The following is a 57671-nucleotide window of genomic DNA, read 5'->3' on the forward strand; positions in this document are numbered from 1 at the left end:
CGAAGCCGAAGACGCTTGAAAAGTTCGGTACGATGGGCACAGATGGAAAACCACATGCATTCCATCAATATACGATGCGCCAAGCGATTGAAGAAGGCTTTATTTTAGATGTACTTGAAAACTATACGACGTATCAAACGTTCTGGAAAATTGCGAAGACAGTTGATGATGATCCAGAAGTATCGAAAAAACAAGCAACGCGTACGCTATCAAAATATGTTTCCTTGCATCCACATAGCATTGCGCAAAAAACAGAAATTATTATGGAGCATTATCGTAATTTTGTGCAACGTAAAATTGGTGGTCGTGCGAAAGCAATGGTCGTCACAGCAAGTCGCCTGCACGCTGTTCGTTATAAGATGGCGTTTGATAAGTATATTAATGACATGGGCTATGATGATTTAAAAACAGTTGTAGCCTTCTCTGGTACTGTAAAAGATAACGAAATCAATTATACAGAGCCTGATATGAATGGTTTCTCTGAGAAAGAGCTACCAGAGAAGTTTAATTCAGACGAATATAAAGTGTTACTCGTGGCAGAGAAGTATCAAACAGGGTTTGATGAACCACTATTACACACGATGTATGTAGATAAGCCTTTAAGCGGTATTAAAGCGGTACAAACATTATCTCGTTTAAATCGTACATGTCCTGGTAAGGAAGATACGTTTGTGCTTGATTTTATTAATGATCCAGCTGTCATTAAAGAATCCTTCCAACCGTATTATGAATCGACAAGCTTATCTGAAGTAACGGACCCGAATATTTTATATGATATGCAGGCAGAAATCGAACCCTATCAAGTATTTACAGAAGATGAAGTTCAACAAGTGAATGAAATCGAAGTTGCAGGTGGTGTCACAAAATCAACGAGGGCACAAACAGCTTTGAATGCTATTCTTGATCAAGGTGTTGAACGTTTCAAAGACCTTTCCGATGAAGAACAATTTGCTTTTAAACAAGTCGCAACGAAGTTTACACGTACGTATGGGTTCGTGCTGCAAGTCGTCACGTTTATTGATTTAGACTTACACAAGCAATACATTTATTTGACGTACTTACTGCGTAAACTACCACGTGGTAAAGGGGATAAAGATGTTTATATCGCAGATGATGTGGCATTAGAATATTATCGTAATCAAAAAGTATTCGAAGGTAGTATTGAACTTGAAAAGACAGGTGGCATTGACCTAGATCCACAAAAACATGGCGGTGGCGGTCAGCAAGAAGATGAAAAAGTGCGCTTATCAAGTATTTTAGATAAGTTAAATGACCGATTTGGTACGAACTTTACTGAAACAGATTTCCTTTCACGTGAACAAGTGAAAGAGGATATGTTGAATAGTGAAGAAGTACGCCAGCAAGCAAAAAACAATACAAAAGACAACTTTAAATTTGCTTTTGAACGTTCATTTATGAATTTTGTCATTGATCGTATGAATACAAACCAAGAATTCTTCATGAAGATTTTAGAAAACGATGAATTTAAAGCATATATCATGAGTGACATGATGGATGAAGTTTATGGAGAAGTGAATAATTAGTAAAAGACATTGAATCTTTGGATGAAGAGTAAAAATGAATATAATATGTTGAAACGATTTTTTATTCGTGATATGATATTGCCATAAAAGATCGATTAAAGGCCGCAGGTTAATAAACCTCCGGCCTTTCTGTATTTTTAGAGGAGGTATATAATGGAGAAATATTTTTCATTACCTAGTGAAAAAGTAAAAATACTTCGAAGTCGTGGTATAAACATTCCAAATGATGGGGTTCAAAAGGACTTGTTAAGTAAGAGAAACTATTATAATCTCGTCAATGGATACAAAGATCCTTTCTTAATTAATAGAAAAGGCTCTCCAGAAATATATAGACCGAGTACACAATTACAAGAATTAGAATCTTTGTTAAAATTTGATTCAAATCTTAGGTTGTTATTTTTAAGAGAAATTTTAAAGTTAGAAGAAATATTTAAAAATCAAGTAGTGCAAAGTTTTTATACATATCATTTATATCAAAATAACCAGCATTCTAAAGAAGAAATAAAAAATTTACATAGAGATAGTGAATACTTGAGAAGGAAGTATTATGATTTAACGCCTCTTTACACTGAACATTCTAACGATTCTTTTGGAGTGATCAGCACAAAAATTACAACAACTAGACCACAAAATAGATTTACTACATGGGATAGACAATCAACATATGATAAATATATTGCTACTGTATATCAAACACTGGGACAACAAAGAAAAAATAAAAATAAATCTATAAAAGCTTATTTAGAGCAACATGGGTATATGCCCATGTGGGTATTAATGAATGTTTTGACATTTGGGAATGTGAGTCATCTATTTACTTTACAGAAAAAAGAGGTTCAATTAAATATTATAAGAGAAATGAATTTAATAACATTGCCGTCAATTTCAAATGAAACAGCTATTGTTAATACCTCAAGAATAATACAAATTTTAAGTATATATAGAAACATATGTGCACATAATGAAAGGTTTTATAATACAGAGATTAAAGTACCGATTGACGATTGTTTTATGGGATTTGGTAAAAAATTGCCTAACTACGTAGAGCCAGGAGGTAGGATTAGGTTAAATCAGGCTCAGCGAAATAAAAGATTGAATGCTAGAAAAGGTATATATGTATTGATCTTTATTATTTCTTTATTTATGGATAAAAAAGAATTAGATGGTTTTGTTAATGAAATCTTAAATGAATTTAAAATATTAAAAAAGAGTCTAGATAATGATACTTATAACGAAGTTGTAAGATTAATGGGACTAAAATTCGATTGGTATAAATTGATAAAAAATAATTAATTTATGTGTAAGTGAATTTTTAAGAGAAATCATTGAATTTAAAACCGTAGTTAACGCTTGTAATGAGTAGCTAAATTTTCTGGTTGAAAAAGATACGTCCTCACTTCTTTTTTATAAAAAAATAACGTTAGTGAATTTCCAGCGCCGGTCTTATGTGAGTTCGGTGCTTTTTTCTTCACCAACGTTATTTATTGTAGAGCTAAAAATTATACAGGATTTTATTGTTCAAAATACTTTTGTATCAAGTTTTTTTATATTTTAAAACGTATTATACGTTTTTAATTGAAGTTTTTTGCGTTTAATACTATAATTAAACTAACATAAAAACGTATTTATCGTTTAAAAGGTGGTTAGTGATGAGGCTTTTAAAAATGAAGTTGAATGAATTATTATTATTTGAAGGTGGGATTGAACTTGATTTTGTTGCACAACAGCGTGTAACAGAATTGAATGATGAGGGTTTAACGCATATTAAAGGTAATGTGTATCGTCAAAATGTTTTGGGGATTATTGGTATTAATGCTTCAGGAAAGACGACTGTATTAAAAATACTCTCTTTTATATTTGATTTGTATTTAAAACAAGGAAAATTAAATGGTGAACAGTACAGTTTTTTAGCAAATGAACAAAGTTTTACAATAGAGGCGTACTTCCATTTTAATGATAATCAGTTAATGAAAATTGAATCAATTGTTACGCGTAATCCTTATAATCAACTGGTGTTTCAAGAAGAAAAAATCTGGAAGAAGACAATAAATAAAGTAAAGAAAAGTCTATATTCCTTCACTGATAAAGATTTACAAGCTATTCGTACGGAAGAAAATTCACCCTATTTAGCTGACGATATGAGTATGATTATTGCTTATATGAAAAATCAACAGCCCCTTGATATAATAGATTTAATTAGCGAAACAAATAAGAATGTCATGAAAAAAGCAGGTAGAATCCCATTGCAGATGGTTGGTTTTCTTGATAAAAGTATTGATTATTTATATGAAGAAAAAGATAGCAATAATCATTTGATGATTCGCTTAAAATTTAAAGGACAAGACAATGAAATTTATTTAAACAATCATCAACATTTAGAAGCTTATTTATCTTCTGGCACAATTAAAGGTTTAAACGTTTTAACAGCCGTTGAAAAAGTATTTAAAAGTGGGGGTGTTCTATTAATTGATGAAATTGAAAATCATTTTAATAAAGAAATTGTTCGCACCATTGTTAATTTCTTTAAAAGTGAACGGACTAATCCACAAGGTGCGACACTTGTATTTACAACGCATTATTCAGAACTGTTAGATGATTTTGAGCGTAACGATAGTATTTACCTATCATTAAAAGAGGATAAGTTACGCTTCAACAACTTAAATGATTTATTGAATCGCAGTGATTTTAAGAAGAGTGAAGTGTACCAAAGTAGTTATGTAGGAACAACAGCACCTTCATATGATGCATATATGGAGTTGAAAAAGTATTTCCAACAGGTGCATAAAGAATGACAAGACCTGACTTAATAGCGTGTTTATGTGAGGGGTCTATGGAAAAAGCAATTATAGAAGTTTTACTTGAAAATAATTGTCTTATTTTCGAACGTGAGCAACTTTTAGAGGAGGAAGTTTTGCGATGTCGTAGCGCAAAAAATTTCGAACGGAATTACTTAAATAAAACAACAAATGAAATGATTACGGTATATCGTATATTAGATTCAGCGAATGAAAATTTTAAGTTATCAGGACCTTATTTAAAACGTGTAACCGTTGTGAATATCATTACAGCACCAGAAATTGAAATGCTAGTAATTCATGCGGAGGGAAAATATGATGATTATGTCCGTAAACGCATGAAGCCGAGTGATTATGTGAAACAATATTTAAAATTAGGTGAAATTAAATCTTATAAATTTGCGAAGCGATATTTTCATGATGTCGATGTATTAGTACAAGCGATTCAACAATATAAGCAGAAATCAGCTAATAAAAAAGGAACACTTGCAGATTTATTGAAATAATTGAATGATCAATAGACAGTCTATTTTAATTAGATAGGCTATTGAATACAAATATTAATCGAACTGCCAAACAAAAAATCATGAACAAGAGCTAGCCTCTCGTTCATGATTTTTTATTCCTCACACTAAATACGCTCTAAAAACTCTAGGCGATTTCCGCAAGGGTCATTCACATAAAAGCGAATCGCGTTTTCAAGTGGTTCATCTTCAATTGTCTCGATGTTGTGTGCGTGTAATGTTTCTTTGAGCATTGCTAGGTCTTTCACGATAAAGGCTGGATGTGCTTTCGTTGCGGGGGTAAAGGGTTCTTGAATACCGATATGTACTTCATGTTGTCCGCACTTGAACCATACGCCGCCTCGTTTTTTTAGATTGTCTGGTTTTTCTATTTCAGGCATAACTAAGATATCATGAAAGAAATGTCTATAAGCAGCTTCACTATTTTTCGGAGCAGCTAATTGGATATGATCGATGTCGATGAACATGGTTGGTTCCTCCTTATATACGTTTTCCACGTAAATTAATGAACATTGCAAAGAAAATAAGGCTAAGAATTAAGAAAATAATAATGAAGAAATTCGATAAGAACGGGTTATGATCGGGTTCGGTTGGATAACTGCCTGTGAATACTTGGGCGAACCAATAAATCATCGTAGCAATGTGCTCTAAACTGAAGACAATGCCACTCGCTATTAAAAAGCTTGCGCTTAATACGATACTACTTTTTTCTGTCATAACGTCACCACCTTCCTAAATATTAGTATAAAGTAAAAAAATGGAATTAAAATAGTTTTTGTGTAAGTTTTCGAAACAAGTGGTAAAGAGAAGGGAGTTGAAGGGAGCGGATGATGTGAAAGGAACGGTCTTTGCGATTATTTATGTCATACTAGGAATTTTAATCATTTTAGCGCCGTCGATTATTTCTGGACGTGGTTATGATGAAGCGAATACGTTGTCGTCCTTTTTGACAGCCGATTATATCGTGCGAATCATCTCGTTTATTGTAGGGATTTTAATTATTGTATTTGCGGTGCGCGCGTTCCAAAAGAAATAATAGTGTAACAAACATTGAAATAGAGAAAACCCCTAAAGTTCTTATTTTACACGAACAAATGTGATTTATGAATATTGAATATGTTCTGACAAAAGAAATTCATCTTTTTGTCAAATACTATAAGAGGTATTGTGCCTATCTCGTGAACATTTAAAAAGTAGGATTGATTTTACATGTCCATATGATAGGATAAAAGCGTAATCAATATTCATTACAAATTAACTAGAACTTATTATATAGGAGATGTTTTCATTATGTCATGGGCATTACTTATTACGCTTGTACTTGGGACAGTAGTCAAATTACTTACAGCACCACCAAATATCGTGGTTGTTTGGTTGACAGAACGTTATGCGATGCATCAAAAGTTGAAGTCAGAAGAAGTAACAATTACATTTGATCAAAAAGAGTTAACAGGACAAGAGAAAGAAGATTTCATCCAATCATTTAATGAAGCCGCATTTTTAGTACGTAATCCAATTTTTAAAGGTTTTGAAGATGAGGTATTAAATCCGGATACAGACATCGTACCGTACGTAATCGATGTGAATAAAAAAGGTAAGCATTCAAGACTATCTGTTTATTATGCGGAAGACCGCGTAAATGTAGTAAAACAACGCAATAAAAAAGTAATCTCTTACAGCTTAAACTCAGAAGAACTATCGAATACAACATTAAAAGGTCAAGCAGCTTGCAGTAAACAGATGCAACTTGTTTAATGTGATCAAACGAATGATTGAGCGAATCAATCATTCGTTTTTTTTTTATTACTTTTCGTTACGCTAAGAACCTGTTAAAATAGAAATAGTGTATGTACACGTGACGAGAGTGAAAGTGGTGAAAGATATTGGACGAACAGAAAAAGCAAGAGGAACAGCCAGAAGTAGAACCGAAAGCCTCGGAAGAAACGAAGCCTGCTGGTAAATACATTCGCCTGAAGCCCTTTACACTAATTATGATGATTATTGTATTAATTCTTGCGACATCAGGTATCACAATTTTTGCTTTAACGGTTGGGGAGAAGAAGGTAGTCGAAGTACGCACACCAAACCATGAAGAATTTCAAAAAGTATTTGATACATATGATGAATTAAACAAATCGTACTATGAAAAAATAGATGAAGATGCGCTTGTGAATGGTGCGTTAAAAGGGATGATTGAGTCATTAGGGGATCCTTATTCAGACTATTTAGGCAAGGAAGAAGCAACACAATTTAATGATAGTATCTCATCTAGTTTTGATGGGATTGGTGCAGAGATTCAAGAAAAAGATGGTCAGGTTATGATTGTCTCGCCAATTAAAAACTCACCTGCAGAAAAGGCTGGCTTACGTCCAAATGATATTATTAAATCAGTTGATGGTAAATCAGTTGTAGGAAAAACAGCGACAGAGACCGTACAAAAAATTCGTGGTAAAAAAGGTACGAAAGTGACGTTAGAATATCAGCGTGGAAAAGATTCGAAACTGCATAAAGTGACAATCACACGCGATGCAATTCCAATCGAAACGGTTTATGCAAAAATGACAAAAGATAAAATTGCACATATTCAAATCACAACATTTGCGGACCAAACGTATCAAGAATTACTGAAGAAGCTGGATGAGATGGAGAAGAAGGGTATGAAAGGTCTTGTACTCGATGTGCGTCAAAATCCAGGTGGTATTTTAACAACGGCGGTTAATATTGCGAGTCTATTCGTAGATGCGGGTGAACCAATTATGCAAATTGAGCCGAAAGATGGTCAAAAAGAGATTATTCGCGCTCAAAATGGTCGTAAAGTAGATGTGCCAACTGCGTTACTAATTGATGGTGGTAGTGCTTCTGCTTCTGAAATTCTAGCAGCAGCGATGAATGAAGATGCACATATTCCGTTAGTTGGTGAAAAAACATTCGGTAAAGGTACGATGCAAACAGCGAAAAGTTTAGAAGATGGTTCTACGTTAAAATATACAACAGGTAAATGGTTAACACCTGAAGGTAAATGGATTCATAAAAAAGGAATTCAACCAACTGTCAAAGTAGATTATCCAAGTTATGCTTCGTTACCATATTTAGATCCTTCTAAAACAATGAAATTAGGGGATGTATCAGAACAAGTGAAGGCAGCAGAAAAAATGCTGAAAGCACTTGGTTATAATCCAGGCAAAATTGATGGATTATATGATGAGTACACATCTTATGCGGTCAGTCGTTTCCAAACGAATAATAAACTAACAGTAGATGGTATATTAAAAGGCAAAACGACAAATAAATTAATGGATGAATTACGTGAGAAAATCCGTAAAGATGATCCACAATTATTAAAAGCACGCAAAATGGTTTTAAAAGAATTGAATCAATAAGTAAGAAGGGGGCAGCTGATGAGTTGTCCCTTTTTTCATAAAGGAGTGTTATATATGAAAGATGTATATTTATTAAGTGGATTTTTAGGTAGTGGTAAAACAACATTACTCGCGAATATGATTGAATCATTAAAAGAACAGGGGTTAAAGCCTGCAGTTATTATGAATGAATTAGGGGAACTAAATTTTGATTCACAAGCAGTTGAAGAAGGCATTCCGTTAAAAGAAATGTTGAATGGTTGTATTTGCTGTACAGGTTCTGAAAATACAGAAGCGCAAATTCAAGGGTTACTAGCAGAGAATGATTTTGATGTCTTATTAATTGAAACAACGGGTGCTGCACATCCTGTGGAAGCATTCGATGCAGTATATTCACCACTTTTTGCAGATCAATTGAATATTAAAGGCATCGTAACCGTAGCAGATAGTAAGCGTTGGTTGATGCGTCATGAGATGACACCACAAACACGTTCTTTATTTTTAGAGCAAATTCGTCATGCGCATTTATTATTAGTAAATAAAGCAGATTTATTAACAGAACAAGAGTTAGGGCAAGTCACATACGAATTACAAGCACTAAATCCGAATGCTTTAATCGTTCAAACAACGAATGCAAAAGTACCATATTCATTTTTAAATAAAATTCAAGCGACAGCGCGTCCAAAGGATATTGAAAAAGCAGATATTGGACATCATTTGCACCTTAGTTCTCGCTTAGTTGATTTTACAGACCAAGCATTTACGCAAGAGGAGATTGAGGATTGGGTGCGCTCATTACCAGAGACAGTGTATCGTATGAAAGGGTATTTGCCGATTAAAGGAAATAGTAAGCCGATGTTATTCCAATACGCATACGGTTTAACGCAGTGGATGCCTGAATTCATAAAAATGCCGCCGAAGTTAGTGATCATCGGCGACGGAGTAGATGCGATTCCTTTACCCACTACTACTTTGTGATTGAGCACGCTTAAATTGAATATAGTAGATGAGAAATGTTACGACTAGAATGACAACAAAAGCGACGAATTCCCATATACCTAGATGAATCGTAATAATATCGAGTGCAAGAAACACATTTTTCAACATAAGCCATGTAAGGAAAAGTGAGAGTTCATTTTTTAAAAGACTAGTCATACGAGAGAGAATCATATGCTGTTCTTCTGATGCGAGCCGTTGATCGGGTTTTGGAAGGTGCATGAATTGTGGTTTTTGTTCCATATAACGTAGGAAACTCCAAAGAGCGATACTGAGTGTGGAATGAAGAAAACAAACCAATGATTTGCGTAGCAATCAGGTTCTCCTAAAATATTATAGTGACTTGGAACTTCTGCAGGAAGGCGATTGAAGAAAATGATGAGTAGCATAGTTGTGGCGAACCAGAGCTAAAATAATGGATACGATGATTCCTTGTTGGACGGTAAATGTTGCCTCTTTCATTTTTTTTGCGCCGACTGATTGTGCTACAATAGGGGTAACAGATAGTAAAATACCAGAAATCCCTACATAGATTGGCATCCAGATGGACGAACCGATGGAGACACCGGCTAAATCAGTTGTTCCGTATTTGCTTGAGAATAATACATCAAAAAAGGTAACTAAATATAGTGCAATTTGTGTAACTAAGATGGGTGAAACAATGACAAAAAGCAACTTCCACTTTTGTCCGTTCGTAGTCGTTTCGTACACAGAATCGCCTCCTTTCATAAAATTAAGTCCATTGTGCCTTTTCATGGATGGGTTGGTATAGTACAATAAGATATTATTTTTATACATGTAAAAATCGTATAAATAGAATGGAGTTTATTATACAAATGAATCAGAAAACAGTTGTATTAACTGGTGGCGGAACAGCAGGGCACGTCTCGCTCAATCAAGCTATCATACCATCATTTTTAGATAAAGGCTATGACGTTCATTATATCGGTTCTAAGGACGGTATTGAACAAGAAATTATTTCAGAAGCGTTTCCCAATTTACCGTTTCATTCAATTTCAAGTGGGAAGTTACGTCGCTACTTTTCGGTGAAGAATTTTACAGATCCGTTCAAAGTGCTGGCAGGTGTATTCCAAGCAGTCGGTCTACTACGTAAATTAAAGCCAACGATTGTCTTTTCAAAAGGTGGATTCGTATCGGTACCGGTCGTTATTGCAGCGAAAGTTTTAGGTATTCCTGTTGTTTCACATGAATCTGATGTTACACCAGGCCTTGCGAATAAGATTTCATTACCATTCGCATCACATATTTTCACGATTTTTAAACAAACATTAAAATACTTACCATCTGAAAAATCAAGTTGTACAGGTTCAATTATTCGTCCAGAATTATTTGAAGGTGACCGCACAAGAGGGTTAGCAATGTGTCAATTTACAAATGGTAAGCCGACCATCTTAATTATGGGTGGTTCACTTGGCTCGAAGTTCATTAACCAAGCAGTACGCAACAACTTAACAGAATTACTTGTACAATACAATATCATTCATCTTTGTGGTAAAGGAAATATCGACGAGGCATTAAATGAAATGCCAGGTTATCAGCAGTATGAATATGTGACGACTGAATTACCTGACTTACTTCATGCGAGTGATTACATCGTATCGCGTGCTGGTTCCAATTCGATTTTCGAATTTTTAGCGCTAGAAAAGCCCATGTTATTAATTCCATTATCAATGGCGCAGTCGCGTGGTGATCAAATCGTCAATGCGAAAATTTTCAAACAACAAGGTTTAGCAGAAGTGTTGCAAGAAGAAGAATTGACACCTGAAAGCTTCATGCAGGCACTGCGTACATTAAAAGAGAACGAAACGGCTCTACGTCAAAATATGATAGAAGCAGAATCACCAAAAACACCAGACGAGATGGTGGCACTGATTATGCAATATGCGAAAAAATAATTAGTTAATCGGGAGAGTCTTAGGATTCTCTCGATTTTTTTACACACAAAACCCCTCCATTTAAAAATGAAGGGGTTGTTTTATTACATCGCTTGTTCTGTCTCCTGTGCTTGGCGAGCAGTGTACAAGTAGAAGTTATCTCGTTCGATTTTGAACAATTCGAATTTTTGTTCACCTGCATTGATTTCTTCGTATAGTGCTGGGTGACTTTCTTTCGCATCACACGCATACTCTAATTTCGCAGCAGCACGTTGAGATTTAATGTTCTCTTTTTTAATTTTCATAAATACAGTTTGAAAGTCTAGTTCAAAAAACAGTTCATTGAAGAAGTCTAGTTTTGCTTGTTGGTTATAACCCTTACCTTGATAAGGTAAACCAATCCAAGTGCCTAAAAAACCAGCCTTATCTTCAATATCGTATAGTGTAATCGTCCCGATTGGGTGGCCCCACTCGTCAAGTATTGTACGAGAAACAACAAGTCCTTGCTCTTCTTCCTCCATAAGCTGGCGAGTCATAAACCATAATTCATCTGCTGTCTTAGCCTTTTGACGGACAAAAGGGAAGACAGATGGGTGGCTTAACAATTCAAATAATTCATTACTCTCGTAAAGATCACGTTGTTTAAGCATACCTAACGCCTCCTTTTGGGTGGACCTTCAAACATACATACCATGTTCGCTCCACCTTCGAAATTTTTCATAAGTGTTGCATAAAAAATTTCGGGGTGGGAATCGAACCCACTAGAACCAGAAAACTGGTGACGCACCATTTGCCTTCCCTAAAATCTACTATTACGAATAGAGATTCATTTATGAAATTATTTTGCAATTTAAATATACAAGGAATTACATCATTTGAAAAGATAAAAATGCGAAATTTTTATCTTTTTTTAAAAAATACCTTACCTAATGATAAAAAATCTTAAAAATTGTCTAAATCGTGTCTATTCGTCTTAGTAAATTTTAAATAAGGTTTTACTATATACCCTCTTTTAAATAAAAATATGCCGTTTTAAAGCAAAAAAATATTTCAAATAAGAAAAAAATATCAGAACAAATGTATGATATTTGATATAATTTATACAATTTTTCGTTAAAAAAGTATAAAATTCTCAAAAAAATATAAAATTCTCAAAAAAATAAATTATGACTTCAAGTGCACAGGGTTGTAACCATAAAAAATAAGAATTATGATAGAATAGACAGGAAATGTAGGGGGATTTAACGATGAAATACGATGTATTAAAAGTTCAAGGTTCAGGCAATACATTCTTTTTAATAGAAGGTAAAAATGACGAGTTGAATTGGTCAGAAGTCGGTAAATGGTTATGCGACCCAGTACAGTATGGTGGAGCAGATGGTCTACTTGTTGTGTTACCATCAGTACATGCAGATGCAAAAATGCGTGTCATTAATGCGGATGGTTCTGAAGCGTCTATGTGTGGTAATGGATTACGCTGTGTTGCACGTTATGTATTAAGTAAGATTGGTAAAGATCAAGGAATCATCGAAACGATGAAGGCAGATTTACATGTTGCACGTCATGGTGAATTAATAGAAGATATTCCTGCTTTTTCAGTAGAGATTGCACCTGTGTCATTCGATTTAGCTTCTTTACCAATGGTCTATAATGCACAGCACACATTAATTGATGAACAGATTGCTGATTTTTCAACAGAATTACGTTATACAGCAGTATCTGTACCAAATCCACATTTAATCTCAATTGTACCTAAAGCATATATTGAAGATTTTAAACATCAGGAGCAATTAGCGAAGCGCTTAAATGACGAAAATAATTATACGCCAGATGGTGTGAATGTTAGCTATGTATATCCAATCTCATCATCAGAAGTTTTTGTCCGTACATATGAACGAGGTGTTGGATTTACCAATGCATGTGGTACAGCGATGACAGCCTCATCGTTAGTTGCTTCACTTTTACACATTGTGGACGAAAATATGGTTACAGTCTATAATCCAGGTGGTTTCGTTAAGTGTCACGTGCAGCAAAGCGGAACAGAAACAAAATTATCTTTAATCGGAAATGCAACATATATCGCATTATATGAATTGAACATTGATGACGAAAATCATCTTTATATAAAGGAAGAATTAACGGAGCAAAGTGAGTATCTACAAAAAATAAAAGAAGTGTGTATTGCTTTTTGAAACGTGAGAAAAACAAACTCGGGGGAGTGGAAGAAATTTGAGAAACGAAATAGAAGCATCAGTGAACCAATTGCATACTTTATTTGAACATTGTGCGGATTTCGTTTTTTACATGGAAAACGTAGATGGACAATTCATTTATCGTTATGTTAATCCCGTGGCACTTGAAAAAGTATTTCAACAACAATCGCCAATCAATCAAACATTACAACAACATGTTCTAGTTTTAGAAACGCTACATGTCATTGAACGCCACTATAGACAAGCGCTTGAGACAAAAGAACAAGTTGTATTCCGAGATTTTTATTTGTTTTCAAATACACCCACAACGAGCGAAACAACTGTTATTCCATTCGGGAATGGAGAAGCGGTCTTAGCTATTACAAAAGAAGTTGATATCTTAAAAACAATAGAGGAAGAAAATCACTTTTTAAGAACATTGTTTCAAGAACAGATGAATCCTATTTTGGTGTTAAATACAGAATATGAAGTGATTAAAGCAAATAAGCGTTTTTATGAAACATTTGGTTTCCAGCCCAATATTCTTAGTAGAAACTTTTTTGATATAGCAAATTTAGATGAAGAAAAAAGAGTAGTCTTCTTTAATGCTCTGGCGAATGCACGCCGAGGTCGCCGTACAATGGTTCGGCAAAAATTGATTAAGGTACGACAAGAGACAGCAGAATTTATTTTGAGTTTCACACCTGTTTTACTGCATGAACGTGTTGTCGCAATTTGCATTCAAGCACAGGAATATACACGTAATATTGCGCTTCAGGAATCTTTAGATGAAGCAAGTACGATTTTGAAAGCGTATCAATACGCTCTAAATGAAGCTGCTAATCTATGTATGACGGATGCAGAAGGTGTTATTGAATATGTTAGTCCAGGATATGAAAAGATATCACAATATAAAAAAGAGGAATTAATTGGACAGACGAATGGTTTACTTAATTCAAGACAGCACCCGAAAAGCTTTTATAAAGAGATGTGGGATACGATTAAAGCGGGTCAGCCTTGGCGTGGTGAGATTTGTAATCGAACACGTCTCGGAACGCATTTTTGGGTGGATACAACAATTGTACCCATGTACGGATCAGATGGCGAAATCGAACACTTCTTGTCGATTTGTTTAGACATTACAGATAAACGTGTGATGATGACAAATTTACGCAATATCGAACGCACCTTCCGTTTAATTACAGAAAATACAAATGACTTTATTGTCATTACGAATGAAGATGGTATTGTACTATATGTTTCGCCTAATCATGAATCTCGTTTAGGTTATGAAAAAGAGGAGTTACTTGGACAATTCTATTTAAGTGTTTTAACAGAAGAGAGTAAGATGGTATTAAGTACAGAACTCGATGCACTTTTAGAAAATGAAGGCGAATCACAGTTAGAATTACAATTATGTACGAAGTCAGGCGAACGTGTCTGGATTGAAGCCCATATTACAGCTGTAGAAGATACAGAACGTTCTGAAGTGTATCAATTTGTTATTATTGCCAGGGAAATAACGAAGCGTAAACAAAAAGAAGATGAGCTTCGATTCCTTGCGTATCACGATAGTTTAACGCTCTTACCGAATCGTCGTTACGTGACACTAGAGTTTCCGAATTTAGTGAAGCAGGCGATTACATCGGGGACTGCACTGACGCTACTCTATTTAGACGGCGATAATTTTAAACGTATTAATGACTTATATGGACATGACATGGGGGATGACTTCATTCAAAACTTTGGACAAGCTTTACTACAAAGTGTACGCGATCATGATATTGTTGCGCGTATTGGTGGTGATGAGTTTATCGTCATTTTATCGAATATGTCATTAGATGATGACAAGCGAAATCGTCAAACGCTACAAGCAATTGAACGTATTCAAAATACACTGCGCCGTGGTTGGATGATTGGAAGTACACACTTCTCACCAACATCTTCAATCGGTGTAGCGAGCTATCCGAAAAATGGAGAATCTATTAATGAATTAATGGGGCATGCGGATGAAGCGTTATATGTGGCAAAACGTATTAACGGAAAAGACTCATATCATATTTCAGAAAAGTATTTTCAGGAGGATGTGTAATGAAAAAAATCTTATTGGTAGAGGATGAAAAAAGCATTGCACGTTTTGTTGAATTAGAGCTACGTCATGAACAGTTCGATGTAATCGTTGCATATGATGGTCGCAGTGGACTGGACTATGCTCTTAACGAGTCATTTGATTTAATATTACTCGATGTCATGCTACCTGAATTGAACGGTATAGAGGTGTGTAGACGCATTCGAAAGGAATCGGATATACCCATCTTACTCATTACAGCGAGAGATGCTGTTATGGACCGCGTAGCGGGATTAGATGCAGGAGCGGATGACTACATTGTAAAGCCTTTTGCGATTGAAGAATTATTAGCACGTATTCGAGCAGCACTTCGACGTACAACGACAATGAAAGATGTGGAATCGACGATCCTTCGTTTCCGTGATTTATTCATTGATGAACAAGCTTACACAGTCACAGTTGAAGGACAGGTGCTTCAATTAACAAAAACTGAATATGATTTACTCGTGTTACTCGTTCAAAATCAAAATCGTGTCTGTACAAGAGAACAGATTCTTGTAGCAGTATGGGGGTATGACAGCGAGGTAGAGACGAATGTAATTGATGTATACATTCGTCATTTACGTGCGAAGTTGCCGCCAGACTATAGTCATGCAATTGAAACAGTAAGAGGAGTGGGGTATGTGATGCGCACATGAAAATCAAACAACAATTGATGCAGAAGTGGATGCACCAATCGTTAAAAACAAAGTGGGCGTTCATATCTGCTTTTGTCATTTTTATTAGTTATTTATTTATTTGTGTCGTGATGTATGTATCATTACAATCATGGCTACTCTCAGACGAAAAACAGTCTGTCACACGTTCGATGAATGACCTCACATCCTTCTTTGAAAGTCGTGGTCCTTACTTAACGCTTGAAGAAGTCCAGCGCAACGGAAATTTAATCAATGGCATTGTCGATAAGAATCAAACAGCACGTATTTTAAATGCAGATGGCGTCGAAATTCTTCGCATTAATAATACGACAAAAGAGATTCCAGCTATACCATCTGATGTACCGAGCCGAGGCTATGCACTTGAAACATTAAAAGTGGATGGAGAAAAAAGTTTTGTAGCAACTGCAAAACTACGTCTAGGCGCGTTTGAAGGATATATTCAATTAACGCATCCTTTGAGTTCCTATGTATCACTCATGCGCTATTTATTAACAGCGATGATTTTAATGGGTGTGATAGCGCTTGTGTTATCATCAGCTGTTGGTTACACGTTGGCAACGAGGCTGTTGCGACCACTTGACCGTTTACGCTTTGAGATGAACCGTGTATTGAAAGAAGGTTTTGAAGCAAAAATTGAATTGCACGAACAAAGGCAGGATGAGATTGGTGACTTACTTGATGTGTACCGTAAGATGATGGTGGAGCTTGAAACTTCTTTTTTACAACAGCAACGGTTTATTTCTGATGCTTCCCATGAATTACGTACGCCGATTCAAATTTTAGAAGGTCATTTAAACTTAATTAAACGATGGGGAAAAGATGATCCAGAAGTATTGGCAGAATCACTCGATACGTCTTTACAAGAGATTCATAGAATGCGCTCTTTAATCGAAGAATTATTAGACCTTGCAAGACGTGAGAAAAAAGATATTCAAAATGGAGTAAATTTAATAGAAGAAACTAAAAAAGTAATAAATGAAACAAAACAATTACATCCAGAAGCGGAAATCATACTTGTGAGTAATGAAAAGGATACCTTGAATGCAGCAATATCAAGGGATGCTTATAACCAAATTGTACGAAACCTATTACAAAATGCTATTCGTTATACCGAAAAAATTCCAAATATACGAATAAGCTTGACAAATGCGGCTGAGTGTCACAAAATCGAAGTCGAAGACAATGGTATCGGCATTCAATCAGATGCCATTCCACGTATATTTGATCGTTTCTTCCGAGTGGATGAAGCACGTTCGAGAGAGTATGGAGGAAACGGTTTAGGCCTAGCAATCGTCAAGATGCTTGTTGAAAAGTATGATGGACAAATTTCAGTATCAAGTAAGGTAGGAAAAGGCACGAAATTCACTGTTGAAATTCCTAATTTTAACAATAAAGATGGAATAAATTAAGTAATTACGTGTTTCAAGTCCAAATTTGCTGAATTTGATAAAAAATATTGTATTTTTTGTGAAGAGTAGTAAGATTGAAGGGGAAAAAATATTATATCTAATTGCTAAAAGAATTCGCTTACATGCAAGCAGATATGATTGGTAAAATATACAGTGGATTTTCATATTATTATTATAACTATTGGAAAGATGCCACTAGGCAAAAAACTTGGAGGTTATTCTCATGTCAAACAACGTTTCACCATGGGCTGCTTTTTCAGGACCTAACCTTGGCTATGTGATGGATATGTATGACCTATACTTAACATCACCAGAGGAAGTAGATGCAGAATTAGTAGCATTATTTGAACAATACGGTGCGCCAGTTGCTCCAGCAGCACAAGGCGGCTCAGAAGTAGCAGCAGTTGCTTCAACAGGTAATATTACAACAATTCTTACAGCGGTTAAATACGCTGATGCAATTCGTAACTTTGGTCACTTAGCAGCAGACATTTACCCACTTCACAATCAAGCAAGAGATACGAAGCGTATTGAAGCAGCAACTTACGGTCTTACAGATCAAGATCTAATCGAAGTTCCAGCTTCTGCACTTATCAAAGAAGTACCTGCAGGTGTACGCAACGGTTTAGATGCAATCAACTACTTGAAAGAAATTTACACAGGTAAAATTGCATTTGAATACAACCAAGTTGTTGGACAAGAAGAAAAAGAGTGGATCCAATCTAAGATTGAAAGCGGTTCACTCAATGGCGCATTAACTGCGGATGAGAAAAAAGCTGTATTAAACATGTTAAACAATGTTGAAGGCTTTGAACAATTCATGCACAAAACTTTTGTCGGCGTAAAACGCTTCTCAATCGAGGGTGTTGACTCTTTAGTTGTATTAATTGATGAATTAATCAAACGTTTTGAAACAAAAGGTACAAACGATGTTCAAATCGGTATGGCACACCGTGGTCGTCTAAATGTGTTAACACATAACGTTCACAAACCATACAAAATGATGTTGGCAGACTTTGCACACGTACCAAGCGATTTATTCGTACCAGAAGACGGTTCACTTGTTGTAACAAAAGGCTGGTCTGGCGATGCGAAATATCACTTAGGTGCAACATATAAAGCAGACAATGGTAGTCGCGTATCATTAGCTTACAACCCATCACACTTAGAAGTTGTATCACCTGTTGTAAACGGTGCAACACGCGCTGTTCAAGAAGATACATCAAAACCAGGTTTACCTGTACAAGATACTTCTAAATCTGTATCAATCTTAGTGCATGGTGACGCAGCGTTCGCTGGTCAAGGCGTTGTAACAGAAGGTTTCAACTATGCAAGAACAAAAGGATTCACAACAGGCGGTTCTGTACACATCATCGCTAATAACATGATTGGTTTCACAACGGAACGCTATGATTCTCGTTCAACTGTTTACTCTTCAGACTCTGCAAAAGGTTACGAAATCCCAGTATTACACGTAAACGCTGATGCACCTGAAGCTGTAATTCAAGTTGCACGTTTCGCAGTTGAATACCGCGCGAAATTTGGTAAAGACATCGTTGTTGACTTAATCGGTTACCGCCGTTATGGTCATAATGAAATGGATGAACCAATGATTACAAACCCAGAAATGTACAATATTGTTCATAATCACGATACAGTGCGTGCATTATACGGTAAACAATTAGTATCTGAAGGTGTTGTAACAGATTCAGATGTACAACAACTACAAGCAGATATTAAAGCAACATTACAAGCAGAATTAGACGTTGTAAAATCAGCTGGACAAGGTGCAGAACCAGATCATTCAGTACCACAAGTTGTACTTGATGGATTCCCAGAAGTTGATACATCCGTTGAAAAAGAACGCTTAACAAAAATGAACGCTGAATTACTTCAGTTCCCTGAAGACTTCAACGTATTCAAAAAGTTAGGTAAAATCTTAAGCCGTCGTCAAGATCCATTCGAAGGCAAAGGTAAAATCGATTGGGGTCATGCAGAAACACTTGCATTCGGTACCATCATCCAAGACGGTCACCCAGTACGTATTTCAGGTCAAGATGTACAACGTGGTACATTCGCACATCGTCACTTAGTATTACACGATGAGAAGAATGGTAACGAGTTAACAATGTTACACCACATCTCAGGTGCGAAAGCTTCATTCGATGCAATTAATAGCCCATTATCAGAAGGGTCAATTCTTTCATACGAATTTGGTTACAACATTCAAAATCCAAACGCCCTAGCAATTTGGGAAGCGCAATATGGTGACTTCGCCAACATGGCACAAGTTATTTTCGATAACTTCATTTCAGCTTCACGTTCGAAATGGGGCATTAAATCAGGTTTAGTTATCTTATTACCACACGCAGCTGAAGGACAAGGTTCTGAGCATACATCTGCTCGTTTAGAACGTTTCTTACAATTATCAGCAGAGAATAACTGGACAGTCGCAAACCTTTCAAGCGCGGCGAACTACTTCCACTTATTACGTCGCCAAGCAGCAATGTTAAATACAGAAGCAATTCGTCCACTTGTATTAGTATCACCTAAATCACTACTACGTAACCAAATCGTAGCAGCTGATGTAGATGAACTAGCGAATGGTAAATTCGAAACGGTCATTGAGCATCCTGTAACAGGTAAAGATGTGAAAAAAGTACAGAAACTTGTCTTTGCATCTGGTAAAATGGCGATTGATATTGCAGAAAAAGTAGGAGAAGGAAAAGGATATGAGCACTTACACTTAGTACGTGTTGAACAGTTATATCCATTCCCATCTGAAAAAATTCAAGCAATTATTGAAAAATATCCAAATGTAAAAACACTTGCATGGGCACAAGAAGAACCGAAAAATATGGGTTCTTGGTCATTCGCTGATCCTTACTTACGCGAGTTAGAAGGCGATCATGAAATTCGCTATGTAGGTCGCGGGGAACATTCTTCACCAGCTGAGGGAGATCCAGATTCATTCAAAGTAGCACAAACAAAAGTGATTGAAGAAGCAGTATCTAAATAATCGTTCATCATATTGAAGGAGGAAATTTAAAATGGCTGACATTATCGTACCAGAATTAGCAGAATCTATTACAGAAGGTGAGATCGTACGCTGGGTAAAACAAGTGGGCGACTCTGTAGAAAAAGGCGAATTCATCGTTGAACTTGAAACAGATAAAGTAAACGCTGAAATCATCTCAGAAGAAGCAGGTGTTTTAACTGAAATCCTTGCACAAGAAGGCGATGTTGTAGAAGTAGGCGCTGTTATCGCACGCGTTGACGCAAATGCAACAGGTTCTGCTCCAGCACCAAAAGAAGAAGCGCCAAAAGAAGAAGCGCCAAAAGAAGAAGCAAAACCAGAAGCACCAAAAAAAGAAGCTCCTAAAGCTGCTCCAGCACCAGCTGCACCAGTAGTAGAAGAAACATCTTCAAACGAACGCATTATCGCTTCACCAGCTGCTCGTAAATTAGCGCGCGAAAAAGGAATCGATCTTGCTGCTGTATCACCAGTAGACCCACAAGGTCGCGTACGCGTACAAGACGTAGCTGCACACGGTACAGCTCCAGCGGCTCCTGCAGCACAAGCTACACCAGCAGCTCCAGCTCCTAAAGCTGTAGATGATTCTCGTGTAGAAGCAGTGAAAATGACACGTCGTCAACAAACTGCTGCTCGTAAATTATTAGAAGTATCACAAAACACTGCGATGCTGACAACATTCAACGAAATCGACATGACAGCAGTTATGGCACTTCGTAGCCGCAAGAAAGATGCTTTCATGGAAAACCATGACGGTACAAAACTTGGCTTCATGTCATTCTTCACAAAAGCTGTAACAGCAGCACTTAAAAAGTACCCAGCTGTTAACGCTAAAATCGTTGGTGACGAAATCCACTACAACAAGTTCTATGATATAGGTGTAGCGGTATCAACTCCAGACGGTCTTGTAGTACCAAACGTACGTGACACAGATCGCAAAAACTTTGCTGAAATCGAAGCAGACATTGCTGAGTTAGCAGTAAAAGCACGTAACAAAAAATTAGCATTATCTGACCTTGAAGGTGGTTCATTCACAATCACAAACGGTGGTATCTTCGGTTCATTAATGTCTACACCAATCATCAATGGTGACCAAGCTGCAATCCTTGGTATGCACAACATCGTAAAACGTCCAATCGCTGTAGGCGACGAAATCGAATTACGCCCAATGATGTACGTAGCATTATCTTACGATCACCGTATCATCAACGGTAAAGAGTCTGTTGGTTTCTTAAAAATGGTTAAAGATTTAATCGAAAACCCAGAAGATTTATTATTAGAAGGTTAATCACTGCCGACGGATGAAGGTTGGTCAAGCCTTGCAAACAGGACGTTTGCGCACTTGGCTTGACTACCATTCCAAGGGTTTGAGTGACTTCGGAAAATGAAGATATAGAGAAAGCCTCCGAGAAATCGGGGGCTTTTTTTGTGTTGTTTTTCTAATTTGATTACATTTTTGACCACAAGAGCTATAAATAAAATTTATATAATTAGTATGTTATAAAAGAGGAACTTGGTTTTTCAATCTAGTCTAATTGAGACACTTGATTCATATTCTAAGAATGATGAGTCTGTTTTTATATATTATTGAACAGTAAAAAAGAACTGATTTTCTTAATTCGCTTACAATTTGATAATTAATTGTTTAATATAGTAAAAAATACTATATAATAGATAATTAAATGATAACGAATTTTATGTAAACATATCATTTATTAAGTATGCTATATGGAAAAGAGTGAAGTGTATGCGAATGAAATTTGAAATTGAACCTTATGAAGATATGCTAGATGAACCATTTGAAGTACGTAGTTATTTTTTGGACCGAATCAATATGTACATAGAAAAAAATAATCGTATGGAAGAGTTTTGTACATCGACGTTTCATGCATCTATTTTATTAGATCTTGCGGAGGGCTTAGTTAACATGTATGAGCAGAATCAACAACCATTTGTGATTGAAATGTATGAAAGTACGCTTGAATATACGTTTACTTATTTCCAAAAGCTTTTGACGATTACTCGTTATGAGGGATACAACGGAGAGACGATTGAGATGATGAAGTGTCGCTTTGACGATTTTGTGGCAGCTTTTGTGACGGAATATGAGAGATACCATAAGGCAATTTTGAAGCAAGATTGTCATGCCTTTGACAATGAGCATTACTGTATGATGCGTGACCAGATTAATATTTTGAAAAATCATGTGAACGGTGTGATTTAGGAGGTGGAAATTCATGCGAATGAAATTTGAAATCGAATTATATGAGGATATGATGGGGAAACCATTTTGTTTGGATACGTATTTTAATTGTCGAATGAATATATTGATTTCTCAAAATGGTGTAGAGAAAGAGTTTTGCACATCGACTTTTCATGCTGCAATCTTAGTCGGAATCGCAAAAGGTTTAATCGAAATATATGACGATGAAAAATCGAAATTTACAGTTGAAATGTATGAAAGTACACTTGAATATACGTTTACTTATTTCCAAAAGCTTTTGACGATTACTAGATACGAAGGATATAACGGAGAAACAGTTGAGATCATGAAGTGTCGCTTGGACGATTTTGTGGAAGCCTTTGTGAAGGAATATGAGAGATACCATAAGGCGATTTTGAAGCAAGATTGTCATGCTTTTGAAAATGAGCATTACTGTATGATGCGTGACCAGATTAATATTTTGAAAAATCATGTGAATGGTGTGATTTAGAGGGCGATAAGCATTAAATCTTAAAAAAATTCATTTCCTTTTATATTTATACGTTTCTGTAGTACAATAGAAGTGGAGGGGATTAAATGCTTACTAAAATTAGAAAAGTGAAATTCGAACCCGCAACAAAAAAAACCGTTTACCAAGTCATTATGGAATGTCCAGAAGGGCAGCAGTTATATATCAAATTTGATTATACACAAGCAACAGGAAACTTTTGGCCGCTACAAGTAATCTACAACAAAAAAGGCTATGGCTCTAAGTTAGCATGGTACACGCAAAAAGTTGAAAAAATGCCTGTTCAAGAATTTTTAGGCAACATCTCGGCAAAGATTAATCGCAAGTACGATTTTACATTTAAAGAACCTTTAACAAAATAACGAATTACCTATTATTCTAGGAAGGCGGGGCTTCATTCATCACGAGGCGACTTCGCTTGCCTTTTTAGTTTAGAGGGATTTTGAAACAGATGTAAACAATGGAGGAGACTTCGTTGTTTTTTATTTTTAAAAAAATTAAGAGCTGTGCAAAATTTTGCACAGCTCTTTTGGTATATTAACCACAAGTTCAGATAAAAATAAAATAGTGTTTATTAAAATAAACGCTTTAAATCCTACAAATTCAGATTTACCTACAGTATAACTTATCTGGGTGAGAAAAAAAAGATTCCAAAAGGCTTGATATAATTTTACAGGTAATATATACTCTTTTTAAGAAATTGATAATAAAAGAAACGAGGTGCAAAAATGAGAATTGCGTTACAGCTCAAAGTCGAAAAACTACCTATTCAATATCGGATGATTTGTCTGGCTTTTGTAAAAGAGATGATTCGTCAAGGTGATGAAGAAATGTATAATCACTTATACGATAATATTAAGAAGCCGAAGCTTTTAACATACAGTATCTATATGCGTAACTTTAAAGCTTCACAGACACATTATGAAATGGAAGGTGCAACCTTTATATTTTCTTCCTCTGATCCGATGATTGCGTTAGCTTTTATTAACGGCGTATCAACAACGAAAAAGTTCGAACATCAAAATGTATCCATTGAAATTGAACATGTTCGAATCGTACAAGAAGCGATTATTCGTGAACAACAAGCAGAGTTTGTTATTTTAAATGCGCTGTTAGTAGAAGATGTACATGGAAAACCTGTTTTAATTGATGATGAAAATTTTGAAACAGAGTTAAATCATATTATGAATGCTAAGTTTCAGTACTTATATGGTAGAACCTTAAAACAACCGTTAAAAATTGTGAAATATCGTTTGAAAAAAGTAGTTGTAAAAGAAACAAATCGTCATGCCAATGGAAAAACATTATATTATACAGGGCAAAAAGGAAGACTTGTTTTAAAAGGACATCCAGAAGATCTACAAAATCTTTATTACGATGGGATTGGTTTACGAACGTCTAGCGGTTGGGGGACTTTGGAATTTATAAAGTAAGGAGGGATGAATATGTATGAACGTTTGTATATTCATGAATGGATTTATAACGCTGGTGCAGTTGCTATGCTCCAGCTAGATTCACAGCAGGAAATTAAAGTGAATGCGAATCGTTTAGATGTACCTATGGAGTGGATTGAGCAATTACCACAACGTCTTTTTGATTATTTGATAGAAAGCTATTCACGCGCGCAAAATACATTGGAGTGGCTACAAAAAACAATGAACTATGCGCGGAAAAACGTGGATGAAAAAGATAAAAAACAACAGACTGCTTTTAAAATGTCTATTGATCGATTTAAAAGTACTTTAAAAGATAGTTTAGCAAAAGTGAAAAAATATTTTGAAGAAGAAGCTATCGAAGCGGAACGATTAGAAAAAGAGAGTTTAGAAGCTTTGAAAGATAAAAATTTCGAATTATTAGAACACTTAATGCGTGAAATTCAAATTTTGTTAGAAAAGAAAGAAGTAGATGAAAAAATCACATTAAATTATGTGAAAGCTGTTATTTTAGCACCTGCTTCTGGTCAAGTTTCGTTTTTAAACGTTACGAAAAATGCAGCGACACGACAAGAACAACAACAAATTTTCTATACAGATTTTGTTGAGCCAGTATTAATTGAGCTACGCCTACGCACATGGATTGAACAGCAAGATGAAGAACAATTATTTTCTTTTTTACGAGAGAGTGAATATATAATCGCAAAAGAATGGCGAAAAGCACATAAGAAGGCTACAGCAATTGATTTTGAATGGTTTGAACAATATCCCAAATGTACAGCATTGCCTAATCATTGGGGTACACTACCATTCGAAGAAAAAATCTTTATGCCACTTGCTTCCACAAGTCTAAATGACCGTTGGTTTGGACATAAAGATCATATTCAAGTAATTAGTCCACTTGCACGTTTATTGCTGTTTTTATCGCCGCTTGGTTGTACGCGCTATCGTAAAAAAACAGCGAATTCAGAAGAAATGGTATTTGCGTTTTTACATGTAGAGGGAGACTGCGAAGAAAGTCTACAACGTAATCGTGCTTTTTCAAAAATCATGCATAATGAAAATTCACTCATTGAGGCTTTAAGAGGAACACATGAAAAGCAACAGCAGATTGAAAAAGCGAGAAGAGAAGTAACCGTATTAATTGAATGGTTTACAGAGAGTAAAGCGAAAAAGACATTACTGGAATATCGCTGGATTGAAGAGCGTTTTTACAAATATGTTCTCAATGAAAATTATATTTCGCAAGTTTATCCGATGGAATTTCGAGAGGCAATTGTACAACAACATTTACGAAACTATGATACAAAAATGTTGATTCAACAAGAGCTATATGAACAATTAAAAAAAGATATAGGACGTAACACGTGGGGTGTATACCAATGTTTACGTATACGTGAACTTATGATGGGAGGAAGTACAGTGGAACAACAAAAGTCTCTAACAGATCGCATGTACGCTACAGGTCATGCGCTAAGATTATCACTAACGAGTAATGATGTAAGTAATAGCGGGCAAAATGAATACAAAGCATCGAATAGTAAGAAGTTAGATGCATCGATTTATCGTATTTTAAATGCGGCTAAATCGGGTAATCGCACATTATTTTTTGAATTGGTTATTCGATTAAATATATTAGCAGGACGAAAAATTAGTAAGGAATTTGCACAATGCCTTGATCGAGAAGTTGTGAACGATGCGAAATTTGCAACAATGTCACTGGCATTTGTCGCAGGGTTAATGGCTGTCCAAACAAAAGAGGAGGAGAAAAAAGATGGGGAAAACAATTAGTCTATCAACTGTAGTAGAAGCAAGTCCGTTAAATTATGGTGAAGGTTTTGGAAATGTATCGGAAATGAAAAAATTAAGTCGTGGGGATGGGAATACGTACCCATTTGCCTCGCGCCAATCAATTCGCTATGACATCGTTCGCTTAGGCAATGAATGGTTCGGATGGAATTTAGATACTGTATCAAAAACAAAGGGAACAGTACAGTTTAAAGATGATGTAACGATTGCCGATTCAGTTGAAATGGATTTATTCGGTTATTTAAAAACAGGGAAAAAATCACTTAAGCGTGCGGCAGTTGCTCGTTTAAGTCACGCAATTGCGTTAGAGCCGTACACAGGAGATTTTGAGTTTCTTACAAATATGGGTTTAGCTGAACGTATTGACGATACTGCAAACTTAGCAAATATCGAAAATCATTTAAGCTATTATACCTACACGGTTACGATTGATTTAAGCCATATCGGTATTGATCAAAACGATTCGCTAGAATTATCAAATGATGAAAAATATGAGCGTGTAGCACAACTACTCGATATTATTAAATTACTTTCTCGTAATATTCGAGGTCGTCAAGAAAATCTAACACCAAAATTTATTATTGGTGGTCTCTATCCAGTAGCAAATCCTTTCTTTTTAGGCAATATCAAAATGAATGTAAAGGCGTTAGAGCTTGCGCCGCTAAAAGATACAATGGCATTAACATTTGCTGGACAGTCAATCGGTGAATGTACACAGATTGGACTGACACAAGGTACATTTTCAAATGAAGCAGACGTAGTGGAGCAGTTTGCAGGTCAAGTGCATACAGTGGAACAATTCTTCCAACAACTTTCAAAAGAAGTCGCACATTACTATGGTGTAGCACATGCAACTACTCAAGATTAAACTATTTCAAGAAACCGCATGCTATTTGAAGCCTTTTGCTTTTAAAGTAGGCGAAACATACCCCCTTGCACCGTTTTCAACGGTCAAGGGCATGTTACATGCTATTTTAAATGCGAAAGAGTATATTCCACTGCAACTCTCTATTCAAGGTGAGTTTGAAAGTATGTTCGTTGATTATCAAAAGAAATATATGTATAAGAAGTCAGATGTACCGGCACAATTGATTACAGATGGACTAAAAGAACAAGTTGAAACAGATTCGAACCTTGTTACAACGATGCCTATGTATCAACACTTATTATTTAATGTCACGCATGTCATTCATGTACAGGCAGAACCAACTATTTTAGAAGAACTCTATAACAAGTTTCAAAACCTTTCGACAACCGTTAGTTTAGGTAGATGGGAAGACTTAGTAAGAGTAGACCAAGTTGAATTGATAGAAGTACAAGAAGAAGGAAATGACGTAACAAAATATACACAATATATTCCAGCTACTTTGCGTGAAGAGTATGAAATGGGAGAAAATAGCCCGTTCTATCATTTACCACGAAAATACACGATTGTACGAGGACGTAGACAATGGGATTACATCGAAGCGATGCTAATACCTAAAGAAACAGATATATCTCTACATGATTGTTTTGATGAAGAAGGATTACCGATTTTTTTAATGGAGGGATAACAATGTATTATGCAAAATCAAAACCAACTACCTTGACGATTAAAGAGCATACAGATGATGTGGTAGAGGCTGTTCGTGTTTTGAAAAAAGCTGTGGAATCTGATCTTATATTTTGTCCTAACCAATGGGAGCTGCTTGAAATAGCAGCTCTTTATCATGATATTGGTAAATACAGTACAGGATTTCAACAGCGCATTCAGCAAGCACTACAACTACCAATCAATCAACAAAACCAACTGCGTAACTACCCACATAATTATCTTTCTACGATGATGTTGCCATTAAAGTCACTTAGTAAAAAAGGATATCCGAAAAATGATTTAATCATTTTAACGTTAGCAATTGGTTATCATCATGAACGAAGTCAAGTTCCTCACCTAGATGAATTAAAGTCAATTTATGAAGAACAATTAGCACCTTATTTACAAGAGATTCAACAAGATTTTCAACAAGAAATTGGTCCACCAAACAGTGGTTTTTTGAAACACTTAATTAATCGTTCACTCATCTATCAACAATTAGAAAAGAAACAACTACACACCAACTATATTTTACTGAAAGGACTGTTACAAAAAACAGACCGTGCTGCCTCTGCTAAGTTGCCAGGCGAAGATATTACACATTATATTGAGCGCGCAACACACACGAATGTTGGTAAACAAACGGAAGCTTTTATTGTGGAAAAATACAATCAATTACGTCCACTTCAACTTTTTGTAAGTCAGCATAAAGATAAAAATATTATTTTAATTGCACAGACAGGGAGTGGTAAGACGGAAGCAGCGCTCATCTGGATTGATGCACAAAAAGGCTTTATTACATTACCGCTGCGAGTTAGTTTAAATGCATTATACTTGCGTGTAACAAATAAAGAAGGTATGAATTATCCGCATGTAGGTTTATTACATTCCACAGCACTAGATTATTTAATTCAGAGTGAGATGGACCATGAACAAACGTCGTATGAACAATTAGTTTTGCATACACAACATACCGAGAGACTAGCAGAAAAATTAACCTTCTCTACGGTTGATCAGTTATTCAAATTTCCACTATTGTATCAATCATTTGAAATTGAACTCGCTACGCTTGCGTATTCAAAAGTAGTAATTGATGAAATTCAAGCATATGATCCGAAAATTGTCGCAATTTTACTAAAAGGATTAAAAATGATTGATGAACTAGGTGGTAAATGGATGATTATGACAGCTACAATGCCAGCGATTTTTTTAGATAAAATGCAAGAGCTAGAGTTATTAGGCAAAAACACCGTTCAAGAAACGATTTTGTTGAGAGATGACCGAGATTCAAATCCTGAAGTACCAAGAAGACATTATGTCGAAGTGAGAAATCAATCCATACATGATTTTTTAGATGATATACAAGAAAAAGGTAGGAAATCCAAAGTATTGGTTGTCGTAAATACGGTAAAACAAGCTTTAGCACTTTATAAAGAATGCAAAAAGAATCAACAAATTCAAACGAATCTACTGCATTCACAATTTACACCATTACATCGTACAGCAAAAGAAAAAGAAATTTATAAATTTGCGCAGTTATCAAATGAAGAAGCAGGTGTATGGATTTGTACGCAAATTGTAGAGGCTTCTTTAGATGTAGATTTTGATTATTTATTTACAGAAGCTGCGACAGCAGATGCATTGTTCCAACGCTTCGGACGTTGTAATCGTGCAGGAAAGCGTTACAATGGGGGCGTTCCAAATGAGGCGAATATTTTTATTGCGGCTAATTTAGAAGAAGTGAGCGGGATTGACTATATTTATGAGAAAAAGATTGTTGAAAATAGTCTACAAGAATTGACTCAGTTGCCCTCACCATTAGTAGATGAGCAACAAAAAATTCAAATTGTAAAAGATGTATTTAGTCAAGAACAGTTAGAAGATACAAAATATTTACAAATATTCGAACAGACTTTTGAGGATTTAGAAGGGTTACGTCCATTTGAATTAAAAAAAGAAGAAGCTCAAAAAATTTTGAGAGATATTACAACAGTTCCGTTCGTCGCAGGGCAAAAAAATTATGAAAAAGTGATTGCATATATTGAACAATATAATGAAGCGAAAACATTGAAGCAATATAACCAAATGAAAAAAATTCAAATTGATATGGAACGATACTTGATTACAGTAAATCCGTATCGTTTAGAAAATCAAAAGAAAAACGAAAATTTTCAATTAAATAAATTTGCCTATCGAGATTTTGAACATATTTATTTTTCAACAGACGTATCTTATTCAAAAGAACAGGGATTAGACCTAGTGTTAGATGAGACAGTGGACAACTTTTTTTAAAGAGGTGAGTAAATGGATCAGACAGTAGGGGGTTTACATGTACAGTATTTTGCGGTTTGTAAGCGGAAGTTATGGTTATATAGTAAACAAATTGGATTTGAAACGGAACATGAAAAGGTAATAGAAGGAACTGTGTTACATGAAAATTCGTATAAAAGAAAAAAGAAAGAATATAACATTTCAAATCATGCAGTAGTAGATGTAGTAGATCAAGAGTATATTCAAGAAACTAAATTATCGAGTAAAATGCAAAAAGCAGATGAACTACAATTATTGTATTATTTATATTTATTGAAATTGAGAGGAATAGATAAAAAAGGAAGGATTGCTTATACAAAAGAAAAGAAAGTAATCGACGTAGAATTAACAGAAGAAAAGGAAAAAGAAATTAAGCGTATTTTAGCTGAAATTCATACCATTTTGGAAGAACCCTTTGCCCCTAAATTAAAAAAGAAACCATATTGTAAAAGTTGTGCATATTATGACTTTTGCTATGCATTAGAAGAGGAGTGATTCTATGCAACGTGATATTTATATGTTTGCAAATGGAACAGTTAAAAGAAAAGATAATACAATTTATTTAATTTCAGAAGATGAACAAAAAAGAGCATTACCAATTGAACAAATTGAAAACTTACACTTATTTGGAGAAGTGAATTTGAATACATCTTTTTTAAATTATGTAGGACAAAAAGATGTAGCTATTCATATCTATAACTATTATGGCTTTTATTCAGGTAGTTTCTTGCCACGCGAAAAAAAGGTATCTGGTTTAGTAACAGTAAATCAAAGCGCGCATTATTTACAACCAGAAAAAAGACTATATCTAGCAAAGGCTTTTATAGAATCGGCAGTATTTCATATGATTCGCTTTAATCGAAAAAAGCACAATCAAGATTCTTTATATGTAAAAGAAATTCAAAAATTACGTGAAGGAATTGGAAATGCGAAAAGTGTAGCGCAATTAATGGGATTAGAAGGTATGATGAGACAAAACTATTACCGAGCATTAGATGAACTAATTCCAAAAGAGTTTTCCTTTATGGAACGCACAAAACGTCCACCTAAAGATGCTTTTAATGCACTCATATCTTTTGGTAATACAATGATGTACACGACTATTCTAAGTGAAATTTATAAAACGCAACTGAATCCAACGATTAGTTATTTACATGAACCTTCCCAAAAACGCTTTTCATTATGTTTGGATTTAGCCGAAATTTTCAAACCTCTTTTTGTAGATCCTTTAATCGTTTCTCTTGTGAATACGAAACAGATTCAATTAGAACATTTTGATTTTGAAGAAGGTTTTGTCTACTTATCTGAACAAGGACGTAAAATCTTCATTCAAGCATTCGATAAAAAATTAAAAGATTCAATTCAGCATCGTCAATTGAAAAGAAAAGTAACCTATCGCTACTTTATTCGTTTAGAGTGTTACAAATTAATTAAGCATGTCATTGGTGATACAAGTTATAAACCGTTGAAAGCGTGGTGGTGAAATGTTTGTCATTATCACATACGATGTAAATGTAAAAAGAGTAGGGAAAGTTTGCAAAAAATTAAAGGAACATCTTACATGGACACAAAATTCTGTATTTGAAGGAGAAATTACAAAAACACAATTTTTAAAGTGTAAACAAGCAATCGAGTCTATTATTGACCCTGCACAAGATAGCTTATATTATTATGTGGTAGAAAATCCACGACATATAAAAAAAGAATTATTTGGATATGAAAAAGGAGATATGGATTTATTTTTTTAATTGGTGCATTCTGGTATAATATTAGCAAATGCGAATGAAGTGTTGATATATTAGTGTTTGTGATATTGTTTTAAGAATGTTACTTTACACGACTAGAGGTTCACTGCAAAACCGCTCTTAAAAACATTGGTATTATCATGTTTTGGGTCGGTATTTTATCTGAACATAGAGGGATTTAAAGTTGCTTGTATCAATTGCTGATGATGTGAATGTTCTTATTTTATCTGAACATAGAGGGATTTAAAGCGCCATTCGTTCGCGCACTCGCCTAATTCCACCAGATTTTATCTGAACATAGAGGGATTTAAAGTCTAAATAGTGAAAAATTTAAAGAAATAATTGGGGATTTTATCTGAACATAGAGGGATTTAAAGAAAATCGATGGTGGTGTGAAAGTTGTAATGAATACATTTTATCTGAACATAGAGGGATTTAAAGCTAGAAGAAGTAGTAAAAGAATTACAACGAGATAAATTTTATCTGAACATAGAGGGATTTAAAGGCAGGAAGTTCATCCGTTTCGTATTCTACATAACCATTTTATCTGAACATAGAGGGATTTAAAGGGTGCTGTTTGTTTAACGATGTTACCTGAAGTATCAATTTTATCTGAACATAGAGGGATTTAAAGCCAATAACGCGTCGACTTCGATTTTGCCGTCTTTTACGAATTTTATCTGAACATAGAGGGATTTAAAGAGCAGAAAATACAGAAGAAAACGGTCTAAGAGTGCTTGTATTTTATCTGAACATAGAGGGATTTAAAGTTAGGGCTGGGCAATTGCCCAGTCTTTTTTTATTAGATTTTATCTGAACATAGAGGGATTTAAAGGAGCAATATGGTGATTTTATACAATCACTTACTGCCATTTTATCTGAACATAGAGGGATTTAAAGGTAAATGTGATGATAGTCTAAATTATGGACACAGTAAATTGGGAGTTTATAAAGTATAATAGTCTCAATAATTTACTAGGAGTGTCTAAAATGACCAATCGAAAAAGTTACGACAAAGAATTCAAATTAGAGGCAGTACAGTTAGTTGAAAGTGGCAAGAGAGTTGCGGAAGTTGCACGTGAGCTAGACCTTGCGGAACAAACGTTACACAACTGGGTTAGAAAATTTGGTAAAGATGGAGAAGCTGCTTTTGTTGGTAGCGGAAATTTAAAACCAGAGGACAAGGCAAATAAAGAGTTACAAAAAAGAATCCGTGATCTAGAAGAGGAAAATGCCATCTTAAAAAAGGCTATGAGCATCTTTGCAAAAGACCAGAAGTAATTTATGACTTTATTCAACAGCACCGACACGAATACCGTGTGGCAAAGATGTGCGAAGTATTAGGTGTTTCAAGAAGTGGTTACTATGAGTGGCTGAACCGCCCAAAAAGTAAGCAAAAAGAGCGTAAAGAAAAGTTAACAAGCCAAATAAAACGAGTGTATTTAGATTCCAGAAGAAATTATGGTAGTCCTAAAATCACAAAACAATTGAATTCGGAAGGAGTCCATGTATCACAAAAAACAGTATCGAGAATTATGAAAAATGAAGGAATACGTTCAAAAACAGTGAAAAAATACAAAGCGACGACGAATTCAAAACATAATCTACCAATCTATTCGAATCTATTAGACCAGCAATTCAAAGTAGACCGACCTGGGAAAGTATGGGTAGCGGATATTACGTATATATGGACAAGTGAAGGATGGTTGTATCTAGCGACAATTATGGAGCTGTTTTCAAGGAGAATTATCGGATGGGCGATGGATGCGAGGATGACAAAAGAGTTAGTGATTCTTGCCTTAAAACGGGCAATTAGAGCTCAATCTCCAACTTCTGGACTTATTCATCACTCTGATCGTGGGAGCCAGTATGCATCGAAGGAATACCAACAAGTATTACGAACTAACGGAATCATCACAAGCATGAGCAGAAAAGGAAACTGTTACGATAATGCATGTATTGAGTCGTTTCATAGCGTGATCAAACGAGAACTAGTTTTTCACGAAAAGTATAAAACGAGAGATCAAGCCAAGAAAAGTATCATTGAATACATCGTTAGTTTCTATAACTACAAACGGATCCACTCATATACAAATTATATGTCGCCAGTTGCATACGAAAAGCAATATTTCGAAGTTTTACAGAAAGCTAGAGTCATATAATCTACCCCTTTTAACCTCACAAATAATTTAAGGGTTACGCCCCTTAAATTATTTGTGAGGCGAGCAAGCGATAGCGCGATAGATTCAGAGCGAAATCTCAATTTCCTCTGTCCATTTTCTTGACATAGTATCAGATTCAATTGAATAAAGATTCATTTTATCTGAACATAGAGGGATTTAAAGTTCGAATTCAATGCAATATCGGGATTAGCATTTTGATTTTATCTGAACATAGAGGGATTTAAAGATCAGACCAGTGTTAGACGTGAGTGTAAACTTGGTGTATTTTATCTGAACATAGAGGGATTTAAAGGTTGCAACACTTTCGATAACTGCATTCTCAACGCCATTTTATCTGAACATAGAGGGATTTAAAGGAAATACCAAACCCGATTGAAGCGATTAAGGAAAATGATTTTATCTGAACATAGAGGGATTTAAAGATATTCGACAGTATTTACATATATTCGACAAATATAATTTTATCTGAACATAGAGGGATTTAAAGTTTGAAAAGTTGAAACTGTTTTATTTTGAATTACCTATTTTATCTGAACATAGAGGGATTTAAAGTGATTTAATTGTGAATGATAAAGTAGATGTTTCTAATTTTATCTGAACATAGAGGGATTTAAAGTTTTATTATGTATTAATTTATATATAGCCGATTGAAAATTTTATCTGAACATAGAGGGATTTAAAGCTATATTGTCGTGTCGGACACTCGTGGGTAAAGAAATATTTTATCTGAACATAGAGGGATTTAAAGTGTGATAAGAGATTGTAAGCTTGTGATGATGTAATACATTTTATCTGAACATAGAGGGATTTAAAGTCTTTTTTGTACTGACGATTTACAGCAAGTGTGAAAATTTTATCTGAACATAGAGGGATTTAAAGTTTGCCATAAGACCGTCCAACGCTGCTGTTGCAAGATTTTATCTGAACATAGAGGGATTTAAAGTTTGAATAGATGCCATTAACTGTATTTGAGTGTTTAATTTTATCTGAACATAGAGGGATTTAAAGGTGAACGGTGACAACTAATTGCATAAGCTAATGAGATTTTATCTGAACATAGAGGGATTTAAAGAAATGTTAAAAGCGTTGTGAAGTTTTCTGCTTTGTCTGCATTTTATCTGAACATAGAGGGATTTAAAGTTTTTTCGTTCGGTGGTTGAGCGTATGGACCACCAGCATTTTATCTGAACATAGAGGGATTTAAAGGCGCTAATGGAAAAATTTTTGTCTTTTTAATACTCATTTTATCTGAACATAGAGGGATTTAAAGAATGGTACACAACTTATTCTAGTAGGTGATATTGGATTTTATCTGAACATAGAGGGATTTAAAGTTAAGTATGACTAAACGTATTGGTGAGTTAGCAAACTATTTTATCTGAACATAGAGGGATTTAAAGATCTGTTGATAGAATAGGCTTATTAAAGGTTACTATAAATTTTATCTGAACATAGAGGGATTTAAAGTTTTAGAGTTAGCGCTATATCATTGTTTATGTGTTTACATTTTATCTGAACATAGAGGGATTTAAAGTGCTCATCGCCGTTGGAATCGATACCGCCGATATACATTTTATCTGAACATAGAGGGATTTAAAGAGTTCTGATTGTACTTGTGATCCGATAATATCTTCATTTTATCTGAACATAGAGGGATTTAAAGCGTGTTGAGGATCAACCACCAGCACCACGAAAACAGCGATTTTATCTGAACATAGAGGGATTTAAAGTTACTCATATTGCGCCTCGGTATCGTCGAGATCTGTATTTTATCTGAACATAGAGGGATTTAAAGGATTGAGAAATACAACGTAATGTCGACGCCGGTACTCATTTTATCTGAACATAGAGGGATTTAAAGACAGCTACGCAAAGGAATTCAACAGAACCAAGAAAATTTTATCTGAACATAGAGGGATTTAAAGAATGGTGTTTCAATCGTTTTACGCGATGGATTTTCAATTTTATCTGAACATAGAGGGATTTAAAGTTATTTCAGTTCTATGTAGAGATTAATAATTTTAAAATTTTATCTGAACATAGAGGGATTTAAAGACTATCGGAGTTAATAAAAATCCAGTTTGGCAAGAATTTTATCTGAACATAGAGGGATTTAAAGAACGTTTAACAGAATTCTGGTTACGCTTTACCGCGACATTTTATCTGAACATAGAGGGATTTAAAGTGCAATACCTTAATACCGTTAATCGAATTGGACGAAAATTTTATCTGAACATAGAGGGATTTAAAGGATAAATACGATGCGTTTGCATCTGAGGGATATTATATTTTATCTGAACATAGAGGGATTTAAAGTTGCCTTCCACAACGTTCGCAATTTGTTTAATTTCATTTTATCTGAACATAGAGGGATTTAAAGACGACTTAATACATCACAGTGAATTACAATAGCGTTATTTTATCTGAACATAGAGGGATTTAAAGTGATATGACTGACTTTTTAACGATTGGGTTACGGAAGATTTTATCTGAACATAGAGGGATTTAAAGTTCTCATACATCTGATATATTCCAAAGTATTACCTAATTTTATCTGAACATAGAGGGATTTAAAGTCAACAGCTTCAGAATCAACTTTAAAGCCACATGATATTTTATCTGAACATAGAGGGATTTAAAGTCTTTTTTGTTGCAGCCGAAGTTTCGGAAGAACGGATTTTATCTGAACATAGAGGGATTTAAAGTTTTTATAGTTTTTTAGGTCAATATGTCAGATAAAATTTTATCTGAACATAGAGGGATTTAAAGTGATAATCAAGTGACACACCATCTGACTTTTTGATAAAATTTTATCTGAACATAGAGGGATTTAAAGTTAAAAATGATTTTCGAGCCATTCGGAAAACGTATTATTTTATCTGAACATAGAGGGATTTAAAGTATTTTTTCTAATATGCTTTTTTACGATTCGAAACAATTTTATCTGAACATAGAGGGATTTAAAGGTAGTAAAAGCGCACTTAGAAGCACAACAAGCGCATTTTATCTGAACATAGAGGGATTTAAAGGTGGCTTTCTGTCGATTGGCTTATATAAATCATCAATGATTTTATCTGAACATAGAGGGATTTAAAGTTCGATTTTGTAAGACCGATTACTTTCACTACATCACCATTTTATCTGAACATAGAGGGATTTAAAACACTCTTTATGAGTAAGTGGATTGAAATATATCATTCACTCATGCTAACGTAATTCTTTCCGCTTCACCAAAACAAGCAGGTAAATCAATACGATTTACCTGCTTGTTTATTACATACTCATATGAAGTTTTTTCATCTCCACTACATCTCGTCATATAGTGGTTTTTTTGAGTTGTTCGAGCTGTGTATGGAGATTGCTTGCGATGGCGCTGTGCGTGTGTGTATTTAGCCAGTCGCACCAAGCGATACCTGCTTCATATAACGCCTCCACCCATACATTCATTTCTGCTTCCACTGTTTGTTCGTCGATTGTGCAGCGAATCGTACGTGCACGTTGTTTTTCCATCTTGATCATAACCGGTGTATTTGGAAAATATCTTTCTGCTGTGCCATGTGCTACACATTCAGCAAAACCATCTACAATATATTGCCAGAGTGTATGCAATTCATCGGGTACATGTTCGGTTGAGAGGTGTTTGGTAGCTGTTTGAATGGTGAGAAAGCCTTCAGCATTTGAAAAGCCACCCTGTAAACGGACATGCTGCGTTTGATGAAGCAGTTGTGGTTGATTTTCTTCATCATAGACATATGTTTGGATCTGGATTCCCTGTACCTCCTACACGAGCGTGGTTTGTCGTTTCATCTTCTCCCATAATTGTACACGACTACGCGGGTAATCGGCGAGGTTCTGAATGCCTAGTTCTTTCGCTACTTCAAAGAGTAGCGGGCGTTCTAAGTGTGCTGCTTGTAAAATCGCCTGTTCTTCAAAGAGGGCGACAGGATTCCCCATATACGTCATCTGTCCGTCTTGCATAACGAGTACGAGGTCAGCCCATTCATATGCGAAGTCTACGTCGTGTGTCGATAAAATAATCGTCCGTTCTTCCGTATGAAAGTCATTTAAATGTTTCATAATTTGAGTGGCATAGTAGCGGTCGAGTCCTGCAGATGGTTCATCTAAAATTAAAATATGGGGTTCCATTGCGAGAACACCTGCAATCGCCACGCGTTTTTTCTGTCCCAAACTTAAAAAGTGAATGGGCTTTTTTCGTAATGATTCGAGTTCAAGTTGCGTAATTACGTGTTCAACCTGTGCATGTATTTTGTCAGAAGACCAGCCGAGGTTGGTCGGGCCAAATGCGATGTCTTGTTCAACCGTTCCAGAGAAGAGCTGTGCGTCTGGATCTTGAAAGACGATACCGACCTGTCCACGTAATGCTTGAAGTCCTTTTCGGTTATATTGATAGGGCATATTATGCATAAAAATTGTCCCAGTCGTTGGTTGAAATAAGCCATTCAGATGTTTAAATAGTGTGGATTTTCCCGCACCATTATTGCCAAGTAGTGCAATTTTTTTCCCTTGCGGTAACGTGAATGATAGGTCGTGTAATGCGATTGTACCGTCAGGATATTGGTACGATACATGGTCAAATGTAATCATAAATAAAAACCTCCTAGATAAACTGCGCCGAGTAGGCATAAACTAACGCCAATACCAAGCCAGTTTCTGCGTTCGGTTTGGTACGTTACATAATGGCTTGAAATATCTTCGTTGTAGCAACGAGAAGCCATCGCCTCATGAAGTTGTTTTGAACGTCGAAAAACATCTTTAAACATGGCCGTCACTAAATAACCGACAGATTGAAACCAGCGGCGCTTTTTTTGATAACCAAGACGGGATTGCTGGGCTTCATAAATGGCCTGCATACTTTGTAAAAAGACAAAAATAAAGCGATATGTGAGTTCACATAGTTCAATAAAAATAATCGGTATTTTTAATTGACGCATCGCATATGTGATGGCACTAATCGGCGTTGTGAGCGCAATAAAATAAAGACAACTAATACTTGCGAGCACCGAGAAAAAAAGGTGAAACGCTGTATCGACACTCGCTTTTCCGATAAAAAGTTGAACACTTCCAAATGACATACTCCAATAGTGAGGGGGAAGTGTGGCCGTTGTAAATGAAATAAGAATCGAAAAAATACTTGTCAGCAAAAAGAAACCCGGCAAAAGAAGTAATTTACAATAGAGTGATAATGGTATTTTAGCGGCAAATAAAATAAAAGTACTCATTACGAAAAACGTAATGAGTGAAATAAGTACATCCTTTGTGATGACAGCGAATAGCAAAAAACTCAGTGCCAATACCATCTTCTCTAAAGGATGTACGTTGCTTAAACGATTCGTATAAGCATATTGATCAATTGGAATCATGCGAAACCTTTTCTTTTTTCGTACGACCACGCATTAAACCGAAGAAGTAGCCGATAAAACCTGCACCAATTGCCGCTTGTAGTGCAAATAATAAACTTTCGATTTCGCCACTTGGTGGTTCCCAAATGCTCGAGAACCATGGTTCATAGCTTTTGTCGATTTCAGTAATGGCTGCTTCTGCTTCACCATCCGCACCGCCAAATTCAGCACCCTTTTGAATAAATAAAGGGAAGATGGCAAGGGCGATGACGATGAAAAGGAAGAATAGATTCTTTTTCATTATTCAGCTGCCTCCTTTTTCTTCGTGAAAATATTTAACATACGCAACTCTGCAACATTGTATTTTCGTAAGAAGTTCATAACAATGACCGTTAATAAACCTTCACTAATCGCAAGTGGAATTTGTGTGAATGAGAAAATACTTGCGAATTTTGCGAATGAAGCAAGCATGCCACCCGCTTCAGAAGGGAAGGCAAGTGCTAATTGGAATGATGTAATTGTATATGTACCGAGATCACCAAGCATTGCGGCTAAAAAGACAGCAACGGAGAATGACCAACCTGCTTTTTGAGCGCCTTTGAATACATACCATGCGATAATTGGACCAGCAACTGCCATTGAGAAGGCATTCGCGCCAAGTGTTGTAAGTCCGCCATGTGCAAGTAGTAGTGCTTGGAATAGTAACACGATTGAACCGACAACACTCATCGCCAGTGGTCCGAATAATACAGTACCTAAGCCGACACCTGTTGGATGTGAACAACTACCTGTAACAGATGGAATTTTTAACGCGGATAAGACGAAAGCGAAAGCCCCAGATAATCCAAGCATCATCTTCGTTTCAGGATGTTCTTTTACAGTTTTTCGAATCGAACGAATCCCCATAATGATGAATGGTAGGGAGATCGCCCACCAAAAAATCGCCCACTCAATCGGTAAAAAGCCTTCCATAATGTGCATCGCATTCGCACGATTTGGCACGATTAAGAGAATGGGTAAAAAATAAACTAGCTTTAATAATTTCTTCAACACGTTCAAACGTCCTCCTTTTTCTTTGAGAATGTGCACAAAAAAACCTATTCTATAATATAGAATAGGTTAAAAAAGACATAGCAAAAAAAGCTGTCTTTCATACGCCTATCCTCGTAGGGTGAAATCAATCTTCGGTGGCAGGTCTCCTGGCTTCGCCTCATCATGTATGAACACCTTCCCGTTCATTGAACAGTGGCATATCGTTCATACACTCCGCTTCACAGTTGCGGGACAGCATCGGATTTACACCGATTTCCCTTTTAAGTAAGTTCATCAAAAACTTACACCATCGAATCGTTAAAATTATTTGATATTTCTAAAAAAGCTTATCATAAAACGCTAAATTTTGACAATACGTATTTTTTTTAACAAAAATTTTTTAAGTGAAAATTCTGGATAAATGCAGAGATTTCAGTGTTTTTTCAAGGTGAATAAACTTTAATAATATTTTATCAAAATGAATTTTCAGAAAAGTGTCTTGAAAGTTAGACAAATTATGGTTATGATTATAACCAAGATTTTGAAATTACATATAACGATTGTATTTTAGGAGTGCCTATTATTTTTTAGGTTAAAAGGGAAAATGGTGAGATGCCATTACAGCCCCCGCTACTGTATAAGTGTCGAAACAGTCAGATCCATTGGCGAATTGCTGAGAAGGGACTGCGTTCGGATACACTTGAGTCAGGAAACCTGCTTCTAAAATCGGACAAACTTTTCGGTGGGAAGAGATTTGGACAAACTAGTAGTTGGGCTACGCTTATTTCGCTATGCCAATTTTTAGGATGTTCAACCTCTATTCGCCTAGAATAGAGGTTTTTTGTTTGCGCAAAAGCGGATCGTTCGGATACATACGAGGGGGATGTTAGAGATGACAACTTGGAATTTGAATGGTGTGCAATCACACGTATTAATTTGTAATGGTAGTAGCTGCATGCGTAAAGAGGGAGAAGAAATTACACAAAAAATTCGTGCGGAAATTACAGCGCGTAACTTGGATGAGCAGATTCATACATCACGTACACGTTGTAATGGACGTTGTAAAGATGCATGTGTCGTTGTGCACTATCCAAAAGGCGATTGGTATAGCATTACGTCGGAAGAAGAAGCGACACGTTTTGTAGCGCAACTTGCAGGCGAGCAAAAAACGGTTGTACCGCGTATTACATTTGAAAATGGCACGTTCGTTCGTAATGAAGATACACCAGCGATTAAGGGGATTTCAAAAGTGAAGGAGGAAGTTTAATGACACAACAAGGAAAATTGTATGTCGTTGGCTTCGGTCCTGGAGACTTTCAGCATATTACGAATCGTGCAGTAGAGGTATTAAAATCATGTGACGTTGTCATCGGTTATAAAACTTATGTCGATTTGATTCAAGATTTAATTACAGCGACAGCCGTAATTAGTACAGGGATGACAGAAGAAGTGTCGCGTGCGCAAGAAGCAGTAAGACAAGCAGAGGCAGGTAAGTCCGTTGCCGTAATTTCAAGTGGCGATGCAGGTGTGTATGGTATGGCAGGGCTTGTGTACGAAGTGTTAATTGAACAAGGTTGGACGGAGAAAACAGGTGTACCGATTGAGATTGTACCAGGGATTTCAGCTATTAATTCATGTGCATCACTACTAGGCGCACCCGTCATGCATGATGCTTGTACGATTAGTTTGAGTGACCATTTAACACCATGGGATTTAATTGCAAAACGAATTGAAGCAGCTGCGATGGCAGACTTCGTTATTGCGTTTTACAATCCAAAAAGTGGTCGCCGTACACGTCAAATTGCGGAAGCGCAGCGCATTTTACTGATGTATCGTCATCCAGATACGCCTGTAGGTCTAGTGAAAAGTGCTTATCGTGAGACACAACAAATTCAGATGACGACATTACAAGATATGTTGGAACACGATATTGGGATGTTGACGACTGTTGTTATCGGGAATTCGTCGACATTCATGTATGACGGGAAGATGATTACACCGCGTGGTTATCAGCGTAAATATACACTTGGTGAAGAAAAACAACCGTTAAAGCCGCATCAGCGTTTGAAAAAAGAAGCAGAACCATGGGCGATGGATCAGGAAACAGGAAAGTCATACGCGCCGCAAGCGATTGCTACAGTGGAGCCGAAAAAGCCTGAAGTAGATACTCTAGCACTTGCAGAGGAAGCGCTTGGCTATCTTGGTGGAACCGTTGTTGAACCGAAACAATATGTTCACCAGAAGATGGAGGCAATTTTCGAGTTTGCGGTCAGCCCAGGCGTAGCGAATAAGAAGATTACACCACAGCAAATGCTTGTGTTAGCCGAAGTAGTGGGTGAAAAAGGTTCGATGGAATATACGCCAGACCATGAATTTATTCTTCGTATTCCAACCACATCACCTGAACGTATTACCGATCGTTTACGAGAAGTCGGTCTCATAATCGCACCGGTTGGCGATGTTGTGAAAATGAAGGCATGTGATTTCTGTGATGGTGAAAAAGCCGATGCGATTCCATATGCCGATGCTTTGCAAGAGGCATTTGGTGGAATGAGCCTACCGAAAACATTAAATATTGGTTTTAATGGCTGCGGAATGGCTTGTTATAAAGCAGTGATGGATGATATCGGAATTGTTTACCGAAAAGGTGCATTCGATGTCTTTATCGGCGCAAAACCTGTCGGACGTACGGCGCACCCAGGTCAACCTGTAGTTGAAGGACTAGACAAAGAACAATTAGTACCTCTTGTAGAATCAATTATTCAAGAATATAAAGCAAATGCGCATCCGAATGAGCGCTTATTCAAATATTTTAAACGTGTGAAGAAGATTGGAAACTTTATTTATCAAGATCTCACACCAAAAATCAAAATTGCCCCTGCACCTTGTGGGGATTAGGAGTGTTGAAGATGAAAACAGCAGTATTAATCGTCGGTCATGGTAGTCGTCTACCAGCAGGAAATGAAGAAGTACGTCAATTTGCAAAGCGTATTGAAGCGCAATTACCAGAACAATTATTAGTGGAAACATGTTTTTTAGAATTTGAAAGTCCAAATATTGCACAGGGAATGAAGGCGTGTGTCGAGCGCGGCGCACAAAAAATTATTACCATTCCAATTATGCTTTTACAAGCAGGGCATTCAAAAATTCATATTCCAATGGCGATTGATGAGGCGAAAGAATTGTATCCGCATGTATCGATTACATATGGTCGTCCATTAGGCATTCACCCAAGTTTAATTGATATTTTAGAGTACCGTTTAGCAGAGAGTGGTTTTGTAAAAGACGAACAAGATGAAGATACGACGGTCTTATTAGTAGCACGCGGCGGTAGTGACTTAGATTCAAATAGTGATGTTTATAAAATCGCGCGCTTATTATCAGAGCAAATTGGTGTGCGTAATGTGGAGCCTGCGTTTATGGGTGTGACCTATCCAACAGTGGATGAGGGGATTATGCGTTGTGAAAAATTAGGTGCGAAAAAAGTATATATGCTACCGTACTTCTTATTTACAGGTATCTTAATGGAGCGTATGACGGATTGGAAAGCGCGCTATGATACGGAATACGATATGGATATTACATTATGCGAATACTTTGGCTACCATTCATTACTTGAAAAAGTGGTGATTGAGCGTATTGAAGAAGCATTAGCTGGCGATGTGAAAATGAACTGCGATACATGTACATATCGTATTAATGCATCTGAATTTGTCGACCATCATCACCATCACGACCATGATCATGGGCATCACCACCATCATCACGATCATGACCACAGTCATGACCATGCGCACGACCATAAGGAAGTGCATCAATAATGTTTTTTCTAGCAGGAACGAGTGATGCGCGTGCGCTAGCTGTTCGACTGAATAACCATCACGATGTTTTAGCAACAGTAGTGACAGATTCAGCGGCTGCGAGTTTGCAAGCAGAGGGAATTGCGACACATGTGGGGCGCTTAACAGCAGAAGAAATGGCTGAAAAAGTGACAGCACGCGGTGATCAAATCATTGTCGATGCAAGTCATCCCTATGCAGAAGAAGCATCAAAAAATGCACAACAAGCGGCACAGTTAGCAGGTGTCCCGTATTGTCGCTACGAACGGATGTCTGAAGATTATGAAAACGACTTAATTACAGTTGTTGAAACATATGAAGAAGCAGCGCTTGAAGCGAAAAAGCGTAAAGGGAATGTGATGTTGCTGACGGGGAGTAAGACGCTACAAATTTTCACGAAGCATTTACTTGGTGAAGAAGGCATTACATTAATCGCACGCATGTTACCGCGTATTGACAATATGGAAAAATGCGAAGCACTTGGTTTACCGCAAAAGCAAATTATTGCGATGCAAGGACCATTTACAGCAGAGCTAAATACGGCGTTATATAAACAATACGATACGACATTGATGGTTACAAAAGAGAGCGGGAAGGTTGGTTCGGTTGATGAGAAAATCACGACAGCTTTAGCACTTGGAATTGAAGTGATTTTGATTGCACGTCCGAAAATCGATTATCCGAATATGTTCCGTAACTTTGATGATATTGAGCAATTTATAGGAGGCATTTGATCATGACAAATGAGCAACAGGAAAAAGAATTATTTATTAATACAGACAACTTTAATACGGATTTCACACCGTTAACAGTAGAGCCGAACCGTATTTATGAATATAGTTTTGAAACGATTTTAGAAGAATATGGTCCACATGACTATTCAGAAGATGAGTGGTCAATCATTCGTCGTATCGTGCATGCATCAGCCGATTTTGAATTAGGAAAAAGTGTCATTATTCATCCAGATGCGATTCGTGCAGGCATTGAATCGATTCGTGCTGGGCGTCCTGTCATTGCGGATGTACAGATGATTCAAAGTGGCTCAGGTCGTAAACGATTCCAAAAACATGGTGGCGACTTGTATTGTCATATTGCAGACGAAGATGTATCGAAAATGGCGAAGGAACATAATACGACGCGTGCGATTATTTCGATGCAAAAAGCAGCGCGCTTACATGAAGGTGGTATTTATGCAATTGGGAACGCACCAACTGCACTACTTGAACTAATTCGCCTCATTCGTGAAGGAATTGCAAAGCCCGATTTAATCATTGGTATGCCGGTTGGTTTCGTGTCAGCAGCTGAATCAAAAGAGGAATTATCGAAAGTGACAGAAGTGCCTTTTATTACGAATTTAGGTCGTAAAGGCGGTAGTACGGTAACCGTTGCGGCACTAAATGCAATCTCGATTTTAGCTGATCGCCAAGACTAATGGAAAAGAAGAAGAAAAAAGATCCGAAAGATATGCGCCATGGTTATACGACAGGCGCATGTGCCACTGCAACAACGAAAGCAGCTCTAATTGCTTTACTTTCGGGTGAAGAACAAGAATCGGTGACGATTTTTTTACCGGTTGGAAAATATGCCACATTTACGATGGAGCATACCGTACGAGAAGGAGAGGCTGTTCGTTGTGGCACGATTAAAGATGCAGGAGATGATCCTGATGTGACGCATTTAGCACTGATTGAATCGACTGTATCTTTTATTGAAGGTGATGCCATCGTTTTAGATGGTGGTGTCGGTGTAGGACGTGTAACAAAACCAGGGCTTCCTGTACCTGTTGGAGAAGCAGCGATTAATCCTGTGCCGCGAAAAATGTTAGAGGAAGTTGTGAAAGAGACACTCGAACATTTCGGCGTGAAGCGAGGTGTGAAAGTCGTCATCTCGGTTCCAGCTGGTGAGGAGTTGGCGAAAAAGACATTGAATGGTCGCTTGGGAATTGTCGGTGGTATTTCCATCTTAGGAACGAGAGGAACCGTTGTACCGTTTTCAAGTGCAGCTTATATGGCGAGTATTGCTGAAGCTGTTAGTGTTGCACATGCAGCAGGACAAAAACATTTGATTTTAACGACAGGTGGACGGAGTGAGCGCTATGCGATGGCGCTTTTTCCTGATTTAGCTGAAGAATGTTTTATTGAGATGGGTGATTTTGTCGGTCATGCATTGAAGCACTGTAAAATACACGATATTCCGCAAGTGACATTGGTCGGTATGATGGGGAAATTCTCAAAAGTGGCACAAGGCGTGATGATGGTTCACTCGAAAAGCGCGCCAATTAACTTTGAGTTTTTAGCAGACCTTGCAGCAGAGAGTGGTGTACCGCCCGCATTACAAGAAGAAGTGAGGCACGCGAATACGGCTTCGCAAGTAGGCGAGATTATGCTAGAACATGGCTATCAAGCCTTTTTCGATCGTCTTTGCATGGCATGTTGTCATGCGTCGATTCAACATGTGAAAGGAAACATCAATGTGAGTACCTACATTTATTCAATGAAGGGTGAGCAATTAGGAAGGGCTGAACAAATTGACAGCATCGATTAAATTAATCGGGATTGGTGATGGGGGAAAAGCTACCTTAAACCAACAAACAACTGAATGGATTGAACAAAGTGATGTATTAGTCGCAGGTGAGCGTGTTCTTGCCTTTTTCGATACATATGAAGGACAAAAAATCGTCATTAAAGGCGGTTTAAAACAAGTTGTGGAACAGATTCAAGCAGCTACAGGTAACATTGTCGTACTAGCTTCAGGCGACCCTCTTTTTTACGGAATTGGGCAATATCTTTCGAACAAAATGCCATTAGAGATTTATCCGCATGTGAGTTCTGTTCAACTTGCATTTGCACGTTGTCAAACGAGCTGGCAAGATGCAAAAGTGATTAGCTTGCATGGTCGTTCAATAAAAGGTCTTGCTCAAAAGATGAATGGTGAAAAGAAAGTGGCGCTTTTAACAGATGACGTGAATTCACCGAATGCCATTGCACAGTATTTACTTGATTTTGGCTTCCATGAATATCGTGCTTTTGTCGCTGAAAATTTAGAAGGTGTGGAGGAACGCTGTCGTCATTTCACATTAGATGAGATGAAAGAAGCAGCGTTTTCGCCACTGAATGTGGTCATTTTAATCGCACAGGAAACACCGCATGTATGGCCGCTTGGTATTGAAGATGAGGAATTTTCACAGCGCAAGCCAGATAAAGGGCTGATTACGAAAAAAGAGATTCGTGTGTTATCCATTCAACAATTAAATGTGAAGCCAGATTCGATTATTTGGGATATTGGTACATGCACAGGTTCGATGGCGATTGAAGCAGGACGTATTGCAAAAGAAGGAGCAGTCTATGCGATTGAGAAGAATGAACCTGATTTAGCAAACTGTCTTGAAAATCAGAAGAAATTTCGCGTAGATGTGACGGCAATTCATGGGAAAGCACCTGAGCGTTTAGACGAATTTCCGAATCCAGATGCGGTCTTTTTAGGCGGTACAGGCGGAAATATTCGTGATTTATTGACGATTTGTTCAGAACGCTTAAATGAAGGTGGGCGCATCGTTTTAAATGCGACAACAATTGAAAATTTAGCAAAGGCCGTTGAGATTTTTAAAGAATTGGGTCTACACGTACATATTATCCAAGCGCAAATCGCACGTAGTAAGCCGATTTTGGATATGACACGTTTTGTTCCACTCAATCCAATCTTTATTATTACAGCGAGCAAGGGGGAAAATTAAGATGGCAACATTGTTCGGCTTAGGGGTAGGTCCAGGAGATCCAGAATTAATTACAGTGAAAGCTTTTCGTGTGATGAAAGAGTCACCTGTCATTGCCTATCCAAAGAAAATGAAGGGCAAAAAAAGTTACGCACAGCGCATTGTTGATGTCTATGTGAATGGCATGGATAAGGAGATGCTTGGGCTTGTGTTCCCTATGACAAAACATCAGGAAACACTAGACCGCGAATGGAATAAAGCAGTTGATGAAGTATATGCGCGTATTGCGGAAGGAAAAGACGTAGCATTCGTAACAGAGGGCGACCCAATGCTCTTTAGTACGTTCATTCACTTGATGACATTGATGCAAGAACGTCATCCAGATGTCGACATTCAAATGGTTCCAGGGATTTCATCATTTAATGCCTCTGCTTCAAGATTAGGTATTCCACTTGGTGAAGGAGACGACCATATTGCGATGATTCCAGCAGTTGATGATTATGATGCGATGCGTCGCGCGATTGAAAATCATGATGCCATCGTCTTTATTAAAGTGGCAAAAGTAATTGATTTAATGCTTCAAGTGTTACGTGATTTAGACTTATTAGACCGCGCACATGTGGTCACAAAAGTAACGTCCGATGAAGAAATCATTTGGAAAACATCTGAACTTGATGGTGTCGAGCTTGAATATCTTACATTAATGGTGGTGCGTAAATAATGAAAAAAATTTATATTGTGGGCGCAGGTCCGGGAGATCCTGATTTAGTAACAGTAAAAGGATTACATATTATTCAAACAGCTGATGTTGTGATGTATACAGATTCTTTAGTGAATCAAGAGTTAATTGCGAAGGCTAAGCCAGAAGCGGAAGTTGTGAAAACAGCAGGTATGCATTTAGATGAGATGGTGCAAGCGATTGTTGACCGTGTAAATGAAGGAAAAGTAGTAGCGCGTGTTCATACAGGCGATCCAGCGATGTACGGTGCAACCATGGAACAGATGGCGATTTTACAACAACATGATATTACATGCGAAATTATTCCGGGTGTGAGTTCTGTATTTGCATCTGCTGCTGCAGTAGGAGCCGAGTTAACAATTCCTGATTTAACACAGACACTGATTTTAACGCGTGCAGAAGGACGTACTCCTGTACCTGAATTTGAAAAATTACGTGATTTAGCAAGTCACCATTGTACGATTGCACTATTTTTAAGTGCGACATTAACGAAGAAAATCGTGCGTGAATTACAAGATGCAGGTTGGTCGGATGATACGCCAATCGCAGTAGTGCAACGTGCGACATGGCCAGACCAAAAGATTGTACGTACAACATTAGTGAATTTAGATGAAGCAATGCGTACGAACGGAATTCGTAAACAAGCAATGATTTTAGCGGGTTGGGCATTAGACCCACATATTCATGAAAAAGATTATCGTTCGAAATTATATGATAAAACATTTACACATGGTTTCCGTAAAGCGGTGACAGAGTAATGGTGATCGAGTTACGTGACGATGTATTAGCGCCAATTGAAGTGAAGCATCCGTATGCGATTGTCGCAATTACTAAGCATGGTGTGGAGATTAGTCGTAAACTACACGCGGCATTGCCAAACACAGATGTCTATTATATGAGTAAGTTTGAACGTGGTGATGAGCGCGCGCATAATGTTCAATTATTTAGTGGTAGCGTGCGTATGTTATTCCCAGCATTATTTAAGCATTATCAAGGTATTATCACCATTATCTCACTCGGTGCAGTCGTACGCATGATTGCACCTGTGTTAGTCGACAAAAAAGTCGATCCAGCTGTCGTTGTGATTGATGACCGCGGTGAGAATGTCATCAGCATGTTATCAGGGCATCTTGGCGGTGCAAATGCTCTGACGCATACGGTAGCAGAAGCTCTACAAGCGAATGCGATTATTACAACAGCATCCGATGTTCAAAAGACCATTCCAGTCGATTTATTCGGTGCGAAATTTGGCTGGCAGTGGGATTCTGATACACATTTGACACCTGTATCGGCTTCAGTTGTCAATGAGGAACATGTGGCAATTGTACAAGAGACAGGTGAAAAAGATTGGTGGATGCATGATACACCGATGCCGACGAATCTAAAACAATATGACACGATTGCAGAAGCGATGGATGCAAAACCACAAGCAGCACTCGTAATTACACATCGCCTCTTACAACCAGATGAACTGATTGAAAATGCGGTCGTCTATCGTCCGAAATCATTAGTTATTGGTATGGGTTGCAATCGTGGTACATCAACAGAAGAAGTAGAGCAAGTCATTCAAGAAACATTACAAGAACTCGGTTTATCCATCAAAAGCGTGAAGGCACTTGTGACATTTGAACTAAAAAAAGATGAGCCTTGCTTCCATGATGTTACGTCAAAATATGATTGGGAATTTAAGTGGTATTCAAAAGGCGAGTTGAATGCAGAACAAGTGACAGCACCTTCGGATACGGTCTTTAAATATACAGGTGTTTACGGAGTAAGTGAACCAGCTGTACGTCGTTATAGTGGGAACAGTGAACTATTATTAGTGAAGAAAAAATCAGGAAATACAACCATTTCGGTTGCGGAAATTGTTTATGAGGATGTGAGAGAATGAATCGTTTTGTCATCGCAGGGACGAATAGTGGTGTAGGAAAAACAACACTTACGATTGGTTTAATGGCAGCATTACAAAAAAGAGGTTTAACGGTACAGGGATTTAAATGTGGTCCCGACTATATTGACCCATCATTCCACCAAGCTGTAACAGGTAGAACATCGCGTAATATTGATAGTTTCATGTTTGAAGAAGACGTTGTAAAAGACATCGTCATGCGTGCAACTGCATCAAGTGATGTCGCGATTATTGAAGGTGTTATGGGATTTTACGATGGGAAAAATCCATTGTCAGACGTGGGTTCAACAGCGGACATTGCAGCGATTACAGAATCGCCTGTTATACTCGTTGTGAACTGCGCTGCGATGGCAAGAAGTGCAGCAGCAATTGTGAAGGGATTCCAACTTCTATCAAACCAACCGAAGATTGTTGCGGTCATTGCGAACCAAGTGGGAAGTGCGAGTCATTTTCAAATTGTGAAAACAGCAATCGAAGCAGAATGTCGCATACCGGTCATTGGCTATATGAAGAAACAGCCTGATTTACATATGCCAAGTCGCCATCTAGGGCTAATTCCTGCTTTAGAACGTGGTGAGATGCAAGATTATTTTGATCAATTAGCTACGCTTGTAGAAGAAACGATTGATCTCGATCAATTATTAGATGTAACGAAGGCCGCGCCATTAGCTGTAACATCTTCTGTTTTTACAAAGCAAACCGAACAGACTTGTACTATCGCAGTTGCAAAAGATGCAGCATTCAACTTTTACTATGAAGAAAATTTAGAGCTTTTACAGGCAAATGGAGCCAAGCTCGTTTATTTTTCACCTTTAGCAGATGAGGAAGTGCCAGTAGAAGCAGATGGTTTATATATTGGCGGGGGCTTTCCAGAAGAATTTGCGGAGAAACTTTCAAAGAATGAACGCGCAAAACAATCCATTCAATCATTCATTGCTTCAAAACGCCCAACTTTTGCTGAATGTGGTGGCTTTATGTACTTAACGGAAGCGATTGAAACATTGGACGGAGAACGTTTTGACATGGTCGGTGCCATTCCAGGATGTACGAAGATGCAAGGAAAACGTGTGGCGCTCGGTTACCGAGAAATCTATGGTAAAAAAGATAACTTTTTAATTAAAGAAGGTATGGTTGCAAAAGGACATGAATTCCACTATTCAACATATGAAGGGGAAAGTGAAAACCATGCATATGATACGAAGGGGAAATTCAAAGCAAAAGGCGAAGGTTATTTACGTGACAAGATCGTTGCAGGCTATACACATTTTCACTTCGCGTCAAATCCAGCAGTAGCAGCACGCTTTGTTAGTGCATGCTCGGAAAGGAAGGTCTTATGTACGGAAAAGTCTATTTAGTAGGTGCGGGGCCTGGCGATTTAAAGTTAATTACCGTAAAAGGGCTGGAATGTGTACAGGAAGCAGATGTCATTGCATATGACCGATTAGTAAATAAAGAGTTATTGAAATATGCTAAACCAGGTGCTGAATTGATTTATTGTGGTAAAGAACCTGGTCGTCATCATTTTATTCAAGAAGAAATTCATGCATTACTCGTTGAAAAGGCGAAAGAGGGAAAAGTAGTAACCCGTTTAAAAGGCGGTGATCCATTCGTATTCGGACGAGGAGCAGAGGAAGCGCTTGTACTAAGACAAGAACAAATTCCATATGAAGTCGTTCCAGGTATTACAGCGGGAATTGCAGCGCCAGCTTATGCAGGAATCTCAGTGACACATCGTGAAATGGCATCAAGTTTTGCGATTATAACAGGGCATGGGCGTGATTCAAAAGGACAAGATACGATTCAGTGGGAACATATCGCAACAGGTATTGATACACTTGCTTTTTATATGGGTGTCGGGAATTTACGTTATATTTCCGAACAGCTAATAAAGCATGGTCGACCTGCTACAACACCGGTTGCCATTATCGAAAAAGGTACAACAGCTGAACAGCGTACGATTGTATCCACATTGGAATGTATTGCAGATGAAGCAGTCGAACAAAATATTAAAAATCCAGCGATGGTGCTCATTGGTGAAGTAGCAAGCTTACATGAAACACTCGCATGGGTAGAGGAGGAACAACAATATGTCAGTCATTCAGTCTATTAAAGAAAGACGTGCGATTCGAAATTATACAACACAACCTGTAGAACGTGAAAAAATCGAACAATTAATTGAAGTAGGAACATATGCACCAACGGATCGTTTGCGTGAACCATGGCATTTTTATGTTTTTGGTGAAGAAAAGAAACAAGCATATGAACAACTAGCAACAACATACTTAGAAGAACGTTTTCCAACAAAGCCACATTTAGTTGAAAGCTCACTAAAAGTCGTGCGTACAACACCGGTTGTCATCGTTGTGACATCGAAGGCTGTTAAAGGCGATGCAGATGCGACAACGGACGACCTTTGTGCAACAAGCTGTGCCATCCAAAATATGTGGTTAGCGGCATCTGAGCTTGGTCTTGGGTTTGTATGGCGTACACGTGGTGTCGGTCTTGTGCATGATGAACGTTTACATACATTTATTGAAGCTTCGTCTGATGAACGAATCATCGGGACGATTTTTATCGGTTATCCAGAAGGTGATATACCAGAACCGACAAAACGCACACCAGCTAAAGAAAAGACGACGTGGTTATAATGGCAAGACAGGGATTATTCTTACTCTATACAGGTGATGGCAAAGGGAAGACAACTGCCTCTTTAGGTGTGACATTACGTGCGATTGGTCGTGGATTAAGCGTTACGTATTTACAATTCATTAAAAATCCAGACCGTACATATGGCGAAAAGCTCGCTTTAGCGAAGCTGGGTGTTGAGATGAAGCAGATGGGCATTGGTTTCACATGGACGAAAACACCAGAAGAACATCGCGACGCACTGAAAAAAGCATGGGCTTTGACAAAAGAGAAGCTACAAGATGATACAATTGATGTACTCGTATTAGATGAATTAAATAATGCACTCGCAATTGACCGTTTTCCGATTGATGACGTACTACCACTTGAAGAAGTCGTCGAAGCGATTCAAAATCGTCCGAAAACGATGCATCTTGTCGTAACAGGGCGCAGTGCAAAGCAACCATTAATTGATTTAGCTGATCTTGTATCTACAATTGAACCAACAAAACATTATTATGATGAAGGTATTCCAGCAGTGAAAGGACTTGAATTTTAAAGGGGGAATGACGATGCCAGCAAAAGCAGTCATGATTCAAGGAACGTCATCGGATGTGGGAAAAAGTATGTTGGCGACAGCTCTCTGTCGTCATTTTTCAAATGCAGGTTATCGCGTCGCACCATTCAAATCACAAAACATGGCACTGAATTCCTATGTAACTGTGAGTGGTGGCGAGATTGGTCGTGCGCAAGGGGTACAAGCAGAAGCAGCGCGCGTCGAAGCGACAACGGATATGAACCCGATTCTGTTAAAGCCAAAGCAAGATATGATGTCTGAAATTATCGTACATGGAAAACATCATCTCAATATGACAGCTAAGTCGTACCGCAATGACTTTGTTGATGAGGCATTACCCATTGCAGTAGAAGCAGTGCAACGTCTAAAAGAATCCTATGATGTCATCGTTTTAGAGGGTGCTGGAAGTCCAGCCGAAATTAATTTAAAAGCACGTGACATTGCCAACATGAAAATGGCACATGCGGCAGATGCAGCCGTCATCTTAGTCGCTGATATCGACCGCGGTGGTGTATTCGCCTCAATCGTCGGAACACTCGCATTACTTGATGAAGACGAACGTGCGCGTGTAAAAGGCATCATCATTAATAAGTTTCGCGGCATGAAAGAATTACTAGATGATGGTTTAGAATGGCTGGAGCAGTATACAGGTATTCCTGTCCTCGGTGTCGTTCCATATATGGATGTACAGATTGAAGCAGAAGACTCACTAGCACTCTCAGCGCTACGTTTAAAACGCCCGAAAGATAATGAGTTCGACTTAGATGTTGCAGTCATTCAATTACCACGCATTTCGAATTTCACAGACATCGACCCGCTCATGGACGAACCAGGTGTTGGCGTACGTTTTGTGAAAACAGTCGCAGAATTGAAAAATCCCGATGTCATTATTATACCAGGAACAAAGAATACGATTGACGACCTCACATGGCTACGTGCGCAAGGTTTTGAAGAAGAACTAACGACGCGTGATGTCGCCATTGTCGGGATTTGTGGTGGTTATCAAATGTTAGGGCAGTCTTTATACGACCCTGATTTTGTGGAGGGGGATGTAGACTATACAGAAGGTCTTCGTTTATTACCGATTGAGACGACTTTTATCGGTGAGAAGAAGACTGTTCAAAATAGCGGCATTCGTTTTGGCACAAATGAACGTCTAACAGGCTATGAAATTCATCTCGGACGTACAAAACATACACATCTCTGTGAGCCATTTCTTCTATTAGATGATGGACGAACAGATGGCGCAGTTGTTGAACGTATTCTCGGCACGTATTTCCACGGAATCTTCCACAATCGCACATTCACACGCCAAATGGTCAATGAATGGCGAATTTATAAAGGACTTGCGCCACTCGATGCAGCTGTAAAATCAGAAAAAGAATTACGTGAACACGCCTATAACGTAGCAGCAGAACAATTCGAACAAGCAGTCGATTTAGAAAAGCTGTATGAAATAATGGGGTTAGAACGTGTTGCTACAATAAGTGAATAAAGATGTAACCAGAACAAAGTTCAATGTGTTCTGGTTTATTTTTGTTATTATTTTGATTTATTTACGTGTATTTAAATGAAAAATGGTATGATAAAAAAACTTGTACAAAGGAGGAAGAAATAAATGGTCAAAAAATGGGTTTATCGATGGTTTTATTCATCATGGCTACATTTATTTTCACACCAAAAATATTTGCGAATGAAGTAGACTATACATACATTATGGAAGAAGTTAAAAAATGATTATCGAATACCCCGTAAAGCAAATGTTTCATTATATAAAATACAGTGCAGTACAAAGAAAACCTTTAGTAAGAAATATAAAAGAACGTTAAATTCAAATAAACCACTTGTGTATGTAAGTGATCCAAATAATAAAAAAACGTATGATGTACGTGTTCAAGCTATCAAATATTATAAAGATTGACAATATGTGAGTACGTGGAGTCAAGTATAAGTATTAAAAAAATTATCATAGAGACTCGTATAAATCTAATCATTATACGGTTTTTTATATATACAAATATAATGTTAAAGTCTTCAAAAATCATAAAAATACTATATAAAAATAGGTATAAGTTGAAAATGACTAAAAAAAGAAAAATTTGCTAAAAATGAAACAAATACAGGTTTAAAAACGTTATATAACAGGTATGAAAAACAAAATAGTAAAAACGTTAACTATATAAGTATCACAAAAAGTCGTTTTTTCAATACATAGTTGTAAAGTGAATGTAATCGAAATGTAAAATTGCGCTACAAAAAATCAAATCAATAATGATATAATATGATGGATTAATTATAATCTTATATAATTATTAATTTTATATGTATGGAAAAATGACGTTTTGTTTGAAAACTAGGAGAGATTAGATGTTTATATTAGAGCAAAATAAAAACACCTTTCATATTACATTAGAAGAATTATCACAAGGTGCTTATCAATATATACTTTTAAAAAATCGTGAGTGTGTCATCACGATTCCAATCACTTCTTTACAAGTGACGATTGAAGAAAGATATTTTGAACAATGGTTTGAACAATATGGCACAACAGATGCTGTTTTAACAATTGCATATTTATACCCTTTAGAAGACGAGGAACAGGCTTTACGTAAAGATCGTGTGGTTGAAGTAGATGGCGAATTATTTGAACAACGTTATCGTTTATTTAAACCTCATCGCATGCAATTGGAGTTAAAAGACTTACATACATTTCAGTTGAATGGACATACAATCGATCCGCACTTTACAAAAGAAGGTTACTTAGTCTTTTCTTTTGATGCAAATAAGCGTGCAACAGATTATTATGCAGCGCGTAAACTAACAAAAATTCACCCAACAAAAGATTATTTACATCTACAAGCTCAGCTCTCTGTTCGTAACTTACCGCTGACTTCGATTGAATTAGAATTACAGTCGCGTAATACAAGTGAGAGTAGTTTTGTAGGTGTGGAAGCAAAGCTTGTAAAAATGCAAAAGAAAAAAAGTGGTTATGTCTATCACTATGAATTAAATGTGAAGGCACAAGAGAGTATTCGAACTCTTTTAAAAATAGTTAATGCGCAGTTTGATGAAGATGTATGGGATTTATGGTGGGTGTTACGCCAAAAAGATGTTCAAGATGTAGCACGCGTACGTTGTGGTATGCCACGAATTATTGTAGAACAGTTGATGAAAGGGCAAATTAATATTGCAGATAGTCAATATGTACATAATTTCGTCCCATATCTAACAGTAAAGGGACGCAATCTATCGTTCTTTTATAATCAATATACAAAAGAAGAATTTGAGATGTATCAAAAAGTATTGAAAAAAGGTCGCGTAAAAAAAGCGAATGAGCGTCCAATTTGGATTGTTGGGGAGCGTCCGTACAAAGCGCAAGATAATGGTTTACGCTTCTTCGAGTATTTGCGAACACAGCATCCAGAGATTGATGCGTATTATATCATTCGAGAAGATTCGCCAGAACGCGTGAATGTAGAACCATATGGTAATTTACTTGACTATCGTTCAAAAGAACATTTTGATTTACTTGTAAAAGCAGATTATATTTGTGGAACA

Annotated in this window: 55 protein-coding genes, 2 CRISPR repeat arrays and 2 riboswitches (2 of these 59 cut by a window edge); of the genes, 44 read left to right on the forward strand and 11 right to left on the reverse strand. The window is 36.9% G+C overall.

From position 1 onward, the window contains the following. The 4 genes from MHB75_RS03570 to MHB75_RS03585 form a co-directional block, all read left to right on the forward strand. A protein-coding gene (locus MHB75_RS03570) for a type I restriction endonuclease subunit R (RefSeq protein ID WP_340995958.1) crosses the window boundary here: on the forward strand, positions 1–1544 show its 3' portion. It extends 1447 nt beyond the left edge of the window; only the last 1544 of its 2991 coding nucleotides appear in the window; its start codon lies off the left edge, out of view; its stop codon occupies positions 1542–1544. A gap of 153 nt (positions 1545–1697) precedes the next feature. Beyond that, positions 1698–2837: an Abi family protein gene (locus MHB75_RS03575; RefSeq protein WP_340995959.1), complete on the forward strand. Its 1140-nt coding sequence runs from the start codon at positions 1698–1700 to the stop codon at positions 2835–2837. Positions 2838–3193: 356 nt separating this feature from the next. Beyond that, entirely contained in the window at positions 3194–4336 is a 1143-nt protein-coding gene (locus MHB75_RS03580) for an ATP-binding protein (protein WP_340995961.1), read from the forward strand. Positions 4337–4374: 38 nt separating this feature from the next. Next, positions 4375–4845: a hypothetical protein gene (locus MHB75_RS03585; protein ID WP_340995962.1), complete on the forward strand. Its 471-nt coding sequence runs from the start codon at positions 4375–4377 to the stop codon at positions 4843–4845. 125 nt (positions 4846–4970) lie between these two features. On the opposite strand, the gene MHB75_RS03590 is transcribed toward MHB75_RS03585, so the two are convergent. Then, positions 4971–5330 carry a glyoxalase gene (locus MHB75_RS03590; RefSeq protein ID WP_340995963.1) on the reverse strand — a complete coding sequence of 120 codons (360 nt, stop codon included), beginning with the start codon at positions 5328–5330 and terminating at the stop codon, positions 4971–4973. A gap of 13 nt (positions 5331–5343) precedes the next feature. Further along, positions 5344–5580, reverse strand: coding sequence for a hypothetical protein (locus MHB75_RS03595; RefSeq protein ID WP_068454006.1), 237 nt, complete (start codon positions 5578–5580; stop codon positions 5344–5346). A 97-nt stretch (positions 5581–5677) separates the two neighbouring features. Here MHB75_RS03595 and MHB75_RS03600 point away from each other — a divergent pair, with 97 nt between their 5' ends. From MHB75_RS03600 to MHB75_RS03615, 4 genes are all read left to right on the forward strand, one after another. Continuing rightward, positions 5678–5899 (forward strand): hypothetical protein, encoded by a 222-nt coding sequence (locus MHB75_RS03600; protein ID WP_340995964.1) that lies wholly within the window; start codon positions 5678–5680, stop codon positions 5897–5899. A gap of 254 nt (positions 5900–6153) precedes the next feature. Then, positions 6154–6618 carry a YfmQ family protein gene (locus MHB75_RS03605; RefSeq protein WP_141274115.1) on the forward strand — a complete coding sequence of 155 codons (465 nt, stop codon included), beginning with the start codon at positions 6154–6156 and terminating at the stop codon, positions 6616–6618. A 128-nt stretch (positions 6619–6746) separates the two neighbouring features. Then, positions 6747–8243 (forward strand): lmo1851 family serine protease, encoded by a 1497-nt coding sequence (locus MHB75_RS03610; RefSeq protein ID WP_141274114.1) that lies wholly within the window; start codon positions 6747–6749, stop codon positions 8241–8243. A 54-nt stretch (positions 8244–8297) separates the two neighbouring features. Further along, positions 8298–9200 carry a CobW family GTP-binding protein gene (locus MHB75_RS03615; RefSeq protein WP_340995966.1) on the forward strand — a complete coding sequence of 301 codons (903 nt, stop codon included), beginning with the start codon at positions 8298–8300 and terminating at the stop codon, positions 9198–9200. On the opposite strand, the gene MHB75_RS03620 is transcribed toward MHB75_RS03615, so the two are convergent. The 3 genes from MHB75_RS03620 to MHB75_RS03625 are packed head-to-tail and all read right to left on the reverse strand — an operon-like array spanning position 9180 to position 9929. Continuing rightward, a complete protein-coding gene (locus MHB75_RS03620; protein WP_340995968.1) occupies positions 9180–9461 on the reverse strand; it encodes a hypothetical protein in 282 nt (93 codons plus the stop codon). The two genes, MHB75_RS03615 and MHB75_RS03620, sit on opposite strands and share 21 nt — an antisense overlap. Further along, positions 9389–9607, reverse strand: coding sequence for a DUF1648 domain-containing protein (locus MHB75_RS15070; protein ID WP_445666992.1), 219 nt, complete (start codon positions 9605–9607; stop codon positions 9389–9391). The genes MHB75_RS03620 and MHB75_RS15070 overlap by 73 nt, the downstream gene beginning before the upstream one ends. After that, on the reverse strand, positions 9552–9929 hold the full coding sequence (locus MHB75_RS03625) for an MATE family efflux transporter (RefSeq protein WP_340995970.1): 378 nt from the start codon (positions 9927–9929) through the stop codon (positions 9552–9554). The genes MHB75_RS15070 and MHB75_RS03625 overlap by 56 nt, the downstream gene beginning before the upstream one ends. A 125-nt stretch (positions 9930–10054) precedes the next feature. Here MHB75_RS03625 and MHB75_RS03630 point away from each other — a divergent pair, with 125 nt between their 5' ends. Then, complete coding sequence (locus tag MHB75_RS03630; protein ID WP_340995972.1) at positions 10055–11134, forward strand: undecaprenyldiphospho-muramoylpentapeptide beta-N-acetylglucosaminyltransferase; 1080 nt, start codon at positions 10055–10057, stop codon at positions 11132–11134. An 83-nt stretch (positions 11135–11217) separates the two neighbouring features. Here MHB75_RS03630 and MHB75_RS03635 read toward each other — a convergent pair whose 3' ends face one another. Next, positions 11218–11763, reverse strand: coding sequence for a GNAT family N-acetyltransferase (locus MHB75_RS03635; protein ID WP_068453994.1), 546 nt, complete (start codon positions 11761–11763; stop codon positions 11218–11220). A 597-nt stretch (positions 11764–12360) separates the two neighbouring features. On the opposite strand from MHB75_RS03635, the gene dapF reads away from it, so the two are divergent. The 18 genes from dapF to MHB75_RS03725 all read left to right on the forward strand — a co-directional run bounded on the left by dapF (position 12361) and on the right by MHB75_RS03725 (position 34299). After that, the gene (dapF, locus tag MHB75_RS03640; RefSeq protein WP_340995973.1) at positions 12361–13305 is read left to right on the forward strand and encodes a diaminopimelate epimerase; all 945 of its coding nucleotides are present in this window, start codon (positions 12361–12363) and stop codon (positions 13303–13305) included. A 112-nt stretch (positions 13306–13417) separates the two neighbouring features. Next, positions 13418–15397 (forward strand): diguanylate cyclase domain-containing protein, encoded by a 1980-nt coding sequence (locus MHB75_RS03645; RefSeq protein WP_340995974.1) that lies wholly within the window; start codon positions 13418–13420, stop codon positions 15395–15397. Further along, positions 15397–16071 (forward strand): response regulator transcription factor, encoded by a 675-nt coding sequence (locus MHB75_RS03650; RefSeq protein ID WP_340995975.1) that lies wholly within the window; start codon positions 15397–15399, stop codon positions 16069–16071. The genes MHB75_RS03645 and MHB75_RS03650 overlap by 1 nt, the downstream gene beginning before the upstream one ends. After that, the gene (locus tag MHB75_RS03655; RefSeq protein WP_340995976.1) at positions 16068–17501 is read left to right on the forward strand and encodes a HAMP domain-containing sensor histidine kinase; all 1434 of its coding nucleotides are present in this window, start codon (positions 16068–16070) and stop codon (positions 17499–17501) included. The genes MHB75_RS03650 and MHB75_RS03655 overlap by 4 nt, the downstream gene beginning before the upstream one ends. A gap of 223 nt (positions 17502–17724) precedes the next feature. Beyond that, positions 17725–20520, forward strand: a complete 2796-nt coding sequence (locus MHB75_RS03660) for a 2-oxoglutarate dehydrogenase E1 component (RefSeq protein WP_340995977.1) — start codon at positions 17725–17727, stop codon at positions 20518–20520. Positions 20521–20551: 31 nt separating this feature from the next. Continuing rightward, entirely contained in the window at positions 20552–21823 is a 1272-nt protein-coding gene (gene odhB / locus MHB75_RS03665; RefSeq protein ID WP_340995978.1) for a 2-oxoglutarate dehydrogenase complex dihydrolipoyllysine-residue succinyltransferase, read from the forward strand. A 459-nt stretch (positions 21824–22282) separates the two neighbouring features. Then, a complete protein-coding gene (locus MHB75_RS03670; RefSeq protein WP_340995979.1) occupies positions 22283–22759 on the forward strand; it encodes a hypothetical protein in 477 nt (158 codons plus the stop codon). Positions 22760–22772: 13 nt separating this feature from the next. Then, positions 22773–23249, forward strand: a complete 477-nt coding sequence (locus MHB75_RS03675) for a hypothetical protein (protein WP_340995980.1) — start codon at positions 22773–22775, stop codon at positions 23247–23249. Positions 23250–23335: 86 nt separating this feature from the next. Then, positions 23336–23629, forward strand: a complete 294-nt coding sequence (locus MHB75_RS03680; RefSeq protein WP_141274102.1) for a hypothetical protein — start codon at positions 23336–23338, stop codon at positions 23627–23629. A 366-nt stretch (positions 23630–23995) separates the two neighbouring features. Beyond that, the gene (cas6, locus tag MHB75_RS03685) at positions 23996–24700 is read left to right on the forward strand and encodes a CRISPR-associated endoribonuclease Cas6 (protein ID WP_340995981.1); all 705 of its coding nucleotides are present in this window, start codon (positions 23996–23998) and stop codon (positions 24698–24700) included. 12 nt (positions 24701–24712) lie between these two features. Continuing rightward, on the forward strand, positions 24713–26491 hold the full coding sequence (locus MHB75_RS03690) for a hypothetical protein (RefSeq protein ID WP_340995982.1): 1779 nt from the start codon (positions 24713–24715) through the stop codon (positions 26489–26491). Further along, on the forward strand, positions 26475–27377 hold the full coding sequence (gene cas7i / locus MHB75_RS03695) for a type I-B CRISPR-associated protein Cas7/Cst2/DevR (RefSeq protein WP_340995983.1): 903 nt from the start codon (positions 26475–26477) through the stop codon (positions 27375–27377). Before MHB75_RS03690 ends, cas7i begins: the two co-directional genes overlap by 17 nt. Continuing rightward, positions 27358–28062: a type I-B CRISPR-associated protein Cas5b gene (cas5b, locus tag MHB75_RS03700; RefSeq protein ID WP_068453965.1), complete on the forward strand. Its 705-nt coding sequence runs from the start codon at positions 27358–27360 to the stop codon at positions 28060–28062. The genes cas7i and cas5b overlap by 20 nt, the downstream gene beginning before the upstream one ends. Before the next feature lie 2 nt (positions 28063–28064). Then, positions 28065–30374, forward strand: a complete 2310-nt coding sequence (cas3, locus tag MHB75_RS03705; RefSeq protein ID WP_340995984.1) for a CRISPR-associated helicase Cas3' — start codon at positions 28065–28067, stop codon at positions 30372–30374. Positions 30375–30386: 12 nt separating this feature from the next. Next, positions 30387–30887: a CRISPR-associated protein Cas4 gene (cas4, locus tag MHB75_RS03710; RefSeq protein WP_068453961.1), complete on the forward strand. Its 501-nt coding sequence runs from the start codon at positions 30387–30389 to the stop codon at positions 30885–30887. Between the two features lie 4 nt (positions 30888–30891). After that, on the forward strand, positions 30892–31875 hold the full coding sequence (cas1b, locus tag MHB75_RS03715) for a type I-B CRISPR-associated endonuclease Cas1b (protein WP_068453959.1): 984 nt from the start codon (positions 30892–30894) through the stop codon (positions 31873–31875). Between the two features lies 1 nt (position 31876). Further along, entirely contained in the window at positions 31877–32140 is a 264-nt protein-coding gene (gene cas2 / locus MHB75_RS03720) for a CRISPR-associated endonuclease Cas2 (protein WP_068453957.1), read from the forward strand. Between the two features lie 152 nt (positions 32141–32292). Beyond that, a CRISPR array of direct repeats spans positions 32293–33037; the repeat unit is 29 nt; unit sequence ATTTTATCTGAACATAGAGGGATTTAAAG. Positions 33038–33127: 90 nt separating this feature from the next. Beyond that, positions 33128–34299 (forward strand): IS3 family transposase gene (locus MHB75_RS03725; RefSeq protein ID WP_340995027.1). Its coding sequence is split into 2 segments (ribosomal slippage): positions 33128–33389 and positions 33389–34299, totalling 1173 coding nucleotides; the frame shifts between segments, so codons are not numbered across the junction. 154 nt (positions 34300–34453) lie between these two features. Further along, a CRISPR array of direct repeats spans positions 34454–37483; the repeat unit is 29 nt; unit sequence ATTTTATCTGAACATAGAGGGATTTAAAG. A gap of 152 nt (positions 37484–37635) precedes the next feature. On the opposite strand, the gene MHB75_RS03730 is transcribed toward MHB75_RS03725, so the two are convergent. The 5 genes from MHB75_RS03730 to MHB75_RS03750 all read right to left on the reverse strand — a co-directional run bounded on the left by MHB75_RS03730 (position 37636) and on the right by MHB75_RS03750 (position 40661). Beyond that, positions 37636–37929 carry a hypothetical protein gene (locus MHB75_RS03730; protein ID WP_340995986.1) on the reverse strand — a complete coding sequence of 98 codons (294 nt, stop codon included), beginning with the start codon at positions 37927–37929 and terminating at the stop codon, positions 37636–37638. Between the two features lie 171 nt (positions 37930–38100). After that, the gene (locus tag MHB75_RS03735) at positions 38101–38925 is read right to left on the reverse strand and encodes an energy-coupling factor ABC transporter ATP-binding protein (protein WP_340995987.1); all 825 of its coding nucleotides are present in this window, start codon (positions 38923–38925) and stop codon (positions 38101–38103) included. Further along, a complete protein-coding gene (cbiQ, locus tag MHB75_RS03740) occupies positions 38922–39701 on the reverse strand; it encodes a cobalt ECF transporter T component CbiQ (RefSeq protein ID WP_285216232.1) in 780 nt (259 codons plus the stop codon). Before cbiQ ends, MHB75_RS03735 begins: the two co-directional genes overlap by 4 nt. Further along, positions 39688–39981, reverse strand: a complete 294-nt coding sequence (locus tag MHB75_RS03745; RefSeq protein ID WP_068453946.1) for an energy-coupling factor ABC transporter substrate-binding protein — start codon at positions 39979–39981, stop codon at positions 39688–39690. The genes cbiQ and MHB75_RS03745 overlap by 14 nt, the downstream gene beginning before the upstream one ends. Further along, on the reverse strand, positions 39981–40661 hold the full coding sequence (locus MHB75_RS03750) for an energy-coupling factor ABC transporter permease (RefSeq protein WP_087682538.1): 681 nt from the start codon (positions 40659–40661) through the stop codon (positions 39981–39983). Before MHB75_RS03750 ends, MHB75_RS03745 begins: the two co-directional genes overlap by 1 nt. Positions 40662–40852: 191 nt before the next feature. Continuing rightward, a riboswitch (cobalamin riboswitch) is annotated at positions 40853–41039 on the reverse strand. 227 nt (positions 41040–41266) lie between these two features. Next, positions 41267–41448: riboswitch (cobalamin riboswitch) on the forward strand. 156 nt (positions 41449–41604) lie between these two features. Between MHB75_RS03750 and MHB75_RS03755 the strand changes: the two genes are divergently transcribed. From MHB75_RS03755 to MHB75_RS03835, 17 genes are all read left to right on the forward strand, one after another. Then, entirely contained in the window at positions 41605–41979 is a 375-nt protein-coding gene (locus MHB75_RS03755; RefSeq protein ID WP_340995989.1) for a (2Fe-2S) ferredoxin domain-containing protein, read from the forward strand. Continuing rightward, positions 41979–43610, forward strand: a complete 1632-nt coding sequence (cobJ, locus tag MHB75_RS03760; protein WP_141274408.1) for a precorrin-3B C(17)-methyltransferase — start codon at positions 41979–41981, stop codon at positions 43608–43610. Before MHB75_RS03755 ends, cobJ begins: the two co-directional genes overlap by 1 nt. 11 nt (positions 43611–43621) lie before the next feature. Continuing rightward, positions 43622–44533 carry a sirohydrochlorin chelatase gene (locus tag MHB75_RS03765; protein WP_340995990.1) on the forward strand — a complete coding sequence of 304 codons (912 nt, stop codon included), beginning with the start codon at positions 43622–43624 and terminating at the stop codon, positions 44531–44533. Continuing rightward, entirely contained in the window at positions 44530–45285 is a 756-nt protein-coding gene (gene cobK, locus MHB75_RS03770) for a precorrin-6A reductase (RefSeq protein ID WP_340998549.1), read from the forward strand. Before MHB75_RS03765 ends, cobK begins: the two co-directional genes overlap by 4 nt. 2 nt (positions 45286–45287) lie before the next feature. Continuing rightward, the gene (locus tag MHB75_RS03775) at positions 45288–45983 is read left to right on the forward strand and encodes a precorrin-8X methylmutase (protein WP_068453937.1); all 696 of its coding nucleotides are present in this window, start codon (positions 45288–45290) and stop codon (positions 45981–45983) included. After that, a complete protein-coding gene (locus MHB75_RS03780; protein ID WP_121176835.1) occupies positions 45983–47095 on the forward strand; it encodes a cobalt-precorrin-5B (C(1))-methyltransferase in 1113 nt (370 codons plus the stop codon). Before MHB75_RS03775 ends, MHB75_RS03780 begins: the two co-directional genes overlap by 1 nt. Further along, positions 47079–48284, forward strand: a complete 1206-nt coding sequence (cbiE, locus tag MHB75_RS03785) for a precorrin-6y C5,15-methyltransferase (decarboxylating) subunit CbiE (protein ID WP_340995993.1) — start codon at positions 47079–47081, stop codon at positions 48282–48284. Before MHB75_RS03780 ends, cbiE begins: the two co-directional genes overlap by 17 nt. A 1-nt stretch (position 48285) precedes the next feature. Further along, on the forward strand, positions 48286–48984 hold the full coding sequence (cobI, locus tag MHB75_RS03790) for a precorrin-2 C(20)-methyltransferase (protein ID WP_082701434.1): 699 nt from the start codon (positions 48286–48288) through the stop codon (positions 48982–48984). Then, positions 48984–49760 carry a precorrin-4 C(11)-methyltransferase gene (gene cobM, locus MHB75_RS03795; RefSeq protein ID WP_068453932.1) on the forward strand — a complete coding sequence of 259 codons (777 nt, stop codon included), beginning with the start codon at positions 48984–48986 and terminating at the stop codon, positions 49758–49760. The genes cobI and cobM overlap by 1 nt, the downstream gene beginning before the upstream one ends. Continuing rightward, positions 49760–50893: a cobalt-precorrin 5A hydrolase gene (locus MHB75_RS03800; RefSeq protein WP_340995994.1), complete on the forward strand. Its 1134-nt coding sequence runs from the start codon at positions 49760–49762 to the stop codon at positions 50891–50893. Before cobM ends, MHB75_RS03800 begins: the two co-directional genes overlap by 1 nt. Further along, positions 50890–52266, forward strand: a complete 1377-nt coding sequence (locus MHB75_RS03805; protein ID WP_340995995.1) for a cobyrinate a,c-diamide synthase — start codon at positions 50890–50892, stop codon at positions 52264–52266. The genes MHB75_RS03800 and MHB75_RS03805 overlap by 4 nt, the downstream gene beginning before the upstream one ends. After that, positions 52245–53021: a uroporphyrinogen-III C-methyltransferase gene (gene cobA / locus MHB75_RS03810; protein ID WP_087682528.1), complete on the forward strand. Its 777-nt coding sequence runs from the start codon at positions 52245–52247 to the stop codon at positions 53019–53021. The genes MHB75_RS03805 and cobA overlap by 22 nt, the downstream gene beginning before the upstream one ends. Next, the gene (locus MHB75_RS03815; protein ID WP_340995997.1) at positions 52999–53559 is read left to right on the forward strand and encodes a nitroreductase family protein; all 561 of its coding nucleotides are present in this window, start codon (positions 52999–53001) and stop codon (positions 53557–53559) included. Before cobA ends, MHB75_RS03815 begins: the two co-directional genes overlap by 23 nt. Further along, positions 53559–54095: a cob(I)yrinic acid a,c-diamide adenosyltransferase gene (locus MHB75_RS03820; RefSeq protein WP_340995999.1), complete on the forward strand. Its 537-nt coding sequence runs from the start codon at positions 53559–53561 to the stop codon at positions 54093–54095. The genes MHB75_RS03815 and MHB75_RS03820 overlap by 1 nt, the downstream gene beginning before the upstream one ends. A 13-nt stretch (positions 54096–54108) precedes the next feature. After that, positions 54109–55608, forward strand: coding sequence for a cobyric acid synthase (locus MHB75_RS03825; protein ID WP_340996000.1), 1500 nt, complete (start codon positions 54109–54111; stop codon positions 55606–55608). A gap of 65 nt (positions 55609–55673) precedes the next feature. Further along, positions 55674–55850 (forward strand): hypothetical protein, encoded by a 177-nt coding sequence (locus MHB75_RS03830; RefSeq protein WP_340996001.1) that lies wholly within the window; start codon positions 55674–55676, stop codon positions 55848–55850. A 630-nt stretch (positions 55851–56480) separates the two neighbouring features. Beyond that, positions 56481–57671 carry the 5' portion of a CDP-glycerol glycerophosphotransferase family protein gene (locus tag MHB75_RS03835; RefSeq protein WP_340996003.1) on the forward strand. 2073 nt of this gene lie beyond the right edge of the window, so only the first 1191 of its 3264 coding nucleotides appear in the window; its start codon is at positions 56481–56483; the stop codon falls past the right edge of the window.

The sequence above is a fragment of the Kurthia sp. FSL E2-0154 genome (assembly GCF_038003625.1).
GTDB classification, from domain to species: Bacteria; Bacillota; Bacilli; order Bacillales_A; family Planococcaceae; genus Kurthia; species Kurthia gibsonii.

What these genes read in the sequence shown, in the direction of transcription:
- MHB75_RS03765 (WP_340995990.1), top strand. Translation starts at nt 43,622, where the DNA reads ATGAAAACAGCAGTATTAATCGTCGGTCATGGTAGTCGTCTACCAGCA.
- MHB75_RS03805 (WP_340995995.1), top strand. Translation starts at nt 50,890, where the DNA reads ATGAATCGTTTTGTCATCGCAGGGACGAATAGTGGTGTAGGAAAAACA.
- cas4 (WP_068453961.1), top strand. Translation starts at nt 30,387, where the DNA reads ATGGATCAGACAGTAGGGGGTTTACATGTACAGTATTTTGCGGTTTGT.
- cobI (WP_082701434.1), top strand. Translation starts at nt 48,286, where the DNA reads ATGGCAACATTGTTCGGCTTAGGGGTAGGTCCAGGAGATCCAGAATTA.
- cbiQ (WP_285216232.1), bottom strand. Translation starts at nt 39,701, where the DNA reads ATGATTCCAATTGATCAATATGCTTATACGAATCGTTTAAGCAACGTA.
- cas6 (WP_340995981.1), top strand. Translation starts at nt 23,996, where the DNA reads ATGAGAATTGCGTTACAGCTCAAAGTCGAAAAACTACCTATTCAATAT.
- MHB75_RS03575 (WP_340995959.1), top strand. Translation starts at nt 1,698, where the DNA reads ATGGAGAAATATTTTTCATTACCTAGTGAAAAAGTAAAAATACTTCGA.
- MHB75_RS03655 (WP_340995976.1), top strand. Translation starts at nt 16,068, where the DNA reads ATGAAAATCAAACAACAATTGATGCAGAAGTGGATGCACCAATCGTTA.
- odhB (WP_340995978.1), top strand. Translation starts at nt 20,552, where the DNA reads ATGGCTGACATTATCGTACCAGAATTAGCAGAATCTATTACAGAAGGT.
- dapF (WP_340995973.1), top strand. Translation starts at nt 12,361, where the DNA reads ATGAAATACGATGTATTAAAAGTTCAAGGTTCAGGCAATACATTCTTT.
- MHB75_RS03755 (WP_340995989.1), top strand. Translation starts at nt 41,605, where the DNA reads ATGACAACTTGGAATTTGAATGGTGTGCAATCACACGTATTAATTTGT.
- cas5b (WP_068453965.1), top strand. Translation starts at nt 27,358, where the DNA reads ATGCAACTACTCAAGATTAAACTATTTCAAGAAACCGCATGCTATTTG.
- cas7i (WP_340995983.1), top strand. Translation starts at nt 26,475, where the DNA reads ATGGGGAAAACAATTAGTCTATCAACTGTAGTAGAAGCAAGTCCGTTA.
- MHB75_RS03585 (WP_340995962.1), top strand. Translation starts at nt 4,375, where the DNA reads ATGGAAAAAGCAATTATAGAAGTTTTACTTGAAAATAATTGTCTTATT.
- MHB75_RS03645 (WP_340995974.1), top strand. Translation starts at nt 13,418, where the DNA reads ATGGAAAACGTAGATGGACAATTCATTTATCGTTATGTTAATCCCGTG.
- MHB75_RS03680 (WP_141274102.1), top strand. Translation starts at nt 23,336, where the DNA reads ATGCTTACTAAAATTAGAAAAGTGAAATTCGAACCCGCAACAAAAAAA.
- MHB75_RS03605 (WP_141274115.1), top strand. Translation starts at nt 6,154, where the DNA reads ATGTCATGGGCATTACTTATTACGCTTGTACTTGGGACAGTAGTCAAA.
- cobA (WP_087682528.1), top strand. Translation starts at nt 52,245, where the DNA reads ATGTACGGAAAAGTCTATTTAGTAGGTGCGGGGCCTGGCGATTTAAAG.
- MHB75_RS03660 (WP_340995977.1), top strand. Translation starts at nt 17,725, where the DNA reads ATGTCAAACAACGTTTCACCATGGGCTGCTTTTTCAGGACCTAACCTT.
- MHB75_RS03825 (WP_340996000.1), top strand. Translation starts at nt 54,109, where the DNA reads ATGCCAGCAAAAGCAGTCATGATTCAAGGAACGTCATCGGATGTGGGA.
- MHB75_RS03620 (WP_340995968.1), bottom strand. Translation starts at nt 9,461, where the DNA reads ATGGAACAAAAACCACAATTCATGCACCTTCCAAAACCCGATCAACGG.
- MHB75_RS03670 (WP_340995979.1), top strand. Translation starts at nt 22,283, where the DNA reads ATGCGAATGAAATTTGAAATTGAACCTTATGAAGATATGCTAGATGAA.
- MHB75_RS03650 (WP_340995975.1), top strand. Translation starts at nt 15,397, where the DNA reads ATGAAAAAAATCTTATTGGTAGAGGATGAAAAAAGCATTGCACGTTTT.
- MHB75_RS03775 (WP_068453937.1), top strand. Translation starts at nt 45,288, where the DNA reads ATGACAAATGAGCAACAGGAAAAAGAATTATTTATTAATACAGACAAC.
- MHB75_RS03750 (WP_087682538.1), bottom strand. Translation starts at nt 40,661, where the DNA reads ATGCACATTATGGAAGGCTTTTTACCGATTGAGTGGGCGATTTTTTGG.
- cobM (WP_068453932.1), top strand. Translation starts at nt 48,984, where the DNA reads ATGAAAAAAATTTATATTGTGGGCGCAGGTCCGGGAGATCCTGATTTA.
- cas2 (WP_068453957.1), top strand. Translation starts at nt 31,877, where the DNA reads ATGTTTGTCATTATCACATACGATGTAAATGTAAAAAGAGTAGGGAAA.
- MHB75_RS03595 (WP_068454006.1), bottom strand. Translation starts at nt 5,580, where the DNA reads ATGACAGAAAAAAGTAGTATCGTATTAAGCGCAAGCTTTTTAATAGCG.
- MHB75_RS03580 (WP_340995961.1), top strand. Translation starts at nt 3,194, where the DNA reads ATGAGGCTTTTAAAAATGAAGTTGAATGAATTATTATTATTTGAAGGT.
- MHB75_RS03675 (WP_340995980.1), top strand. Translation starts at nt 22,773, where the DNA reads ATGCGAATGAAATTTGAAATCGAATTATATGAGGATATGATGGGGAAA.
- MHB75_RS03780 (WP_121176835.1), top strand. Translation starts at nt 45,983, where the DNA reads ATGGAAAAGAAGAAGAAAAAAGATCCGAAAGATATGCGCCATGGTTAT.
- MHB75_RS03690 (WP_340995982.1), top strand. Translation starts at nt 24,713, where the DNA reads ATGTATGAACGTTTGTATATTCATGAATGGATTTATAACGCTGGTGCA.
- MHB75_RS03735 (WP_340995987.1), bottom strand. Translation starts at nt 38,925, where the DNA reads ATGATTACATTTGACCATGTATCGTACCAATATCCTGACGGTACAATC.
- cas3 (WP_340995984.1), top strand. Translation starts at nt 28,065, where the DNA reads ATGTATTATGCAAAATCAAAACCAACTACCTTGACGATTAAAGAGCAT.
- cobJ (WP_141274408.1), top strand. Translation starts at nt 41,979, where the DNA reads ATGACACAACAAGGAAAATTGTATGTCGTTGGCTTCGGTCCTGGAGAC.
- MHB75_RS03630 (WP_340995972.1), top strand. Translation starts at nt 10,055, where the DNA reads ATGAATCAGAAAACAGTTGTATTAACTGGTGGCGGAACAGCAGGGCAC.
- MHB75_RS03635 (WP_068453994.1), bottom strand. Translation starts at nt 11,763, where the DNA reads ATGCTTAAACAACGTGATCTTTACGAGAGTAATGAATTATTTGAATTG.
- MHB75_RS03800 (WP_340995994.1), top strand. Translation starts at nt 49,760, where the DNA reads ATGGTGATCGAGTTACGTGACGATGTATTAGCGCCAATTGAAGTGAAG.
- MHB75_RS03815 (WP_340995997.1), top strand. Translation starts at nt 52,999, where the DNA reads ATGTCAGTCATTCAGTCTATTAAAGAAAGACGTGCGATTCGAAATTAT.
- MHB75_RS15070 (WP_445666992.1), bottom strand. Translation starts at nt 9,607, where the DNA reads ATGCTACTCATCATTTTCTTCAATCGCCTTCCTGCAGAAGTTCCAAGT.
- cas1b (WP_068453959.1), top strand. Translation starts at nt 30,892, where the DNA reads ATGCAACGTGATATTTATATGTTTGCAAATGGAACAGTTAAAAGAAAA.
- MHB75_RS03745 (WP_068453946.1), bottom strand. Translation starts at nt 39,981, where the DNA reads ATGAAAAAGAATCTATTCTTCCTTTTCATCGTCATCGCCCTTGCCATC.
- MHB75_RS03615 (WP_340995966.1), top strand. Translation starts at nt 8,298, where the DNA reads ATGAAAGATGTATATTTATTAAGTGGATTTTTAGGTAGTGGTAAAACA.
- MHB75_RS03590 (WP_340995963.1), bottom strand. Translation starts at nt 5,330, where the DNA reads ATGTTCATCGACATCGATCATATCCAATTAGCTGCTCCGAAAAATAGT.
- MHB75_RS03820 (WP_340995999.1), top strand. Translation starts at nt 53,559, where the DNA reads ATGGCAAGACAGGGATTATTCTTACTCTATACAGGTGATGGCAAAGGG.